The organism is Arboricoccus pini (assembly GCF_900187945.1).
Classification (GTDB): domain Bacteria; phylum Pseudomonadota; class Alphaproteobacteria; order Geminicoccales; family Geminicoccaceae; genus Arboricoccus; species Arboricoccus pini.
Genome location: NZ_FYEH01000014.1, coordinates 1 through 57,671, shown reverse-complemented (window position 1 = coordinate 57,671; position 57,671 = coordinate 1). Strand labels below are relative to the sequence as shown.

At 64.1% G+C, this 57,671-nt stretch carries 47 protein-coding genes and 1 pseudogene; 18 read left to right on the top strand and 30 right to left on the bottom strand.

From position 1 onward, the window contains the following. Positions 1-182 precede the first annotated feature (182 nt). Positions 183-2,582: a glucose/quinate/shikimate family membrane-bound PQQ-dependent dehydrogenase gene (locus tag CFB17_RS15875; RefSeq protein ID WP_088562561.1), complete on the bottom strand. Its 2,400-nt coding sequence runs from the start codon at positions 2,580-2,582 to the stop codon at positions 183-185. Positions 2,583-2,990: 408 nt separating this feature from the next. Between CFB17_RS15875 and CFB17_RS15870 the strand changes: the two genes are divergently transcribed. Beyond that, the gene (locus CFB17_RS15870) at positions 2,991-4,517 is read left to right on the top strand and encodes a UxaA family hydrolase (RefSeq protein ID WP_088562560.1); all 1,527 of its coding nucleotides are present in this window, start codon (positions 2,991-2,993) and stop codon (positions 4,515-4,517) included. 90 nt (positions 4,518-4,607) lie between these two features. Next, complete coding sequence (locus CFB17_RS15865; protein ID WP_165769652.1) at positions 4,608-5,102, top strand: hypothetical protein; 495 nt, start codon at positions 4,608-4,610, stop codon at positions 5,100-5,102. Between the two features lie 90 nt (positions 5,103-5,192). Here the strand turns inward: CFB17_RS15865 and CFB17_RS15860 are convergent, their stop codons facing one another. Next, positions 5,193-5,981, bottom strand: a complete 789-nt coding sequence (locus CFB17_RS15860) for a 3-hydroxybutyrate dehydrogenase (protein ID WP_088562558.1) — start codon at positions 5,979-5,981, stop codon at positions 5,193-5,195. Between the two features lie 84 nt (positions 5,982-6,065). On the opposite strand from CFB17_RS15860, the gene htpX reads away from it, so the two are divergent. After that, positions 6,066-7,034: a zinc metalloprotease HtpX gene (gene htpX, locus CFB17_RS15855; protein WP_088562557.1), complete on the top strand. Its 969-nt coding sequence runs from the start codon at positions 6,066-6,068 to the stop codon at positions 7,032-7,034. A 43-nt stretch (positions 7,035-7,077) separates the two neighbouring features. Here htpX and CFB17_RS15850 read toward each other — a convergent pair whose 3' ends face one another. From CFB17_RS15850 to mdh, 8 genes are all read right to left on the bottom strand, one after another. Next, on the bottom strand, positions 7,078-7,569 hold the full coding sequence (locus tag CFB17_RS15850) for a hypothetical protein (protein WP_088562556.1): 492 nt from the start codon (positions 7,567-7,569) through the stop codon (positions 7,078-7,080). Between the two features lie 132 nt (positions 7,570-7,701). After that, entirely contained in the window at positions 7,702-8,193 is a 492-nt protein-coding gene (locus CFB17_RS15845; protein ID WP_088562555.1) for a hypothetical protein, read from the bottom strand. Between the two features lie 46 nt (positions 8,194-8,239). Next, positions 8,240-9,649, bottom strand: coding sequence for a dihydrolipoyl dehydrogenase (gene lpdA / locus CFB17_RS15840; protein ID WP_088562554.1), 1,410 nt, complete (start codon positions 9,647-9,649; stop codon positions 8,240-8,242). 49 nt (positions 9,650-9,698) lie between these two features. Then, positions 9,699-10,967 carry a 2-oxoglutarate dehydrogenase complex dihydrolipoyllysine-residue succinyltransferase gene (gene odhB, locus CFB17_RS15835; RefSeq protein ID WP_088562553.1) on the bottom strand — a complete coding sequence of 423 codons (1,269 nt, stop codon included), beginning with the start codon at positions 10,965-10,967 and terminating at the stop codon, positions 9,699-9,701. A gap of 71 nt (positions 10,968-11,038) precedes the next feature. Next, positions 11,039-13,909 carry a 2-oxoglutarate dehydrogenase E1 component gene (locus CFB17_RS15830; RefSeq protein ID WP_088562552.1) on the bottom strand — a complete coding sequence of 957 codons (2,871 nt, stop codon included), beginning with the start codon at positions 13,907-13,909 and terminating at the stop codon, positions 11,039-11,041. Between the two features lie 138 nt (positions 13,910-14,047). Then, complete coding sequence (gene sucD, locus CFB17_RS15825; RefSeq protein ID WP_088562551.1) at positions 14,048-14,923, bottom strand: succinate--CoA ligase subunit alpha; 876 nt, start codon at positions 14,921-14,923, stop codon at positions 14,048-14,050. Continuing rightward, the gene (sucC, locus tag CFB17_RS15820) at positions 14,920-16,092 is read right to left on the bottom strand and encodes an ADP-forming succinate--CoA ligase subunit beta (RefSeq protein ID WP_088562550.1); all 1,173 of its coding nucleotides are present in this window, start codon (positions 16,090-16,092) and stop codon (positions 14,920-14,922) included. Before sucC ends, sucD begins: the two co-directional genes overlap by 4 nt. A gap of 16 nt (positions 16,093-16,108) precedes the next feature. Next, entirely contained in the window at positions 16,109-17,053 is a 945-nt protein-coding gene (mdh, locus tag CFB17_RS15815; protein WP_088562549.1) for a malate dehydrogenase, read from the bottom strand. Between the two features lie 510 nt (positions 17,054-17,563). On the opposite strand from mdh, the gene CFB17_RS15805 reads away from it, so the two are divergent. Beyond that, positions 17,564-18,178 (top strand): ribbon-helix-helix domain-containing protein, encoded by a 615-nt coding sequence (locus CFB17_RS15805; RefSeq protein WP_088562547.1) that lies wholly within the window; start codon positions 17,564-17,566, stop codon positions 18,176-18,178. A gap of 51 nt (positions 18,179-18,229) precedes the next feature. On the opposite strand, the gene CFB17_RS15800 is transcribed toward CFB17_RS15805, so the two are convergent. Both CFB17_RS15800 and CFB17_RS15795 read right to left on the bottom strand, forming a co-directional pair. Continuing rightward, positions 18,230-18,814 carry an ActR/PrrA/RegA family redox response regulator transcription factor gene (locus CFB17_RS15800; protein ID WP_088562546.1) on the bottom strand — a complete coding sequence of 195 codons (585 nt, stop codon included), beginning with the start codon at positions 18,812-18,814 and terminating at the stop codon, positions 18,230-18,232. After that, the gene (locus CFB17_RS15795) at positions 18,807-20,159 is read right to left on the bottom strand and encodes an ActS/PrrB/RegB family redox-sensitive histidine kinase (RefSeq protein ID WP_243389917.1); all 1,353 of its coding nucleotides are present in this window, start codon (positions 20,157-20,159) and stop codon (positions 18,807-18,809) included. Before CFB17_RS15795 ends, CFB17_RS15800 begins: the two co-directional genes overlap by 8 nt. Positions 20,160-20,309: 150 nt before the next feature. Between CFB17_RS15795 and CFB17_RS15790 the strand changes: the two genes are divergently transcribed. Beyond that, the gene (locus tag CFB17_RS15790) at positions 20,310-21,980 is read left to right on the top strand and encodes a formate--tetrahydrofolate ligase (protein WP_207762135.1); all 1,671 of its coding nucleotides are present in this window, start codon (positions 20,310-20,312) and stop codon (positions 21,978-21,980) included. Between the two features lie 39 nt (positions 21,981-22,019). Here CFB17_RS15790 and holA read toward each other — a convergent pair whose 3' ends face one another. From holA to CFB17_RS15750, 8 genes are all read right to left on the bottom strand, one after another. Continuing rightward, entirely contained in the window at positions 22,020-23,120 is a 1,101-nt protein-coding gene (gene holA / locus CFB17_RS15785) for a DNA polymerase III subunit delta (RefSeq protein ID WP_088562543.1), read from the bottom strand. 32 nt (positions 23,121-23,152) lie between these two features. Then, positions 23,153-23,695 carry an LPS assembly lipoprotein LptE gene (gene lptE / locus CFB17_RS15780; RefSeq protein WP_088562542.1) on the bottom strand — a complete coding sequence of 181 codons (543 nt, stop codon included), beginning with the start codon at positions 23,693-23,695 and terminating at the stop codon, positions 23,153-23,155. Then, on the bottom strand, positions 23,682-26,279 hold the full coding sequence (leuS, locus tag CFB17_RS15775) for a leucine--tRNA ligase (RefSeq protein WP_088562541.1): 2,598 nt from the start codon (positions 26,277-26,279) through the stop codon (positions 23,682-23,684). The genes lptE and leuS overlap by 14 nt, the downstream gene beginning before the upstream one ends. A 150-nt stretch (positions 26,280-26,429) precedes the next feature. Next, positions 26,430-27,026 carry a DUF3576 domain-containing protein gene (locus CFB17_RS15770; RefSeq protein ID WP_088562540.1) on the bottom strand — a complete coding sequence of 199 codons (597 nt, stop codon included), beginning with the start codon at positions 27,024-27,026 and terminating at the stop codon, positions 26,430-26,432. 181 nt (positions 27,027-27,207) lie between these two features. After that, on the bottom strand, positions 27,208-27,909 hold the full coding sequence (locus CFB17_RS15765) for a hypothetical protein (protein WP_088562539.1): 702 nt from the start codon (positions 27,907-27,909) through the stop codon (positions 27,208-27,210). A gap of 210 nt (positions 27,910-28,119) precedes the next feature. Continuing rightward, on the bottom strand, positions 28,120-29,265 hold the full coding sequence (locus tag CFB17_RS15760; protein ID WP_165769649.1) for a porin: 1,146 nt from the start codon (positions 29,263-29,265) through the stop codon (positions 28,120-28,122). Positions 29,266-29,580: 315 nt separating this feature from the next. After that, entirely contained in the window at positions 29,581-30,774 is a 1,194-nt protein-coding gene (locus tag CFB17_RS15755) for a porin (protein WP_088562537.1), read from the bottom strand. Positions 30,775-31,249: 475 nt separating this feature from the next. Continuing rightward, complete coding sequence (locus tag CFB17_RS15750; protein ID WP_088562536.1) at positions 31,250-32,437, bottom strand: JmjC domain-containing protein; 1,188 nt, start codon at positions 32,435-32,437, stop codon at positions 31,250-31,252. A gap of 58 nt (positions 32,438-32,495) precedes the next feature. On the opposite strand from CFB17_RS15750, the gene CFB17_RS15745 reads away from it, so the two are divergent. Together CFB17_RS15745 and CFB17_RS15740 are read left to right on the top strand one after the other, a co-directional pair. Beyond that, the gene (locus tag CFB17_RS15745; protein ID WP_088562535.1) at positions 32,496-33,200 is read left to right on the top strand and encodes a YggS family pyridoxal phosphate-dependent enzyme; all 705 of its coding nucleotides are present in this window, start codon (positions 32,496-32,498) and stop codon (positions 33,198-33,200) included. A 511-nt stretch (positions 33,201-33,711) separates the two neighbouring features. Then, the gene (locus tag CFB17_RS15740) at positions 33,712-34,080 is read left to right on the top strand and encodes a c-type cytochrome (protein WP_088562534.1); all 369 of its coding nucleotides are present in this window, start codon (positions 33,712-33,714) and stop codon (positions 34,078-34,080) included. A 435-nt stretch (positions 34,081-34,515) separates the two neighbouring features. On the opposite strand, the gene CFB17_RS15735 is transcribed toward CFB17_RS15740, so the two are convergent. Further along, a complete protein-coding gene (locus CFB17_RS15735; protein WP_088562533.1) occupies positions 34,516-34,791 on the bottom strand; it encodes a S4 domain-containing protein in 276 nt (91 codons plus the stop codon). Next, positions 34,788-37,325 carry a helicase-related protein gene (locus tag CFB17_RS15730; protein WP_133063932.1) on the bottom strand — a complete coding sequence of 846 codons (2,538 nt, stop codon included), beginning with the start codon at positions 37,323-37,325 and terminating at the stop codon, positions 34,788-34,790. The genes CFB17_RS15735 and CFB17_RS15730 overlap by 4 nt, the downstream gene beginning before the upstream one ends. Before the next feature lie 228 nt (positions 37,326-37,553). On the opposite strand from CFB17_RS15730, the gene htpG reads away from it, so the two are divergent. The 3 genes from htpG to CFB17_RS15715 all read left to right on the top strand — a co-directional run bounded on the left by htpG (position 37,554) and on the right by CFB17_RS15715 (position 41,228). After that, a complete protein-coding gene (gene htpG, locus CFB17_RS15725) occupies positions 37,554-39,545 on the top strand; it encodes a molecular chaperone HtpG (protein ID WP_243389915.1) in 1,992 nt (663 codons plus the stop codon). Positions 39,546-39,645: 100 nt separating this feature from the next. Continuing rightward, positions 39,646-40,686 (top strand): zinc-dependent alcohol dehydrogenase family protein, encoded by a 1,041-nt coding sequence (locus CFB17_RS15720; protein WP_088562531.1) that lies wholly within the window; start codon positions 39,646-39,648, stop codon positions 40,684-40,686. A gap of 59 nt (positions 40,687-40,745) precedes the next feature. Further along, positions 40,746-41,228, top strand: coding sequence for a hypothetical protein (locus tag CFB17_RS15715; RefSeq protein ID WP_088562530.1), 483 nt, complete (start codon positions 40,746-40,748; stop codon positions 41,226-41,228). A gap of 77 nt (positions 41,229-41,305) precedes the next feature. On the opposite strand, the gene CFB17_RS15710 is transcribed toward CFB17_RS15715, so the two are convergent. Then, positions 41,306-41,521 (bottom strand): hypothetical protein, encoded by a 216-nt coding sequence (locus tag CFB17_RS15710; protein ID WP_088562529.1) that lies wholly within the window; start codon positions 41,519-41,521, stop codon positions 41,306-41,308. A gap of 258 nt (positions 41,522-41,779) precedes the next feature. On the opposite strand from CFB17_RS15710, the gene CFB17_RS15705 reads away from it, so the two are divergent. Beyond that, positions 41,780-42,091, top strand: coding sequence for a DUF883 family protein (locus CFB17_RS15705; protein WP_088562528.1), 312 nt, complete (start codon positions 41,780-41,782; stop codon positions 42,089-42,091). Positions 42,092-42,280: 189 nt separating this feature from the next. Further along, positions 42,281-42,745 (top strand): hypothetical protein, encoded by a 465-nt coding sequence (locus CFB17_RS15700; RefSeq protein WP_088562527.1) that lies wholly within the window; start codon positions 42,281-42,283, stop codon positions 42,743-42,745. 29 nt (positions 42,746-42,774) lie between these two features. On the opposite strand, the gene CFB17_RS15695 is transcribed toward CFB17_RS15700, so the two are convergent. The 3 genes from CFB17_RS15695 to CFB17_RS15685 form a co-directional block, all read right to left on the bottom strand. Beyond that, entirely contained in the window at positions 42,775-44,010 is a 1,236-nt protein-coding gene (locus CFB17_RS15695) for an MFS transporter (protein ID WP_088562526.1), read from the bottom strand. A gap of 36 nt (positions 44,011-44,046) precedes the next feature. Continuing rightward, positions 44,047-45,039, bottom strand: a complete 993-nt coding sequence (locus CFB17_RS19855; protein WP_133063931.1) for a PRC-barrel domain-containing protein — start codon at positions 45,037-45,039, stop codon at positions 44,047-44,049. 163 nt (positions 45,040-45,202) lie between these two features. Next, on the bottom strand, positions 45,203-47,014 hold the full coding sequence (locus CFB17_RS15685; protein ID WP_088562524.1) for an ABC-F family ATP-binding cassette domain-containing protein: 1,812 nt from the start codon (positions 47,012-47,014) through the stop codon (positions 45,203-45,205). A gap of 505 nt (positions 47,015-47,519) precedes the next feature. Between CFB17_RS15685 and CFB17_RS19040 the strand changes: the two genes are divergently transcribed. Beyond that, positions 47,520-48,338, top strand: coding sequence for a chorismate transformation enzyme, FkbO/Hyg5 family (locus tag CFB17_RS19040; RefSeq protein ID WP_133063930.1), 819 nt, complete (start codon positions 47,520-47,522; stop codon positions 48,336-48,338). A 76-nt stretch (positions 48,339-48,414) separates the two neighbouring features. On the opposite strand, the gene CFB17_RS15675 is transcribed toward CFB17_RS19040, so the two are convergent. Both CFB17_RS15675 and CFB17_RS15670 read right to left on the bottom strand, forming a co-directional pair. Continuing rightward, complete coding sequence (locus CFB17_RS15675; RefSeq protein WP_088562522.1) at positions 48,415-49,440, bottom strand: dipeptidase; 1,026 nt, start codon at positions 49,438-49,440, stop codon at positions 48,415-48,417. 160 nt (positions 49,441-49,600) lie between these two features. Continuing rightward, entirely contained in the window at positions 49,601-50,530 is a 930-nt protein-coding gene (locus tag CFB17_RS15670; RefSeq protein WP_088562521.1) for a cation diffusion facilitator family transporter, read from the bottom strand. A 156-nt stretch (positions 50,531-50,686) separates the two neighbouring features. On the opposite strand from CFB17_RS15670, the gene CFB17_RS15665 reads away from it, so the two are divergent. The 4 genes from CFB17_RS15665 to CFB17_RS15650 all read left to right on the top strand — a co-directional run bounded on the left by CFB17_RS15665 (position 50,687) and on the right by CFB17_RS15650 (position 54,350). Next, on the top strand, positions 50,687-50,869 hold the full coding sequence (locus CFB17_RS15665; RefSeq protein ID WP_088562520.1) for a CsbD family protein: 183 nt from the start codon (positions 50,687-50,689) through the stop codon (positions 50,867-50,869). 26 nt (positions 50,870-50,895) lie between these two features. Next, the gene (locus CFB17_RS15660; RefSeq protein ID WP_088562519.1) at positions 50,896-52,407 is read left to right on the top strand and encodes a PAS domain S-box protein; all 1,512 of its coding nucleotides are present in this window, start codon (positions 50,896-50,898) and stop codon (positions 52,405-52,407) included. A 192-nt stretch (positions 52,408-52,599) separates the two neighbouring features. Beyond that, positions 52,600-53,466 carry a hypothetical protein gene (locus CFB17_RS15655; RefSeq protein ID WP_133063929.1) on the top strand — a complete coding sequence of 289 codons (867 nt, stop codon included), beginning with the start codon at positions 52,600-52,602 and terminating at the stop codon, positions 53,464-53,466. A 143-nt stretch (positions 53,467-53,609) separates the two neighbouring features. Then, complete coding sequence (locus CFB17_RS15650; protein ID WP_088562517.1) at positions 53,610-54,350, top strand: GntR family transcriptional regulator; 741 nt, start codon at positions 53,610-53,612, stop codon at positions 54,348-54,350. Positions 54,351-54,382: 32 nt separating this feature from the next. On the opposite strand, the gene CFB17_RS15645 is transcribed toward CFB17_RS15650, so the two are convergent. Next, the gene (locus CFB17_RS15645) at positions 54,383-55,273 is read right to left on the bottom strand and encodes a cation diffusion facilitator family transporter (RefSeq protein ID WP_088562516.1); all 891 of its coding nucleotides are present in this window, start codon (positions 55,271-55,273) and stop codon (positions 54,383-54,385) included. A 286-nt stretch (positions 55,274-55,559) separates the two neighbouring features. Here CFB17_RS15645 and ccrA point away from each other — a divergent pair, with 286 nt between their 5' ends. Then, entirely contained in the window at positions 55,560-57,140 is a 1,581-nt protein-coding gene (gene ccrA / locus CFB17_RS15640; protein ID WP_243389914.1) for a crotonyl-CoA carboxylase/reductase, read from the top strand. A gap of 107 nt (positions 57,141-57,247) precedes the next feature. On the opposite strand, the pseudogene CFB17_RS19285 reads toward ccrA, so the two are convergent. Beyond that, positions 57,248-57,671, bottom strand: a pseudogene (locus CFB17_RS19285) (hypothetical protein); the annotation flags it as partial.

Here is a 57,671-nt window from a genome sequence, read left to right as displayed (position 1 = left end):
CTGTGGCAGCCGGCATTGCTGCCATGGTGGGCCCACGGGCGTTCCCCTGAAGCGCGATCCACGGGGCGCGACACAGCGCGCGCATCCGCCGACGGGCTCGACAAAAAGAAGGGCCATGGCGAAGGTTTCCCCTTCCCCATGGCCCTATCGGCCGCCGCCCGTACGGGCGGCGGCGATCCCCTCTAGTTCAGCGTATAGGCAATGACCGAGTCGCCCAGCTTGGTGCCGAACGAACCGTGGCCGCCAGCTGCCGTCACGACATATTGCTTGCCACCCGCCTCGTAGCTCATCGGCGTTGACTGGCCGCCGGCCGGCAGGCGATCCGACCAGAGCTCCTGGCCGGTGGTGACGTCGAAGGCACGAATGTAATTATCCATGGTCGAGGTCAGGAAGGCGACCCCGCCCGCCGTCGTCAGCGGACCACCAAGCATCGGCATGCCGATCTTTATGCCGATTGGCAGGGGCGTCGCATCGCGGGTCGTGCCGACTTTATGCTTCCAGACGACCTGATGCGTGCGGAGGTCGATGCCAGCCATGTAGCCCCAGGGCGGATGCGGACAGGGCAGCCCGATCGGCGAGAGGAAGGGATGCAGATCGACGCCATAAGGTGTCCCGTACATCGGCTGGACGCCGATCTCGGAGCCCGGCGGGTGCTCCGCATTGGGTGCGGCCGGATTGTCCGGACCACGCGGTATCAGCTTGGAGACGAATGGAAACGCCATCGGATTAGCGATGGCGATCTGTCGCTTGGGGTCGACCGCGATCCCACCCCACTCGAACATGCCGACATCGCCAGGGAACACAACGGTGCCCGAAGTCGAAGGCGGCGTGAACGGGCCCTCGTACTTCATGCCCTTGAACATGATCCGGCAGGCCAACTGGTCGAACATGGTAGCACCCCACATGTCCGCGTCAGTCAGGGCAGCCTTCGGCTGGAACGTCAGTTGCGAGTAAGGCTGCGTCGGCGAAGTCCGGTCGCCGGGGGCCGCACCTTGCGGCACAGGGGTCTCCGGGGCGGGCACGATCAACTGGCCGTTGCGGCGGTCGAGGACAAAGATATTGCCCGTCTTGGCCGGCACGTAAATGGCCGGAACGATCCCGTCTTTTGTCTTCAGATCGACGAGGCTGGGCTGCGAGGGCGGATCCATGTCCCAAAGATCGTGATGGACGGTCTGGTAGGACCAGACCTTCTTGCCCGTGTCGATATTGAGCGCGACGATGGAGCTTGAATAGCGCTCCATCAGAGGCGTGCGATTGCCAGCCCAGATGTCAGGCGTCGGGTTGCCGACCGGAATGTAGACCAGACCCAGTTTCTCATCGACCGAGGAGATCGTCCAGGAATTGGGCGAGTTTGCTGTATAGTGATGATCGGCGGAGGGAAGTGCGTTTTCGTCTTCGGCACCGCTGTCCCAGGCCCAGATCAGCTTGCCGGTATAAACATCGAAGGCGCGCACGACACCAGACGGCTCCTCAGTGGAGTAATTGTCCGTCACGCCGCCGGCCATGATGATGTATTTTTGCGTGACTACCGGTGGCGAGGTACCCTCCCAGAAGCCCGGGCGGGTTACCGTCATCCCGTCCTTCATGTCGATCTCGCCATTGACACCAAAGGCCCCGCACGTCTTGCCGGTCTTGGCATCGATCGCGATCATGCGGCCGTCATTGGTCGGCAGGATCAGCCGCTCCGGACATTCCTCGGGTGCGGGCTTGCCGTCGCTGGTGAGCGCGCCGGTGGGTGTCTTATGGTAGGACACACCGCGACAGGTCAGATGCTGAAAGGTCGCGTCGTCCTTGACCTTGGGATCGAACTTCCAAATCTCCTTGCCGGTCGTCGCATCCAAGGCAAAGACCCACTGGTGCGGCGAGCAGAGATAGACCCTGTCATCAACCTTCAAAGGCGTGACCTCGAAGGTCGACTCCTGGGGATCCGCGCGGCCCACATCGGGCAGATCGCCGGTGTGGAACGTCCAGGCGACTTTCAGCTTTTGGACATTCTCGGGCGTGATCTGGCTGAGCGGCGAGAAATGGTCGCCATAGCCGGTGCGCCCATAGGCCTGCCAATCGCTGTCCGGCAGCGACGCGAGATCGGCTTGCGCCGGCCCATCGCTCGATGCCGACGGCAGCGAGCCGACGAGATCGTCTCCCGAGCGCGTCAACGAATAACCCAGCACGATCAGGCAGAGCACCAGGGCCACCGCCAGCGTACCACGACCAAAGCCCGTAATATTCCTAAACGAACCTGAGATCGGCGGCAGCAGCAGCCAGATCGCGATCGGCACGAGGATGTCGCCGCGTGGTACGAGTTGCCAGAAATCGAAGCCGACCTCGTAGAGGCTCCAGACCAGCGTCGCCGCTAGGATCAAGGCGAAGAAGGGATAGGCCGCCTTAGAGTGGCGGAACATCAAGACGCCGTCGATCAGGAGCGCAAGACCCGCCAGCCCATAATAGAGGCTGCCGCCCAGAGCGATCAGCCAGACACCCCCAGCCAGCAGGACAAGCCCGAGGATACTGACGACCACAGCGGAGATCCTGGCCAGGACTCCGCCGCGCTGTGGTACCCTCTGGATTCGGTTATCCGCCATGGGTCACCATCAAATCATCCATTTTCAATATCTCGCTTTCAACATAGCGCTCGGCCGCTCGAAACGTTCCGGCGACGGAGCGATGGACTCGCCATCCACCCCGTGGCGACCGCTATCGCGGCTGCCCTGTGGTCAAACGCTCGTTGAGGAGAATAAACCTCGAGAAAGGCCCAGGTAACGGCACGGACCGCCCAAATGGGTGGAGCAACCTTGCAGATTCGACGACCGTACCTTCCAGAAGAGGGCAGGCATTCGCGAATGCGAAGCATGGGAGACATGCCACGAATGCCCTTGAACGCCGTCGCAGGGCGAAAAAGCCGATGTTACGCCGTAGTTCCGAGCCAGCTTATATCTGGAACGATTTGATCAACGGTTTATGATCGCGCCAGCAGTTAAGGGCTAAGGCTAATGAGCGCACCGGCGACAACACTACGCTTGAACCGCAACGACAACGTGGTCGTTGCGCGAATCGACATTCAGCCGGGCACCGTGCTCGCGGCCGAGAACATCATCGCCAGCACGAAGATCCCAGCCGGACACAAGGTCGCAACGCGGCCGGTCGCCAAAGGGGAGCCGATCCGGAAATTCAATCAGATTATCGGCTTTGCGACCACCGATATCGAGGCTGGACAGCACGTCCATGTGCAAAACTGTGCCATGGGCGACTTCGCCCGCGACTATGCGATCGGCGCCGACGCCCATCCGACCCCGATGCTGCCGGTGAATGAACGCGCGAGCTTTCAGGGCTTTCTCAGGCATAACGGCAAGGCTGGCACGCGCAATTTCTTGGGCGTGCTCTCGACGGTCAATTGCTCGGCCTCGGTCTGCAAGTTCATCGCCGACAAATTCCCCAAAGAGGTCCTGGCGCGCTTTCCCAATGTCGACGGCATCGTCGCCATCACGCACGGCACGGGCTGCGGCATGGCCGATCGCGGCGACGGCTTTGCCACCTTGCAGCGGACGCTCTGGGGCTTTGCCGGCCATCCCAATTTCGCCGGCATCCTCATGATCGGCCTCGGCTGCGAGGTGAACCAGATCGACTTTCTCCTCGAAGCCTACGGCATCCAGCCCGGACCGCATTTCCAGGTCATGACGATGCAGGACACCGGCGGCACGCGAAAGACGATCGAACGCGCCACGGCCATGCTGACCGACATGCTGCCAGCGGCCAACCAGGCGACCCGCCAGGCCATCTCGGCCAGCGAGCTCGCCGTCGGCCTGCAGTGTGGCGGCTCCGACGGCTATTCGGGCATCGGCGCCAACCCGGCACTTGGGGCCTGCGCCGACCTCCTGGTGGCGCATGGCGGCACCCCCGTGCTGGCGGAAACGCCAGAGATCTATGGGGCGGAGCATCTCTTGACGCGCCGCGCCGTCAGCGAGGCCGTCGCCACCAAGCTCATCGACCGCATCAAATGGTGGGAGGACTATACCGCCCGGAACGGCGGCGAGATGAACAACAACCCATCGCCTGGCAACAAAGCGGGCGGCCTCACCACGATTCTCGAGAAATCCCTGGGAGCTGCCGCCAAGGGCGGGACCACGAACCTAGTCGACGTGCTGCGCTATGCCGAGCCGCTCAGGACCCACGGCTTCGTCTTCATGGACAGCCCCGGCTACGATCCCGCCTCGGCTACCGGTCAGGTCGCCTCCGGCTGTCAACTCATCGCCTTTACGACCGGTCGGGGCTCTTGCTTCGGCTTCAAGCCGGCGCCTTCGATGAAGATCGCGACCAATACGACCATGTTCCGCCGCATGGAGGAGGACATGGACATTAATTGCGGGACGATCATCGATGGCGAGGAGAGCATCGAGGCGGCCGGCCGGCGGATCTTCGACTATCTCTTGGACATGGCTTCTGGAAAGCCCAGCAAGTCCGAGCTTCTCGGCATTGGCGATAACGAGTTCGTCCCCTGGCAAATCGGTGCCGTGATGTGAGTGCCGCCATCTCACATCCGCGTTAGGCCCGGCAGCCATCCGGCTGGCCCCCCGTTCTCTTCGGCAGGACAACAAAAGGGGTCCAGATCGATGCAGATGAAACTTTTCACGACGTCGGCAGCCTTTGCCCTCGTCATGGCGACGGCACCGGCGGTGATGGCGCAGAACGCCAATGGCATGGGTAGCTCCGTGCAGTCGACCACGGTCGATCGCAGCAGTGCCATTGACGACAGCGGCATGGCCAGATCACACCTGGGGATGAGCGATCAGGATAGGGCAAGCGCCAGCACTGCCGCCGTCGGCCAGCCAATGACCGCCAGCGGCACGGCCTCAGCTCAGTCCAACTCCTCCTCGGAGAGTGTCCCAGGAACATTTGGCAATCCGGTGACTCCAGCCACGAGCCTGGGCTTCACCGACCAAGATCGCGCTACCACCAGTGAAGCTGCCGTCGGCCAGCCACTGCCGGCGGGCAGCACGGCCAGCAAACAGTCCTTCGCTCCGACTGCCAGCGTGATTGGCGAGGGGGCGCCCGGCCCGGGCGTCAAGATGCCGTCGGCGATGCTAGTACCACCGCGCGTCTCCTGATCGCCCATAGATGATCAGCTTGACCGGAGGACCCGCCGCGCCGTCCGACGCGGCAGGTCCTCCTTTAATCTGACTGGGCCTTGACCGGCCCTAGCCCGCGGTCCAGCCGCCATCCATTGAGAGGATCTGGCCGCGCATCTGGTCGGCCGCGGGAGAACAGAGGAAGACGGCCAAGCCGCCCAATTGCTCCGGCGTCACGAACTGTAGCGAGGGCTGCTTTTCGCGAAGCAGGTCCCGTTCGGCATCCTCGATCGATTTCCCCTCGCGCTGGGCCCGGGCCTCGATCTGCTTTTTGACCAGGGGCGTGAGGACCCAGCCCGGACAGATGGCGTTGCAGGTAACCCCGCTCTCCGCCGTCTCCAGCCCGGTCACCTTGGTCAGGCCTACAATGCCGTGCTTGGCGGCCACATAGGCGCTTTTCTGCGCGCTGCCAACGAGGCCGTGCGCAGAGGCGATGTTGATGATCCGCCCCCAATTGCGCTCGCGCATTTGCGGCAATGCCGCCCGCGTCGTGTGGAAGGCCGAAGACAGGTTGATGGCGATGATGGCGTCCCACTGCTCGGGCGGGAAGGTCTCCAGGGGGCTCGTATGCTGGATGCCTGCATTGTTGACGAGAATGTCCACCCGCCCCAACTCATGCGTCGCTGCCTCGATCATGGCAGTGATTTCAGCGGGCTTCGTCATGTCGGCCGCCGAATAGCCGACCCTCGTCCCATAGGCCTCGCGCAGATGCTCGAGCATCGCCTCGATCTCGCTCTTGTCGCCGAACCCGTTCAGCATGACGTCGGCACCAGCGGAGGCGAGAGCCTGGGCAATTCCCTGGCCGATGCCGCTGGTCGAGCCCGTAACGACCGCAACCTTGCCGCTCAATTGTCCCATGGCGTTGACCTCCCCTTGGCGCAATGAACTTGGCAGGTAGCAACCGGCTTGCCATTTTCAAAGCGTCGACATCGCGGAGGAAGGATGAACATCGCGCGCACCGGCCTGCTACTCGCGGCGCTTACCGCCCTGTTCCTGATCGTCGGCTTTTTGATCGGCGGTCGCGGCGGAGCCTTGCTGGCTATTCTCCTCGCACTGGCGATGAATTTCTTCGCCTATTGGAACTCGGACCGGATGGTCCTCTCGATGCATGGTGCCCAGCCGGTCTCATCGGAATCGGCGCCCGAGCTCTACCGTCTCGTGGCCGAGCTGGTGCGGCGCGCCGACTTGCCCATGCCGGCCATCTATCTCATCGAGAGCGACCAACCTAACGCTTTCGCGACCGGTCGCAGCCCCGAGCGAGCGGCTGTCGCCATCACGCGCGGCCTGCTTGCCAGCCTCGACAGGCAGGAACTGGCCGGGGTGATCGCGCATGAGCTGGCCCATATCCGACACCGCGACACGCTTACCATGGCGATGGCGGCAACGATCGCCGGTGCCATCGGCTTTCTTGCCAATTTCGCTTTCTTCATGGGTGGCAGTTCGGATAACCGCAACAATCCCCTGGGCGTCATCGGCACCATCCTCGTCATGGTGCTGGCTCCCTTGGCCGCCATGCTGGTGCAGATGGCGATCTCCCGCTCCCGGGAATACGCGGCCGATGCCGAAGGTGCCCGGATCTGCGGTCGCCCCGACTGGCTGGCCACGGCCCTCCAGCAGATCGAGCGCGATGGTGCGAGGCAAGTCATGCCGAGTGCCGAGCATAACCCGGCCTCGGCACACATGTTCATCATCAACCCTCTGCGGATGGACGGCATCGACGGCCTCTTTCGCACTCATCCCTCGACAGCGGAGCGCGTCAACCGGTTGCTCGCCATGCATGTTCCGGCCCCTGCCCCCACCGACAACCTTCCGCCGCGAAGCGGATCATCGCGCCTGTCACCCTGGGGCAGCGGCGGGGCAGCGCCGCGTCGCAAACGCGGCAGCGTCCCGGAGGCAGGCGGGGGGCGCTAGCGCAAGGGTTCGCCGCCGCTCCAGGCTGCCTGGTCAAGTAGGCTCAGGGCTTGCGCAGGAGCGGAAACTCGAGATCGGCCACCATGGCCGCCGCCTGCGGCTTCAAGGTCGACGGATCGGCCTTGAGGATCAGCCGATCGCCCTCCATGTGGCCGAACATGCGGGCTTTGTCCTGGCGAAACTCGAGGACGATCTTGTCGTCGGTCTCGGTCCAGGTACCCTTATAGGTGTGATTGCGAAAATTGTGGGCGACCGCGCTGCCGTCGGCACCTAGTTCCAGTTCAGCCTGGCTCATGTCGCCGATGCCCTGTCGGACGAGTTGCGCCGGATCCATTCCCGCCTGCTTCAGGAGCGCCAATTGCGCCGGCGGAACCACGGGCGTCAGTCGCTCCACGGCCTTTTGTGATTCAGCCTCCCAGGCCGGCCGGTCAATCACCCAACTGCCGACGGGGGAGGCAGCACTAGCTGCCAGACTCCAGGACAGTAGCGACAATGCTATGGCACCAACGCCGCCAAGACGTGCAACGCGCACCATCGATGATCTCCTCCGTCATTTGGCTGGCCTCCCCGTCCTCCGGGGTCCCCTTATCTGGAGAAATTAGACCGGGCTGTCGGGCTTCACATGCCTCATGCATCGCCCGGCAATTAAAATGGCGCAAGGAGGCCTTTATCGGATCCGCCTGAGGACGAGATGGAGGTCGCGCGACCAAGGGGCCTCGGCTGCTGCGTCGGCATCCAAGACGGGGTGCATGTCGATCGTGTCACCCTCAACGGCCCCCGCGAAGGCCAGATCGGTCGGATCGTCGGTCGCGATCTTGATGGTCTTGCCCGTCTCCTCCCAATGGCTGCCTTCCGCGATCACCTGATCGTCACCTCCCTCGACGCTGACGGTCCCATCCGGCTCGAAGGCGATGATCCTGGCCAGCCCGCCGGCCTCGGGGTCCTTCAGCTGCTCGAGCTGGCTTTCCATGGCCATCCTGGTCTCGTCGCGCTGGTCTTCCGGCAAGGTCTTGAACATCTCCTCCGCCATGGCGTTAAAGGAGTTCTCCCAGATATCGGCATCGATTCGCCAGCGGCCGGCGGGCGGGCCGGCAAAGGCCGGGCTCGCACACCCGAGCAGGACAAGCAGCAACACTGCTCCCTGTTTGATGGATTTCATGAAAGGACCTCATCCGCCGAACATCCCGGCGATAGGCCGGGAAGTCTTAACTATGGATCGGTTTGAAGAAGGTGGCCAGAGCAGCCTCCTTCACGGCCTCTTCCAAAGTCGGATGAGCGTGGCAGGTGCGGGCGATGTCCTCCGAGGAGGCGCCGAACTCCATCGCCATCGCGATCTCGGCGATCAGCGTGCCGGCATCGGCGCCGATGATATGGGCGCCCAGGACGCGATCGGTCGTCGCATCGGCCAGGATCTTGACGAAGCCCTCGGTGTTGCCGGTGGCACGCGCCCGGCTATTGGCGAGGAAAGGAAACTTACCAGTCTTGTAGGCGATGCCGGCTTCCTTGAGCTGCTCCTCGGTCTTGCCGATCGATGCCACTTCCGGGACCGTGTAGACCACGCCCGGAATAATGTCGTAGTCGATATGAGGCTTCTGGCCAGCCAGGAATTCCGCGACGCAGGACCCCTCTTCCTCGGCCTTGTGCGCCAGCATCGGCCCCTTGATGACATCGCCGATCGCAAAGATGCCGGGCACAGAAGACTTGAAATCTTCGCCTACCTCGATCCGGCCCCGCTCATCTAACTTGACGCCCAGGGCCTCGAGCCCGAGGGCCTCTGTATACGGTCGCCGGCCGATCGAGACCAGGACGACGTCGGCTTCGAGTGTTTCGGCCTCGCCACCCTTGGCGGCCTCGACCGCGACCTTGAGCGTGGGTCCCGAACTGTCGACACCCATGACCTTGGTGCCGAGCCTGAAGGACATGCCCTGCTTGGCGAGGATGCGCTGGAACTGCTTGCTGACTTCGCCATCCATGCCGGGCGTGATGCGATCGAGGAACTCGATCACCGTGACCTCGGCCCCCAGACGACGCCAGACGGTGCCCATTTCAAGGCCGATATAGCCGCCGCCGATGACGATCAGGCGCTTTGGCACACTCTCGAGTTCCAGGGCGCCGGTCGAACTGACGACGCGCTTCTCATCGATCTCGACCCCTGGCAACGGGGCGCTCTCGGAGCCGGTTGCGATCAGGATATTGCGGGTCGAGAGCACCGACTGGCCACCGTCGGCCAGGGCCACCTCGACCTCCGTCGGAGAGCGCAGCTTCCCAGCGCCGCGCACATAGTCGACCTTGTTCTTCTTAAACAGGAACTCGATGCCGTCGGTCAGGCCGATCACCACCTTGCTCTTGGCGGACTGCATCCTGGCAAGGTCGAGCTTGACCCCCTCGACCAGGACCCCCCACTCCGCCACGTGCGAGGTAGCGTCCTCGTAGAGATGCGAGGCGTGGAGAAGCGATTTGGACGGAATGCAGCCGATATTCAGGCAGGTACCCCCGAGACGGCCACGCTTTTCCACGCAGGCGACCCTCAGTCCCAACTGGGCCGCTTTGATGGCCGCCACATAGCCACCGGGCCCGCCGCCAATGACGACGAGATCGTAGGTTTCGTTGCTCATGGTGGAGGCTCCAGCAGAAAAACGAGGTGGTGGCAGAAAGGCCTTGCAGTCAGGCGTCGATCAGCATGCGCTGCGGATCCTCGATGCACTCCTTGACCCGAACGAGGAAGGAGACCGCCTCCTTGCCGTCAACGATCCGGTGATCGTAGGACAGCGCAAGATACATCATCGGCCGCGCCTCGATCCTGCCGCCAGGCAGGACCATCGGCCGCTCCTGGATCTTGTGCATCCCAAGGATGCCCACCTGTGGCGGGTTCAAGATCGGCGTGCTCAGCAGCGAGCCGAAGGTGCCGCCATTGGTGATCGTGAAGGTACCGCCCGCCATGGCATCCATGGAAAGCTTGCCGTCGCGGGCACGCTTGCCAAGGTCGGCGATCGACTTTTCGATATGGGCCAGGCCCATGGCCTCGGCACCGCGAATCACCGGCACAACCAGGCCCTGGTCGGTCGACACGGCAACCCCGATATCGTGATAGTGCTTAAAGACAATGTCGTCGCCGTCGATCTCGGCATTGACAGCCGGATAGGCGCGAAGCGCCTCGATCGAGGCCTTCACGAAGAAGCTCATGAAGCCGAGCTTGATGCCGTGCTTCTTTTGGAAACTGTCCTGATATTGCTTACGCAGCGCCATGACCGCGCTCATGTCCACCTCGTTGAAGGTGGTCAGCATCGCGGCGGTGTTCTGCGCCTCCTTGAGGCGCTCGGCAATGCGCTTACGGAGCCGGGTCATACGGACCCGCTCCTCACGCCCGCCAGCGGCAGGCTGGCCCTGGTCATTCGCCGGCACGCTGGCCGGCGGTGCCACTGGCTGTGGCGCCTTCACGGCGGTACCGCTGGCGGCAGGCTTGGCCTCGGCGGCCATGACGTCGCCCTTGGTGACGTTCCCCTTGGGGCCGCTCGCCGCTACGCTGGCGAGATCGATACCCTTCTCCTCGGCGATCTTACGGGCGGCCGGGCCGGCCTGGGCCGCGCCATTGCCCGAGGCCGCGACCTCGGCACTCTTGGGTGGCGTGTGGTCGGTAGCCTCGGCCGACTTCGAGGCCGGCTTTTCCGGCGCAGCCTTGGGCGCGGTGCCGGCGCCCGAGGCCTCGATCAGGCCGATGATGGCACCCACCTCGACGTCGCTGCCTTCCTCGACCGTAATCTCGGCCAACACGCCGGCGGAAGGTGCCGGCACCTCGAGGCTGACCTTGTCGGTCTCGAGTTCGACCAGGGGCTCATCCGCCGCCACGTTGTCGCCGGCCTTCTTCAGCCAGCGTGCCACCGTGGCCTCGGTGACGGACTCGCCAAGGGTCGGAACTCGGATCTCGACGCTCATACTCTTCCTCTTTCGAGTTCGGGTGCCAGCCGCAGCACCACTCTTGCCCTGGGGACGCCAGCCGCCCCGCTTTAGACCGTGAAAGCCTGTTCGATAAGGCCGCGCTGCTCTTGCTGGTGCTGACCGTTCGACCCTGTCGCCGTCGAGGCGGTGGGCTTGCGGCCGGCATAGCGAAGATAAGGTTGACCCTTGGTGCGCACCTTGTCCTGGCTTTCCATGAGGTTCTCGATCCGGGGGGCTGCGAAGAACCAGGCGCCCATGTTGCGCGGCTCCTCCTGGCACCAGACATAGCGCGCATCGGCGGGGAAACGTGCCAGCTGTTCCGTCATCGACCGCTCGGGAAAGGGAGCCAGCTGCTCTAGACGCAGCAGCGCCACCTTGTCGTCCAGGCCTCGCTCCTCGCGCGCCTCCAGGAGATCATAATAGACCTTGCCCGAGCACATGATGACGCGCTCGACATTGGCATCCGCCGGTCCGGGCTCGCGGTCATAGATCACACGGTGGAAGCTCGATCCCGGGCCGAAATCCTCGATCGTCGAGACGCAGCGTTTGTGACGCAGCAGAGATTTCGGCGTCATGACGATGAGCGGTTTCCTGAAGTCGCGATGAAGCTGACGCCGGAGCACATGGAAATAGCTGGCTGGAGTCGAGGGATACACGACCTGAATATTGTCCTCGGCATAGAGCTGCAAAAAGCGCTCGAGCCTGGCGGAGCTGTGCTCCGGTCCCTGCCCCTCATAGCCGTGCGGCAGGAGACAGACGAGGCCGCACATGCGCAGCCACTTGCTCTCGCCCGAGGCGATGAACTGGTCGAAATAGACCTGCGCGCCGTTGGCGAAATCGCCGAACTGGGCCTCCCAGAGCGTGAGGCAGTTCGGATCGGCCAGGCTATAGCCATACTCGAAGCCCAGGACTCCTTCCTCGGACAGGAGGCTGTCGAAGACATCGAAGCTGCCTTGGCTATCCGAGAGATTGGCTAGCGGGACGTAGCGTTCCTCGTTACTCTGGTCGTAGATGACCGCATGGCGCTGGCTGAACGTGCCGCGCCCGACATCCTCGCCCGACAGACGGACGGAATAACCCTCGTCGAGCAGAGTCGCGAACGCCAAGTGCTCGGCTGTCGCCCAGTCGATGCCCTTGCCCGTCTCGATTGTCGTACGTCGCCCGCCAATGACGCGCTTCAAGCGTGGATGGACGTCGACCTCGCTCGGCAGCTCGGTCATGCGCAGCCCCAGGGACTTCAGCGTGTCGAGGTCGACCGGCGTGGTTCCCCGATCATACTCCTCGGGTGCCCGCCGCAGTCCCTTCCAGACCCCTTCCAGCCAATCCGCCTTGTTGGGCTTGTAGCTACGCGAGGCCTCGTGCGCCCGCTCCAGCGCCTGGTAGACATTGTCCAGCATGCCCTGCGCGTCATCGGCCGTCACGATGCCGCTTTCCTCCAGCGCCTTGGCGTAGCGCTGGCGGGTCGTCGGCTGCCCCGCGATCGCCTTGTACATCAAAGGCTGGGTGAAGCTGGGCTCATCACCCTCGTTGTGACCGTGGCGGCGATAGCACCAGAGGTCGATGACGACATCGCTCTTGAAGCGCTGGCGGAACTCGGTCGCCAGCCTGGAGACATGGACGACGGCGACGGGATCGTCGCCATTGACGTGGAAGATCGGGCACTGCACGCCGCGAGCGACGTCAGAGGGATAGGGAGACGAGCGCGCGTAAGAGGGGCTCGTCGTGAAGCCTATCTGGTTGTTAACGATGATGTGCAGCGTGCCGCCCACGCGATAGCCGCGCAGCTGCGACATCTCCAGGCACTCATGCACCACGCCCTGGCCGATGAAGGAGGCGTCGCCGTGCATGAGGACGCCCATGACGCGCGTCCGATCAAGATCCTTCTTTTGCTGCTGCTTGGCGCGGACCTTGCCCATCACAACCGGATTGACGGCCTCCAGATGGGACGGGTTGGCCGTCAGCGAGAGATGAATCGCGCGTCCGTCCGGCAGTTCGCGGTCACGCGAGGTGCCGAGATGGTATTTCACGTCGCCCGAGCCCAGGACGCTGTCATAGACCGCGGCCCCCTGGAATTCGGAGAGGATAGCCGCATAGGGCTTGCCCATGACGTTGGCCAGGACGTTCAGCCGGCCGCGATGCGGCATACCGAGCACGATCTCGTCGACGCCAAGTTCGGCGCCCGTGCGGATGATCGCCTCCAGCGAGGGGATGGCGCTCTCGCCGCCGTCGAGGCCAAAGCGCTTGGTGCCCGGAAACTTGATATGCAGGAAGCCCTCGAACCCCTCGGTCGCGGTCAGTTGCTCCAAGATCTCCCGCTTGGCCTCGGCGCCGACGTCGAACTGCCCGGCCATGCCCTCGAACTTGGCCTGGATCCAGGCCTTCTGGTCGGGATCTTGGATGTGCATGAACTCGATGCCGACTGTCCCGCTATAAGTGCGCTGGAGGACATCGATGATCCGGCGCAGCGTTGCCTTCTCCATGCCCAGCACATAGTCGAGATAGAATTCGCGATCGAGGTCGGCCTCACTGAAGCCGTAGCTCTTATAATCGAGCTCAGGATGATATTTGTCGCCCGTTAAGCCCAAGGGATCGAGCTTGGCGATCAAATGGCCGCGTACCCGATAGGCCCTGATCAGCATGATCACGCGCAGATGGTCGCGGATCAAGGACTTGGTCATCGGGTCGTCGAGACCGCCGGCCGGCCCCAGATTGAGATTGGCGGCCTGGGCGAAGAGATCGCCGCGCGGCTTGGGCTGCACAGCCTCCCGCGCCCGCTCGAACAGACTCTGGTTCTCGGGCCCTAGTTCGTCGAAATAAGCCCGCCAGGTGGCATCCACGCTGGCGGGATCCTGAACGTAGCGAGCGTAGAGATCCTCGATGAAGGCGCTGTTGCCGCCATAGAGGAAGCTTGTCTGCTCGAGATCGCGGCGCGTTGCCATTACATCATCCCCACCTGGCGATTGGGCGCCACGCCCGAGAAGCTCTCCAGTGAGCGGCGCCGCTTCATCCTGCCCAAGGTCGACTGGAGCCCTAGCAACCCGTTCAGGGCCAATGCCATGACCGGGCCCGAATACCGACTATCCGCCGAGTGCCTCGCTCATTGCCTGGCCCAGATGGGCTGGTGACTGGGCGATGACGAAGCCGGCGCTCTTCATGGCCTCGATCTTGTCCTCGGCACCGCCTTTGCCGCCGGCGATGATGGCGCCCGCATGGCCCATGCGGCGGCCAGGGGGTGCCGTCCGGCCGGCGATAAAGCCGGCGATCGGCTTCCTGGCCTTGGCGGACTTCATGAAGGCGGCGGCGTCTTCCTCGGCGGAACCGCCGATCTCGCCGATCATGATGATGCCCTCCGTTCCCGGATCGGCCAGGAACATCTCGAGGACCTCGATGAATTCCGTGCCCTTGACCGGATCGCCGCCAATACCGACGCAGGAGGACTGACCAAGGCCCGCCTTCGTCGTCTGCGCCACCGCCTCGTAGGTCAACGTGCCGGAACGGGAAACGATGCCGATCTTGCCGGGATTGTGAATATGACCCGGCATGATGCCGATCTTGCACTGACCGGGTGTGATGACGCCGGGACAGTTCGGCCCGATCAGACGTGATGCCGACCCATCGAGCGCGCGCTTCACCTTCACCATGTCCAGGACGGGAATGCCCTCGGTGATGCAGACGATGAGCGGCACCTCGGCATCGATCGCCTCGAGGATCGCGTCGGCGGCGAAGGCAGCTGGAACGTAGATCACGGATGCATCGCAGCCGGTGGCCGCGCGTGCCTGCGCCACCGTGTCGAAGACAGGCAGGCCCAGATGCGAATCACCACCTTTGCCCGGCGTTACGCCACCCACCATGCGCGTGCCATAGGCGATCGCCTGCTCGGAATGAAACGTGCCCTGGGCGCCGGTGAAACCCTGGCAGATCACCTTGGTCTCGGCGCTGACGAGAATGCTCATGCCCTGGCTCCTTGGACGGCAGCGACGATCTTTTGCGCGGCGTCGGCCAGATCGTCCGCGGGCGTGATGGTCAAGCCGGATTTCTTCAATATGTCCTTGCCGAGCTCGACATTCGTACCTTCGAGGCGGACGACGAGCGGCACGGTAAGGTTGACCTCACGCGCCGCCGCGACGACGCCCTCGGCGATGACATCGCAGCGCATGATGCCGCCAAAAATGTTGACGAGAACGCCCTCGACATTGGGGTCGGAGAGCAGAAGCTTGAAAGCCGCCGTCACCCGTTCCTTGGTGGCACCACCGCCGACATCGAGGAAGTTGGCGGGCTCGCCGCCATAGAGCTTGATGATGTCCATCGTCGCCATGGCGAGGCCGGCGCCATTGACCATGCAGGCGATGTTGCCATCGAGCTTGATATAGTTGAGCTCGTGCTTGCTGGCCTCGATCTCGTGCGCATCTTCCTCGTCGAGGTCGCGCAATTCAACGATCTTGGGCTGGCGATAGAGCGCGTTGGAATCGAAATTCATCTTGGCATCGAGGGCCACGAGGTCGCCGCCGCCGGTGAGGACCAGGGGATTGATCTCGACCAACGAGGCGTCACGCTCGACAAAGCACGCATAAAGGCCCTTCACGAAGGCAACGAGCTTGCCGACTTCCTTGCCCTTGAGACCCAGCGCGAACGCAAGGGTGCGGCCATGATGCGGCTGGAAGCCAGCCGCCGGGTCGATCGATACTTTGGTGATCGCATCCGGATCGCGGGCGGCCACCTCCTCGATCTCGACGCCGCCCTCCTTGGAGGCCATGAACGTGACGCGCGAGCTGGTGCGGTCGAGCACCGCACCCAGATAGAGTTCGCGCGCGATGTCGCAGCCATCCTCGATGTAGACGCGCTTGACGAGCCTCCCTTGCGGACCCGTCTGGTGCGTGACGAGTGTCATCCCCAGCATCTTGGCCGCCAGGTCCTTCACTTCGTCCAGCGAGCGGGCGAGCTTGACGCCGCCGCCCTTGCCGCGCCCACCAGCATGGATCTGCGCCTTGACGACCCAGACCGGGCCGCCCAGTCCCTGAGCGGCCTCGAGAGCCTCCTCGGCCGTCCAGGCGACCTTCCCCTTAAGGATCGGCACGCCGTAGCCGCTCAAGAGCGCCTTGGCCTGATATTCATGAATATTCATCTGGCGGTCCCGGCTCCTAGAGCTTCACGGCGTCGCAAAGCGACTTTACGGCGGCGACCGATTTATCGAAGGCCGCCTTCTCGTCGCTGGCGAGCTCGATCTCGATAATCTTCTCGACACCGGCGGCGCCGATCACCGTCGGGACGCCGACATAGAGGCCGCTCACACCGTATTGGCCGGTCAATTGCGCCGCACAAGGAAGCACGCGGCGCTGATCCTTGAGATAACTCTCGGCCATCTGCACGGCGGAGGCGGCCGGCGCATAGAAGGCGGAGCCGGTCTTGAGCAACGAGACGATCTCGGCACCGCCGTCACGAGTCCGCTGGACGATGGAGTCAAGCTTCTCCTTCGTCGTCCACCCCATCTTGACGAGGTCGGGCAACGGAATGCCGGCCACCGTCGAGTAGCGAACAAGCGGCACCATCGAATCGCCATGGCCGCCCAGGACGAAGGCCGTGACGTCCTCGACCGAGACCTTGAATTCTTCAGCCAGGAAATAGCGGAAGCGGGCACTGTCGAGCACGCCCGCCATGCCCACAACTTTTTGCGCCGGCAGACCGGCTACCTGCTGCAGGACCCAGACCATGGCATCGAGAGGATTGGTGATGCAGATGACGAATGCATCCGGGCAGTAGCGCTTAATGCTCTCGCCCACAGCCTTCATGACGCCGGCATTGGTGTTCAAAAGGTCGTCGCGGCTCATGCCGGGTTTGCGCGGAATCCCAGCCGTGACGATGACAACGTCGGCACCTTCGATACCTGCATAATCATTTGTGCCGGTAAAGGCGGCATTGAAGCCCGAGACCGGCGAGCTCTCGACGAGATCGAGCGCCTTGCCCGCGGGCATGCTCTCGGCAACGTCGAACAGCGTCACGTCACCCAATTCCTTGAGGCCGATGAGGTGGGCGAGCGTGCCCCCGATCTGGCCGGCACCGATGAGGGCTAACTTCTTGCGCGCCATGAACCTTGCGACCTCCAAAATCCGCGTCGTCCGCGACGTTCGTCTCGTCCGCGGCGGCCAGGCAAGCGGCCTTTGGGGGTCACTCGCGCGCCAAGCGGCGGGCTTTCGAACGACAATTGCTGCATTGCCGAAAACGGCGTGCAGCGGCCGGCCTTATCTAGCTGTGGCTCCGGCGACAGGCAAGGCGAATGGCCCCGTCAAGGGACGATAATGACGCAGGTCTCATCATCGCTGCATGCAGACGAAACGTGTAGTTGAGGACTGTCGCTGGACAGCCACACTTGACCGCCAAGATCGCTGTGGTGGATGAGATTGGGGATGATACACCCTGATACGGGCACTAATCCCTGGAACCGATCCATGAACGACCTATTCTGTGCCCTTGTGCGACAAAGGAAGCGTACCCTGAGGCATTAATCCGGTGTACGATTACGACCGTGCGTGATGCGCACGTAATTGGCGAGGACGCCGGCTGCGGCGCCGGGCAATGGGGATACAAGGCTCGCAGCGATGATTAGAAAAACGATGCGTATTGGCGAGCTTAGGACGTCTATCAAGCTCGAAGCTGGATTTTGGGACCACCTGAAGGAGATCGCGGATTCGCGCAAATTGCGTCTCTCCGCGCTCATCAACCACATCGCGCAAGCGGACCCCGAGCGTACGAATCTCGCCTCCACGCTCCGCCAGTACAGCCTCAACCTCGCGCGCGCCCAGATCCAGGATCTGCAAAAAAGCGTTCAGGAGCTTTCGCTTTCAGGCGGCAGCGACGATCTTTTGCGGATCATCGACATGTCGCCCATGCCTTGCCTCCTCCTCGATCGTGATCGGGTGGTACGGCAGATGAACAAGGCGTTCACGAGCTGGCTCAACCTCGACGCTAGTGCCACCATCGGCAAGCGGCTTGACAACATCATGATCCTGCGCGGCTCCACGGTGCGCGAGATGTGGGCCTGCCTCATGGACGGCCGCCTGACGCGGGCCAGCTTCAACGGCACTTATGTCTCACCAGGTAAGGTGCGCACCGCCCAAGCCGTGGCCATCGGGCTCGGCATCGGGGATCGGCACGGCAAGCATGGCGGCGGCTATGCCGTCATGTTCGAGACGACAGCAAACACGCGGCTTTAGCCGGTTACCTCACCCGCAAGTCGGCGTCTCCGTCCGGGCAGCCGCCAATGGCTACTCGCGTGGCGCCCGTTTATTAAGGATCCGCTGCAAGGTGCGGCGATGCATGTTTAGGCGGCGCGCCGTCTCGGAAACATTCCGATTACACTGTTCGAAGACCCGCTGGATATGCTCCCAGCGCACGCGATCGGCCGACATGGGGTTTTCTGGCGGCGGTGGCAGGCTGGGGCCGTTGCTCAACAGCGCCTTGATCACATCGTCGGCGTCGGCGGGTTTGGCCAGATAGTCGACGGCGCCGGCTTTCACGGCGGCCACGGCCGTCGCGATATTGCCGTAGCCCGTCAACATAACGATACGGATGGACGGGTGGAGCTCGAGCAGTCGCTTGACGAGATCGATGCCGCTGCCGTCCTCGAGCCTAAGGTCGACGACCGCGTAGTCGGGCTTTATCGCGAAAGCCTGGCCCAGTCCCTCCTTCAAGCTCTCGGCCGCAGTGACGGCAAAACCCCGGCGCTCAAGCGCGCGCTGCAGGCTGCGCCGCAAAGGCGCGTCGTCATCGACGAGAAGAAGGAGGGCACCATCCACGTCGGCGGCCCCCTGCGTCGTTGCCGCGTCGGCCGGCCCAGCCAGCTCAGACATTGGGTCCACCATAGGCCGTCTCCTCGTTGAGCCCCTGAACGGCGGCGGCTGGCCAAGTGATCGTCACCCGCGCACCCTTGATGCGATTACTGAACTCGATTTTGGCGCCGGTACGGGCCAGAAGCGTCTTTGCAATGAAGACGCCAAGGCCCATGCCGCCATTGTCACGCCTTGAGGATACATAAGGCTCACCCAGCCAATCAAGGATCTGCGGCGAGAAGCCCGGACCGTCATCCTCGATCACGAGGGTGAGGCCCTGGCGCGAAGGCCTCACCGTGATCAACACCTCGGCGGCGGCGAACTGCAGCGCGTTGTTGATCACGTTTGTGAGGGCGTGGCGCAGTTCGGGCGACAGGACTAGATCGGGCTCGTCCCTGTCGTCGACGAAATCGAGCCTCACCTCGAATTCGACGCCCGGTCGGGCACAATCCTCGGCGATCCCCTCGAGCAAGGTCGATAGGGGGGCGGTTGTGAAAGCTTGGTGTTCGCTGTCGTCTCGCTGCCGGCCAAAGGTCGCCAGGATTTCGCGGCACCGGTGCGCCTGCTCGAGCAATTCGCCGGCCTCGACCATCAAGGGGCTGTCGGCCGGCAGCTCGCGCACCAGCTCCTTGGCGATGACATTGATGGTGCCGAGCGGGCTGCCCAGAAGATGGGCCGCAGCCGCGGCTTGGCCACCCAGGGCCGAAAGCTTCTGCTCACGCGCCAGCGCCAGCTGGGTAGCGGCCAGCGCCTGGGCATGGCGACGCACCTCCTCGGCACTGTTCCAGGCGAAGACGGCAATCAGGATCAGCGCCATGCTAAGCGCCGTCCAACTGGCGAGGAGATAGAGAGGCGGCAGGGTCAGACTGCCGTCGCGCCAGGGCAGCTGGCCCGGGAACAGGGCGAGGCAGGCGGCACCCAGAAGCGAAAGGCCGGTCAATACGACGATTTCGACGCGACCCAAGGTCGCAGCCGCCAGCGTGACCGGCAGGAGAAGGAGGATGGCGAAGGGATTTTGCAGGCCGCCGGAAAGGAGGAGAAGATAACAGAGTTGAACGATGTCACCACCCAGCAACATAGCCGAGACGCGCTCGCTGATGCGCGCCTTCGATCCGTAGGCGATGAGAAGGGCGCCGTTCGCGAGCGCCACCAGGGCCACCGCAGGCAACATGGCCAGGAGCGGCAGGCGGATGTCCAAGGAGTAGTGGACGAAGAGGATGGCGAAGAGCTGACCGCCCGTGGCGATCCAGCGCATCAAGGAGACGGTTTGCAGTCGGATGCGCCCAGGCCCGGCGGCACCGCCGAGCAGACCCGCCAGCTGGCGCTGACGTGACGCAGGGTCGGGCTCGTCGGAGAAGTCCAGCATGGATGACAAGGGACACATGTCCTGCAATGGATAGGGCCGACGGGCCCCGTCCGCAGCACCAAGGTGCACCCAGGCAGCCCGGCTGTGAAGCCGCCGGCGACATGTGGCTAGCGGCGGGGGACCACGGCAGAAATCTTGGAAGAACGGTATATAATGAGCGATATCGAGATCGCCCGCGCCGCTAAGTTGCGGCCCATCGAGGACATTGCCCGGCAACTGGCGATCCCGGCCGATCTCCTTTTCCCATATGGGCGCTTCGTGGCCAAGGTCGACACGGGCTTTTTGGCCCGGGAGGATCGAGCGGACGGCAATCTCGTCCTCGTGACGGCGATCAATCCCACGCCGGCGGGTGAAGGCAAGACGACGACGACGGTAGGGCTGGGTGACGCGCTCAACCTGATTGGCGAGCCGACGGTCATGTGCCTGCGCGAACCCTCGCTCGGGCCCTGCTTCGGCCTGAAGGGCGGTGCCGCCGGCGGCGGCTATGCCCAGGTTGTGCCGATGGAGCAGATCAATCTCCATTTCACCGGAGATTTTCACGCGATCACGAGCGCGCATAACCTCCTGGCGGCGATGATCGATAATCACGTCTACTGGGGCAACGAAAAGGACATTGATACCCGCCGGATCACCTGGCGCCGGGTCATCGACATGAACGACCGATCGCTCCGCTGGATCGTCGGCGGTCTGGGTGGTGCTGCCAACGGCTTTCCTCGGGAGGACGGGTTCGACATCACCGTCGCTTCGGAGGTCATGGCCGCCTTCTGCCTCGCCCGCAATCTGGCCGACCTTGAAGCCAGGCTCGGGCGGATCATCGTCGCCTATGATCGCGACCGGCAGGCGATCACCGCCAAGGATCTTCAGGCGGAGGGGGCCATGGCCGTTCTCTTGAAGGACGCCCTGATGCCCAACCTCGTCCAGACCCTGGAGGGCAACCCAGCCTTCGTGCATGGCGGCCCGTTCGCCAATATCGCGCATGGCTGCAACTCGGTCGTGGCGACGCAAGCGGCTTTGAAGCTTAGCCGCTTCGTCGTCACCGAGGCCGGCTTCGGCGCCGATCTCGGCGCTGAGAAATTCTTCGACATCAAGTGTCGCAAAAGCGGCCTTGCTCCCAAGGCCTGCGTCATCGTGGCGACGATCCGGGCTCTCAAGAGCCATGGGGGTGTCGCCAAGGAAGCGCTCAATACCGAGAACCTCGCCGCCCTTGAGGCAGGCATGGCCAATCTCAGGCGTCACATCGAGAATGTCCGCCGCTTCGGCGTGCCGCCCATCGTGGCAATCAATCACTTCGCCGCCGACACGGAGGCCGAGATCGCTTTTGTGCAGCGTTACTGCCAGGAACAACTGGACGTGGAAGCCGTCCTTTGCCGGCACTGGGCGCTGGGCGGCGCCGGTGCCGTCGACCTGGCCCGCGCCGTCAAGCGCCTGGTCGATGTGGGCGAGGCCAAGTTCGAACTCCTCTATCCGGACGAGATGCCGCTTGAGGAAAAGATCCGCACCATCGCCCGTTCCATCTATGGAGCGAGCGACGTCGCCTTCGACGGCAAGGCGGCCAAGCGCCTGCATGAGCTGACGAGCGAAGGCTTTGGCCATCTGCCGATCTGCATGGCCAAGACGCAATACAGCTTCGCCGCCGATCCCAGCCTGAGAGGCGCACCCAAAGACCATGTGGTCCCCGTGCGCGACATTCGCCTGGCCGCAGGTGCGGAATTCGTCGTCGCGATCTGCGGCGATGTCATGACCATGCCGGGCCTCCCCCGCCATCCGGCGGCCGAGCGCATCCGCATCAATGCCGATGGGTTGATCGATGGCCTTTTTTAACGCCGATTCAGGCGCGGGCCAGCCGCGCGAAGAGACGCATCAGGTCCGACGCTGAGGCGAAAGCGCCGCTTCCGAGGCAATCTGGCCCAAGGCCTGGCGGCAGACCAGAAGATCCGGCAGGCCCGTGCTCTTGCAGTTGATCTCGGCGGCCTGGAGCGCACCAAGCCAGACGAGCAGTCGTGCTTGTGCGTGACGTGCCAGGATGGCGCGATAGCGGTCCCGGACGGAGAAATGCAAAGGGGGCCGCCTTGCCGCCACCAGCTTGTCCAGCGGGACGCCCGCCTCATGCTGGCCGCGCTGCCGGACGAGATCCAAGAGGAAGCGCAGCACCGCGCGCAGGATGGCAACGGGCGCCTCGCCTTCGCCCAGCAGACGATCGAGAGCCTGGGTCATACGCCGCCCGTCGCCGAGAAAGGCCGCGTAAGTGACGTCGTCCATGCCGATCGCGGCATTATCGCCCGTCGCGTCCTGCGCCTCACGCAGGCTGAGCGGGCTAGGATCGCCGGCCTTCATCAAGGCCAGCTTCTCGACTTCCTGCCGCGTAACGCCACGATCGGCCCCCAGTCGCTGCTGCAGATAGGCAAGGGCGTCCGGCGCGGCCCGCAAATCATTCTCTGCCAGAAGCGCGCGCAGCGTCTGGCCGGCCTCACGCTCGCTGTCACGGTAACAGGGCAAGACCGCCATGCGCCCATTGGCCTCAGCCAGCTTGCGCAGGCTCGAGCCGGGCCCGAGGTCGCCCGCCTCGATGATCACGAAGGCCTCAACGCTCGGCAGTTCCAAGAGTATGTCCAGCGCCTTGCGGACCACATCCGTCGCCTGACGGACCCGCACGAGACGGCGGCCGCCCATCAGGCAAAGCGCCTGCGCCTCCTCCGCCAGACGTTCCGGCGTCACCCGCAGCGGTTCCGCGTCGAGATCGCTGACCCTGAAAGGATCGCTCAGATCCGGGCACACAGTCTGGCCCAGCACCCGTCCGCGCTCGCTCACCAGGCCCTGATCGGGCCCATAAAGCAGCACGATGTCGCGAGAGGGCGACTTCAGGAAGGCAGGAGCGGTCTTGTAGTCGATCTTCAAGATGCGGACCGCCTTGGCATGCGAGATCGTGTGCCGCCTGACCCGATGGGTCGGCCCAGCCGGCACCGGGGAACGTCGTGGCCGCCCGGCAACGGCCTCTAGGAGCGCAGGCCGCTGAAATAAAGGGCCAGCCGGTTACGAATGTCGAGAGCGATCTCCTTGATCGCCCTTCGCTCCGCATCCTCGGCGGCGACCGCCGTCGCGTAGGGCGCGCGCACCACGTTGTAGGAGGCCACTTCGCGCACAGCCGATTGGTAGACGATCGCCTGATCGCTCATCCGGCGGAGCTGAAAGCTTGCCAGCAGGATCAGATCATAGCGGGTGATCGTCGCGTTGAGCTGGATCGCCAGGGGATTCTCGTAGCGCTGGGTCTCAAAATACAACGCGTATTCCGGCGGCCCCTGAGCTTGTCCATTCGGATTGAGCATCGTCAAGAGCTGGTTACGCAGGGCCTGCCCCATGCGCGTCTGCTCGATCTTGACATCGACTGTCGGCAAGGTCCCGCTGAAGGCGCCCTCGCCGCCCGGCGCATACATCGGCCGCAGGTTGCAGCCCGCCAGGCCCAGCGCGGCCAGACCCAGGGCTGTCCCGCCGCGCGAGAGAAGCCGACGCCGCGTGTCGCCCGGCTCAGACGACGACATTGACGATCTTGTCCGGCACGATGATCACCTTTCTTGGCGCCTTGCCTTCCATGGCGCGCTGGACGTTGGCTTCGGCCAGTGCCTGACCTTCGAGCACGGCGTTGCTGCTTCCCTTGGGCACCCTGATCTCGGCCCGCCGCTTGCCGTTGACCTGGATGGCGATGACGACTTCGTCTTCGACAGTAAAGCGCGGGTCGGCCTTCGGCCATGGCTCGTCGGCCAGAAGCGTCTCGTGGCCGAGATGCCGCCACAATTCGTGGGCGAGATGCGGGATCAGCGGCTCAAGCATGCGGACGAGCCGCTCCAGCACCTCGCGCTGCAGGGCACCGTTGGTCCCGGCATAGGCCTCGATGCCGTTGGAAAACTCGCGAAGCAGGGCCACCGCCTTGTTGAAGTGGAAACGGTCGAGCTCGACCGTCACATTAGCGATCGACCGGTGCAATAGGCGCTTTAATTCCAGATCGGCGCCATCACTCAACTCCTGGGGTACCCCCGCGCCCACAGGCGCCAAAGCCGGGACACGCTCGGTGACCAGTCGCCACAGCCGATTGATATAGCGCCAGGCGCCATCGATACCGGCCTCGGTCCATTCGAGATCGCGTTCGGGCGGGCTATCGGAGAGCATGAAAAGCCGTGCCGTATCGGCACCATAGCCGCCGATGATCTCGGTTGGATCGACGGTATTGAGCTTGGACTTGCTCATTTTCTCAACCCGACCGACCTCAACCGGCCGGTGGCCATCTAGCGTGACCCAGGCACCCGTGTCGTCCTTCATCACCTGCCTGGGTTCGAGCCAGTCGCCAGCCTCGTCCTTGAAGGTCTGGTGATTGATCATGCCCTGGGTAAAGAGACCGGCGAAGGGCTCATCAAGATCGAGATAGCCGCAAGCGCTCATCGCCCGGGTGAAAAAGCGCGAATAAAGCAGATGCAGGACGGCATGCTCGACGCCGCCAATATACTGGTCGACCGGCAGCCAATAGGCGGCAGCCTCGCGCGTGAACGGCTCGGTCTCGGCTTCCGGCGAACAAAAGCGGGCGAAATACCAGGAACTCTCGACGAAGGTGTCGAACGTATCGGTCTCACGCTCCGCTGGCCCCCCGCAGGTGGGACATGTCACATGCTTCCAGGTCGGATGACGGGCGAGCGGGTTGCCCACGCCCGTGATCTCGACATCGTCCGGCAGCGTAACTGGCAACTGGTCCTTTGGCACGGGCACTACGCCACAGGAGGCGCAATGGATCATCGGCACCGGGCAGCCCCAATAACGCTGCCTTGAAACACCCCAGTCACGCAGGCGCCATGTGATCTCGCTACTCCCCGCCTCCCGCTCTGTGAGGGCGGCGATGGCCCGAGTCTTGCCGGTCGTCACGTCGAGCCCGTCGAGAAACGCCGAGTGGAAAAGCGTGCCGTCGCCGGTATAGGCTTCTTTACCAATGCTGAAACCGGCCGGATCGGCATCTGGCGGCAGGACGACCGGGATAACCGGCAAGTCATACTTACGAGCGAAATCGAGATCGCGTTGATCATGCGCCGGGCAGCCGAAGACTGCCCCGGTGCCATAATCGGAGAGGACGAAATTCGCGACGTAGACCGGGACCGTGCGAGCTGGATCGAGGGGATGGCGGCAGACCAGTCCCGTGGCGAAGCCCAGCTTCTCGCCGGCCTCCAGGTCGACGGCACTCGTGCCGCCCTTCAGACACTCGGCGATAAAGGCCGCCAGCGCCGGCTCTCCCTTGGCGAGTTCGACACTGAGCGGATGGTCGGGGGCGAGCGCGATGAACGAGGCACCGAAGAGCGTATCGGGCCGCGTGGTGAAGATCTCGAGGCGCTCGTTACGGCCCTCGACGGGGAAAAAGACCCGGGCTCCCTCCGAGCGCCCGATCCAGTTACGCTGCATGAGGCGCACTTTGTCGGGCCAGCGCTCCAAGCCGTCGATGGCGCTGAGAAGCTCCTCGGCAAAGGCCGTGATCTTGAAAAACCATTGAGCGAGCTTGCGTCGCTCCACCAGCGCCCCGGAACGCCAGCCACGGCCATCGATCACCTGCTCGTTGGCGAGCACGGTGTGATCGACGGGATCCCAATTGACCCAGCTTTCCTTGCGGTAGACGAGTCCCTTTTCCCACATGTCGATGAACATGGCCTGTTCATGACGATAATAGGCGGGATCGCACGTCGCGATTTCGCGTGACCAGTCGATGGCAAGGCCCATCGTCTTAATCTGCTCGCGCATCTCGGCGATGTTGGCGTAGGTCCAGGTCTTGGGGTGGATGCCACGCTTGACCGCCGCCCCCTCGGCCGGCAACCCGAACGCGTCCCAACCCATGGGGTGAAGCACGTTATAGCCCTGCGCGCGCTTGGTCCGCGCGACCACATCACCCAGCGTATAGTTGCGCACGTGCCCCATGTGGATGCGCCCGGACGGATAGGGAAACATCTCGAGCACGAAATATTTGGGCCGTTCGGGATCGAGCCTGGCCTTGAAGGTCTCCCGTTCTTCCCAAAGACGCTGCCAGCGTGCCTCGGTCTCGCTGAAGGGGTAGCGCCCTGGGGCAGGCGAAGGAGCGGCGGCGGAAGAGGACGACATCGCTTGGATCCGGCTTCATTGACAGCGACGCGGCGCTCGCGCGCCACGAAATAAGCGACCTTCGGCCGACGCGACGCCGCCGCAAGGTCGACGATGACGCGTCGCTGGCGCACCGGTGAGGACGATCGCCGCGCCAGCCAGCGTCCAAGCCTAGGATGGCAGCCCGGAAATCCGCAGTTCGCGTGCCCGGGTCAAGATCTTGTCCTCGATCTGCGTGGCCGTAGCGGGGTCCGAGGGTGCGTCCAGCCAGTCGCCGCGTCCCGTCCGCTGCTGCCGCAGCACCGTTACCTTGACCCCGTCCGCGCGCAGCACGGTGTCACGGATGAGGATCTGCAAACGCAGCCGCTCGTCGGGGCTCTGCGCCGGCTGGTACCAGTCGGTGATGATCAAGCCGCCGAACGGGTCGGCCGAGAGAAGCGGCAGGAAGTCGACCGTCTCCAGGGCCCCGCGCCACAGATAGGCATTGACGCCGATGCCACCACCGCCGCCGCCTTGTTGCGAGTCCGCGTTGCCGTGACGGCTGGCGAGCAGCGAAATGCCATTCGCCCCGGTGATCGTGCCATATTTATCACGATCAGCCTGATCACGCGGACTGTAAGGGGTGAATTCCGGCTGGTCCGGATCGGGCGTGCAGGCAGAAACTGCCAGAACACCGGCCAAAGCCAGAGCAGAAAGACCGTACCGCAATCGATTGCGGCGCGAGGAGATGAGGTGCGCTCCGCCCGCCGAACGCCCGAATTTTCGCATCGTTTCTCTAAACTCTAAGAACTGCCGAACTAGCGAGCGCGAACTATAGCGACGCGAAGGGTTGCCGTGAACCTGATGTTCGGCTTGTCTTTTTTGCCATCGGTCTCAGATGCGGCAAACCGCCGACCTTCATCCATCATGGAATACCCGCCGACGCGCCTCCGCAAGCTGAGCCCGACCATTAGAATTTCAAGCGCACGCCCACACGCCCGACAGCGGACTGATCGGTGTTCTGCTGCGCCGGCGTGAAGCCGAGGTCGCCTTCCAGGCTGAGCCAAGGGCGCGCGGCAAGATCGGTGCTGAAGAGGTAGAACTCTTTGCTGCCGCCCTCATAGACGGACGACTGCTCGCCGATGGCCAGCCTTGAGGTCAGCCGGCCATAGCCAAGTGACGCTCCCGCCATTTCTGCCTGCAGGCCCAGGCCGGACGACTGCAGGAACGTGGCGCCGACGGCCCAGTCGTTCAACTCGACAGCGCCGCCGATCGCCAGGGTCTGGGTCCCCGGGGTGGGATTGGCCGGACTAATTCCCAAGCCTGGCATCGGACCGATATTCATCAGATCGAGCCGCCCCGCTTCGGCCCCCCCCGCCTCCATACTGATACGCAGATTGGGCAGGTCCGTGTCGTCGGCGCCTTGTTGGCGCAAGCTCGCCGACATCGGATCACGTGGCGTAAAGCGCAGGACGAAACGGTCGCTATTGAAACGATTGCCATCCGACAGTTTGGCGTCATCGTTCGCGACCGGCGCGTCGCCACCCGAATTCTGTTCAATGTAGCGACCCTCGACGAGCGAGAGGGCGTGCGCCGACGGGGCTGCCTCCAGGAGAAGGGCTGCTGTCAGCGCCATGTTGGCCAAGATTTTGAAACGAATGTGAGCAGTCATCGTCGAACCACACGCCGACCAAAACGATTAGGGTCGGATGGCGCATTATATAGCACGCAGTGGCGCCAACCCCGAGTGCAGAGCGGTTACAGCGGTGATGAAATTTGCGTGGGCGCCTTGAAGTGGTAGCCGGATGCGCCCTGCGCCCGACAAAGCAAAGGGGCGGCCAATGCGCACCCGCCCCTTCACCAACCGACAAAAGACGACGGATCAGAATGCCAAGCGTACGCCGGCTAGACCCAGAATGCCTTGGTTGTCATCGGTATTGTCGCTGTTGCTGAATGCCGCGACTTCGGTTCCCAACGTGAGGCCGGGCGCAACCGCGAAGGCCAAGCTGTAGATCAACTCCTTCAGCGCCGGGTCGCTGCCATAAGGTGTGCCGCCGCCGACATGCGACGACACTGTCTGGCCGTAGGCAAGCGACATCGTGGCCGGTCCGACCGCATAGGCGGCACCGACGTTGAAGAACTGCTGCTTGGAGCCGGGCGAATAGACGAAGTTGCCTATATAGTTGTCGCTCAGATCGTCGCCGGCGGCGGCCGATACGGGGCGAGCCCCTTTGGTGATGCCATAGCCGCCACCGAGCGTCAGCGGCCCGAAGGTTAGGTCGAGACCGCCATAGATCTGCTGGAGGTCCCGGCTCTCACCGTCGGAATCGGCGAACTTGCCGATGGCACCGGTCACGGCAGCAAGAACCCCGACGCCGCCTAGATCTCCGTTATAGGTGATACCGGACTCGACCAGGTCCTCGACGTTGGCATCACCACGCGTGGTTTTGATGTTCGAGCCGTTGCTGTCTGTGGACGGTGTCAGTCCAACGCCCAACTGAAAGCCACTCATGACCGGCGAGTAATAGACGATCTTAGTGGCGTCGTCGGAGTAGGAGCCATAGACGACCGCACCGGCATCGATCGGGCCGACGCCGTCGAGGCTGCCGGAGAAGGCCCCCAGGGGCGAGACGCCGGTGATCATCTGCTCGACGGGGCCATTCTGGTCGCCGAGGCGGAACTCGCCGAATTTGCCACGGATGAAGACAAAGGCCTCGTCGGCGTTGCTCGTTGTGTTGGTGTCGCCTTCGAGTTCGATATTGGCGCCATATTCAAGGCCGGTCGCCTCATCCTTGCCGCGCACATAGACATAGACCTCAGTGTCATCACGGAAGTCGTAGGTGCCCGCGTGGCGCTCCCCGCCATACTTGTTGTCCAGACTCCCGAAGAACGAATACCAGCGCGCGAAACCGCCGATATTGATGTCGAGCGCCCCAAGCGGCTTGACCTCGGCGGCACGCGTCTCGTTCGCAACACCCATGGCAGCAACGCTGACGAGCATCGTCGTCGCCAGCAGGCCTTTCTTCATGACCACAATGATTCCCTCCTCAAGAGCCACCCCGGGCGAGCGACATCGCCCAGGTTCGATCATCAACGCGGTCGAATCCCTAGCAATTACGCGCGTATCATGAAGCTATAATCATCATTGCCACGGACGGAGGACGCATATCGGCCAGATCGTGTGACATTTACATCGCTTAAATGCCACATCAGCGCCAATGATTACATGATGTTTATGTTGTCTGCGAAAGCGTAACGAATAGCCCCTGGACGGCGGACAAACGAAAAACGGCGGGCCAGATGGCCCGCCGTTCGTCGGCGTCGGAATGAGGAGAGCGAAGGTTTAGAAGGCGAGTTTCACGCCAGCCAGACCGACAACGCCGTCGTTATTGTCGGTGTTGTCGCTATTGTTGAAGTAAATGACTTCGCCACCGACCGAGAGGCCCGGAGCCACACCGACCTCAAGCCCGACATTGACGTATTTGGGTTCGGGGTCCGACCCATCGGGCGTTCCTTCGGACACGTGCGACGAAACGGTCTGACCATAGTTGACCGAAATCGTGGCCGGCCCGAACGTTGCCGCCGCGCCCAAATTGTAGAAGGTCTGCTTCGAGCCGGGATCAGGGATGTAGGCGCCGATATAAGGATAATTGTCGCTGCCGTCGTCGCCTGCTGCCGTCGAAAACGGCCTGGCACCCTTGGTATGCCCGACGCCGCCACCAAACTTGAAGTTGGCGTAGGTCAGGTCGAGACCGCCATAGACGTGTTCGAGGTCTCGGCTGCGATGCTGGCCGTCTAGATCAGCGCTATTGGAGAAACGGCCGACAGCCCCCGTAACCGCGCCCAGAATGCCGAAATCGCCCCACTGATTTGTGTAGCTGATGCCAGGCTCGATGACGTCGGAGACATCCGTGGTGCCGCCATTGGTGACCTTGATGTTCTGGCCGCCGCTGTCGGTGGACGGCGTCAAGCTGAGGCCCAACTGGAAGCCACCCATGACCGGCGAGTAATAAACGACCTTAGTAGCGTCGTCAGTCGTGAAGCCATAGGCCAACGCGCCAGCGTCGATCGGGCCCACGCCGTCGATACCGCCCGAGAGCGTCGCCAACGGCACGGCACCGGTGATCATCTGCTCATTGACGCCGTTCTGGTCGCCGAAGCGGAACTCACCGAACTTGCCGCGAACGAAGACAAAGGCCTCGTCCGAGTTGCTCGTGGTATTGGTGTCGGACTCGAGCTCGACATTACCGCCATACTCGAGGCCGGTCGCCTCGTCCTTGCCGCGGACGTAGACGTAGATCTCGTTGTCGGTCCGGAAGTCATAGGTACCAGCATGCTGATCACCGCCGGACTTATCCTTCAGATTGCCGAAAAACGAATACCAGCGCGAGAAACCGCCGATATTGATGTCGAGCGCGCCAAGCGGCTTGACCTCGGCGGCACGCGCCGCCGGAGCGTCGAGAAAGGCCCCGCCATAGGCGGCAGCACCCGCGAAAGCCAGGGTCGACGTGCGTAGAAGCACCTTCTTCAGGGTCATGTTCGATTCCTCCAATCAGACTTCCGCCGAGGGAGAGGCGCGACCGCAAATCGCGGCACCGCAGGAACCTCGCGTCTGGAGGGATTTCAATGACGAACGCGTCCACGACGCAATCGGCAACAGTCACGATCGTGGCAAATCGAATTAGGCGTTACTTAACGGCCACAGGATTTGGCCGCACCTTCCAAAAAAAAAGCAACGCGAACGCTAGGCCTGCATTTTTTTGAGAGACGCATCTTGATTTTCATACATTACGAACCAAGGGACCCCAAAATGCCAGGCATCGTTATTATAGAACACATATATGCGCCCTTTAGGCAACTCAATTAATGATCATAATATATTGGCAATGAAGTTTTGTTAACTTTAGCTGACGAGGTACCTGCATCAACGCAAAACGCCCCGCTTCCGGGCACGGAAGCGGGGCGCCTGTCGACCTATGCGAAAAGCAAGACCGCCAAAATGGCGGCCAGGATCAGCTATCGAGTGGTCGGATCAGCTTCATGGCCATCATGTCAGAAAGAAACCGGCCGAGCGCCACGTGGTCGTCGGGAAACGCGGTCTCGATCTCCGGCCGCGTGAAGCGCTGACGCTCGAGAGTCCAGCGGAGCGGTTTGACGATGCCGGCGGGCACCTCGACGGCTTCGCGCGTGCCCGCGCGCACGAGACCGAAGCGGCCTTGTTGCTCGATCAACCGCATCCCTTCACTTTGGACGACGAACGTCTCGACCGAGCCCTCGATCAGGGCGGGCAGGTCGTAGGTGTCGCGCGGGTATCGATAGCTTGCCATGAAGCGCTCAATATCGGCCCGCGTCTGCTCGTCGGTGGCCAGCGCCTGCAGCCGCTGGCCGAACTCGGTGAGCCAAGCGCCCAGAGCTGCTTTGTCACCTTGCGGCAAGTTCATGCGGCCCATCGGTTCGAGAACCACCCGCTCGAAAAGATAGCTGAAGACGTCGATGCCGATCGGATAGGTCACACCCATGGCAACATGCGCACAGGCGCCGTCATCTGCCAGCGCATAGTGATATTGGCCGCGCGGGAGATAGAGAAGGTCGCCAGGTTTCAGTCGCACCTCCTTCCAGAGCGCTCCCTTCGCCTTTTCGTGGTGCTCCGCCGTCTGCGACTTGAAGACTTGGTGGGCAATCGGGTTCTCCGCCTTGCCCTCGAAGACCATCCAGGTCTTCTCGCCCATAACATGAACGGCAAACACATCATGCGTGTCGTAATGCACGCGAAAGGCCTGCTTGCGCTTGGAGGAGAGATAAAGATTACCCTGGACCTTGCCCCCGAGCGTCTCCTCCATGGCGCGCGACAGGGCCGACAGTTCGGGAGTCAGCTGGTCAATGTCGTTGGCGACCAGGGTGGCACCGGCCTTGAGAAATTTTTTTACCTTGGCCGGGTCCGGCCTCAGTACTTGGCCGCCGTCACGTCCGACCGCCATGCTCGAGGTCTGGGTGGGCGGAATGGCTTCTTTGTCCAGGACCATGGGCAGGGAAGCCGCCGACCAGATCGTCGTCATGCCCAGCAGGCGATTTAAGACTTCCCAGTTCATGATCTTGGCGAATTTGTCCGCCGCACCTTGCAGATGTAGCGGCTTCTTGCCCAGATAGTCGCGCTTGAATGCGTCCGCCCCGATGGGGCTGAGGAGTGTCTCGAAGTCCATCGTTCTTCCCCAAGGGCCGGGATGCGTTCGGCTCCATCACCGATCAAGGGTTTTTCGCATGCACGCCGGCACCGAACAAGCAGGGGCAGGGCAAAGCCATCTGGCCGCCATCCAGGCGCGCATCGCCGCCGCCGCCGCACGCGCCGGCCGGTCGCCCGCCGACATTACGCTGATCGCGGTCTCGAAAGTGCAGCCGGCCCATCGGATCGAGGCGGTACTGGCGGATGGCCAGCGTGTCTTTGGCGAGAATTACGTGCAGGAGGCAGCCGGTCGCTGGCCGGCCTACCGCGAGATCTATCCGGATCTCGAGATTCACCTGATCGGCGCGCTCCAGTCCAACAAGGCGCTGGATGCGGTCAAGCTGTTTGATGTGATCCAGACACTGGACCGGCCCAAGCTGGCGGCTGCCCTGGCCCGGGCCTTCGAGCGGCTCGGCCTCACCCGTCCCCTCTATGTCGAGGTCAATACCGGCGGCGAGGCGCAAAAAGCCGGCATCCGCCCGGAAGAGCTGGATCCCTTCATCGCCCATTGCCGCCGCGATCTCGGCCTGCCGATCGAGGGCCTCATGGCCATCCCGCCATCCGACGACGACGTCGCCCCGCATACGGCGTTGCTCGGCCGGCTCGCGGCGCGCAACGGCCTTGGCCGTCTCAGCATCGGCATGAGCGCCGATTTCGAGACGGCGATCCGCTTTGGCGCCACCCATGTGCGCATTGGCAGCGCCCTGTTCGGCGAGCGCCAGCCGCGCAAGGCCGAAGCCTAGAAGAAAGCCCCGTCGCGGTAGCCGCCGGCGCGAAGAACAGCTTCAGCACGCCAGAGCAAGCCCGCCTGAAACCACCTTGCCTTGCCACGCGGCAATCGGCCTGGTGTTGCCGAAGCGATGTCATTTCCGTGCAGCTTCGTCCGCTGCTGCCTGGCGGTCCTTTGCCTGCGAGATCGAGGCCGACCATGGGCGATGGCGCCGAGGACACGGGCGTAGGTGCCGGCTCGTCTTCACAATCTTGCGACCGGCAAGGATGGCGACGAGCGCGTCGCCTGCGCGATAGGGAAACACCGAAGCCAGCCGGCCAACCAGGCCACGTGGGCGAAGAGCGCATTCTTGGATGCCTTGGTGACAAGCCGGGGCGACAATATCGAGCACCGGGCCTTTCGTCGCAGGTGCTTATCTTTGAACTGGATTAGAACGAGAGTATCTAAGGCCAGCTCGTGAGCGAGGGCAGGCAGCGGAAATCGGTGCCTCGGATGCGGGCACTGAAACGCAAATTGGAGGTGTAATGATAAGGTCGATATTCCTGGCTGCATCGCTGACAGTGGGTCTCGTCGGCATTGCCCACGCCGATGGCGATCCCGCAAAGGGCGAAAAAGTCTTCGCTCGCTGCAAGGCTTGCCATAACGCCGACAGCGACCAGAACAAGATTGGCCCGCATCTTTCGGGCGTGGTCGGCCGGAAGGCCGGCAGCGTGGCTGATTTCGACTATTCGGACGCGATGAAGAATTCCGGTCTGACCTGGGACGAGGCTACGCTCACCAAGTACCTCAAGGACCCCAAGGGGGTCGTTCCCAACAACAAGATGGCGTTCACCGGCCTGAAGAAGGACGACGAGATCGCCAACGTCATCGCCTACCTGAAGACGAAGTCCTGACCGCCTGACGGTTTTTCCTTTGCGCAAGGCCGGCCTCGTTGCCGGCCTTGCCATTTCCAAGGCCCATGGCGAAGGCTCGGCATCGGCCTAGGGCTTGCCAGCACGCGAACGACGGGAGCCAGCCACCCTGCTCGACGCCTCCGGTTTGTCTTCTTGGATGTGACGTCGAAGCGTTCGTCAGATAGGCTTTAGAACATGCAGCCCGCCTCGACCGACGGAGGACTGCACGCCGTTGCGGCGCAAAAGAGCCGTAGCGACGAGGGAAACGCTCGTCCCCGACCCTTTCCCCTCATCCCGCTCCCGATCGCCGCTCTCACTATCCGCGGCAGATGCCCGTCGGCAATGGGATGCAACGAAGCATCGAGCCCAGGTCATCGGTTGCCTCCGAAAGGACGGCCGGGCGGCCTATCGTGTCGTCTGCGGCGAGGCCGCCCGTCAGGCCGTTTCGACGGCCAGTGTCTCGTAGAGTTCGACGGCGTCGGTAGCGCTGCCGCGCCTGAGACCCAGGCCACGCACCCGCATCACCCGGATGGCGGAGGGATCGTTCAGGACGACGACGTCGCCCAGACGCAGCCGGTGATGAAGTTTCGTTGCCAATTGTCCGTTGATCCGAACCTTCCGCTCCTGGATCAGCGCTGCTGCCTTGTCGCGCGAGCGCGCGAATCGGGCATGCCATAGCCATTTGTCCAGCCGCAGCTCGGATGCGTTCATGAAGCCCCCTTCAATGTGGCGAGGAGTGCGAAAGGTGAATGGACGCTCACCGTTTGCCCCTTGTCCTGGGGCCGGGCCGAGCGCTCCTTCTGACGCGGGCTGGCGCAATAGGCCGGCAGCGCGTGTTCAGTGGATTGATCCGGGCGCTGCGCGTCCTGCGAGGCGACACGCCGGTAACCCAGTTGTTCGATGATCGCCGCGAGCTCCGCCCGTGTAACGCCGGCCTCTCCGGCAAGATCGAGCGGCAGGGCGAAGACGCGATGCTGGCGGGCAAGGCGTCGAAGGCCGGCCGACAGGCGCTCGATCACGTCTTGACGCACCATGAAACCGCCGAAGCTCATGAAACCCAGCTTTTGCGCCAGGTCCGGTGCTACCGCCTCGCGCACGGAAGTGCGGCCGGCCGGTGGGATGGCCAACGGCCGCTTCTCGGCGATGCGCAGCAATCGCGTTCGGGCCTCGATGGCAGCGGGTTTCAAAAGGGCCGGCACATAAAGATTGGACAGGCCGAAGCGCACACCCAGGCGCTTGAGTATTCGATGGTCCTCGCTGTCGAACTGGCGGACCAAAGCTGCCACTATCGACCGCTCGACGCTGCCAAGGCCTTCCACCAGGGAAAAGGCCACACCGCGTGCCGAGCCGCTGATGGTCTCGCTCCGGGCCGCGGCGTCCAGCGCGTCCAGCGGCTCGAGACGGGCGGTCAGCCAGTCATCCAGCCAGCGGCCGAGCCGCTTCTCGACGATGGCGACGGAGCGGGGCGAAAATTCCTCGCCGGCGATGAGCCGGATTTGCGGGCGGCGCGGATGGCTGCCATGGCAAAGCCTGGCGATGGGGCTGCCCTGCCAGACAATGCGATCCGCTTCGTCAAGCGTCAGCGCCGCATCGGCGGCATCGCGGATGGCTTCGGCACGACGGATCAGCTCGGGCTCGATCGCCTTCCGCGCCGCCGCCGAGAGGACCTTGCGACCGAGATCGGTCTCGCTGGCGGCCAGCGTGAAACGCAGGCCCTCCAGCCGGCCGACCGTATGGCCGTCCACCGTCACCTGGCCTTCGTCCTCGATGGCGCTGGCCACCAGCCCCTGCTCGCGCATGCCCTTCATGAGGGCTGCCGCGCGCCGATCGACGAAACGCTGCGTCAGACGCTCATGCAGAGCGTCCGAGAGCCGGTCCTCGACGGCATGGGCGATGCCTTGCCAGTGCGGCGCGTCGATCAGCCAGTCGGCGCGGTGTGCCAGATAGGTCCAGGTACGAATATGGGCCAGACGCTGCACCAGCGTGTCGATGTCGCCCGCGACCTGATCCAGCCTGGCGATCATCTTGCCGACCCATTCATTGGGCAGTGTGCCGCGCGAGCCGGCCAGATGCCGATAGACGGTGCTCAGGAGGTGCAGATGAGCGTCCGTCAGCATCTTGCGGAAATCGGGGATCTGGCAGACCTGCCAGAGAAGCTGCACCCGTTCGCGGCCCTGCGCCAAGCTGCGGATCTCGGGCCGCTGAGCCAGGAGGGCCAAGGATCGATCGTCCAGCGCGTCGCGGACCTTGATCAGGCCTGGGTGGCGAGGCGGCGCATCAAGGCTATGACGCAGTTTCTCGATGCTGTTGAAGTCAAGGAAGCTATTGCGCCAGCGTAGCGCCTTCAAGGACGTGAACTGGTGCGTCTCGACCGCCTCGACGAGATGTTCGTCCAGAGGCTCGCAGCCATTCGTTGTGCCGAACGTGCCATCGGCCATGTGTCGCCCGGCACGGCCGGCGATCTGCGCGACCTCGGGCGGCGTCAGCTTGCGCTGGTGGCGCCCATCGAATTTGTGCACGCCTGCGAGGGCTACGTGGGCGAGGTCCATGTTGAGACCCATACCGATCGCATCGGTGGCGATGAGATGGTCGACCTCGCCCGATTGAAAGAGGGCAACCTGCGCGTTGCGCGTGCGCGGGCTGAGCGCACCCAGGACGACGGCGGCCCCGCCCTTCTGCCGCCGGACGATCTCGCCAAGCGTGTAGACGTCGGCCGTCGAGAAGGCGACGACGGCACTCCGGCGCGGCAGACGATTGAGCTTGGCATGGCCCGCATAGGAGAGGGTCGAGAAACGCGGCCGGGTGATGATCTCGGCTGAAGGGATGAGGCGTTTGAGCGCCTGGCGGATCGTGTCCGAGCCCAGGAACATCGTCTCATGATAGCCCCGCGCGTGCAGAAGGCGATCGGTGAAGACGTGGCCGCGCTCGAAATCGGCACAGAGCTGGATCTCGTCGACCCCGAGGAATGCAACCTGCCGTTGCATCGGCATTGCCTCGACCGTGGCGATCGTGTAGGCGGCCTGGTCGCTGCCGAGCTTTTCCTCGCCGGTGCGCAGCGCGACGGCCGCCGCACCTTTGAGGGCCACCACGCGGTCATAGACCTCGCGGGCCAGAAGCCGGAGGGGGAAGCCGATCATCCCGCTCTCGTGAGCGAGCATGCGTTCGACGGCGAAGTGGGTCTTGCCGGTGTTGGTGGGCCCCAACACCGCGAGGATACGACCGGCAGTCGCGACCTCTTTTTTCATGTCATCGATCTTGGCGCATTCGCGCCCGAAAGCAAGCCACAAATGCCGCCTTGCCGGACGATCCACACAAAATATGGCAGGTGGGAGGAAAGATCACACCAGCTTTAGTCAGTGTTCTGTCAAAAACCACGCGAATTGCATCCTTGGTTGCAGCTTTGGCCGCCGATACCCATCTGCGGTGCATCCAAGAACACGATGTCAGATTCAAGAAGGAGCAGCGGGCAGACGATGGGCGAGACGATGGAGAATGTGAACGAGGCCCCGGCAGCCTCGACCCAGCCCTTCACAGCCGAGGTCGGCAGGGTACTCGAGATCGTCATCAACTCGCTCTACAAGGAGCGGGAGATCTTCCTGCGAGAGCTGATCTCGAACGCCTCGGACGCATGCGACAAGCTGCGCTACGAGGCGATCGCCGAGCCCTCGCTGTTGGCGGGCGACGCCGAGCTCAAGATCACGATCGCACCCGATGCCAAGGCCGGCACGATCGCGATCACCGATACCGGCATCGGCATGGACCGGCAGGACCTGATCGACAATCTGGGCACGATCGCCCGCTCCGGCACGGCGCGCTTCCTCGAAGCGGCGGGCCAGGCCGGCAAGGCGGATCTCCGGCTGATCGGTCAGTTCGGCGTCGGCTTCTACGCGGCCTTCATGGTGGCCGACAAGGTCAGCGTCACGACCCGCAAGGCGGGCACGACGACGGGCCATCTTTGGGAGTCGGACGGCAAGACCGGCTACACGATCAGCCCGCTCGAGACCGAGGTGCCGCGCGGCACGCGGATCGTCCTTCACCTGAAGGAGGATGCCAAGGAATTCCTCGACAGCTGGAAGATCCGCGGCATCATCCGCACCTATTCCGATCACATCGCCGTGCCCATCCTGCTCGAGGAGCAGAAGGAGAGCAAGGAAGAGCCGAGCGAGACGGAAAAAGGCCCCGAGCAGATCAACGAGGGCTCCGCACTTTGGACCCGGCCGCGCTCGGAGATCAGCGAGGAGCAGTATCGCGAGTTCTACCATCATGTGGCGCACAGCTTCGACGAGCCGTTCGCCCGCGTCCATTTCACCGCCGAGGGCACGCTCGCCTATACCGGCCTGCTCTTCGTGCCGAGCCAGAAACCGTTCGACCTCTACGATCCCAAGCGCCGGCATGGCGTGAAGCTCTATGTCAAGCGCGTCTTCATCACTGACGACCTAGCAGAGCTGCTGCCCCGCTATCTGCGCTTCGTCTCCGGCATCGTCGACAGCGAGGATCTGCAGCTGAATGTCAGCCGCGAGACCCTCCAGCATGGCCCGGTCGTCACCCGCATGCGGAAAGTGCTGACCAAGCGCGTCATCGACGAGTTAGGCAAGAAAGCCGCGCTGACGGCGAGTGAGAACGCGGCGACGCCGACCGAGGGCGAGGAGAAGGCGGAGCAGACTGAAACCGTCAGCTACGAGAGCTGGTGGACCGATTTCGGCGCCATTCTCAAAGAAGGCCTCTACGAGGACCAGGAGAACCGCAAGAAGCTTTTGGAACTGGCGCGCTTCAAGAGCACGCATGGAAGCGGCCTGACGACCCTCGAGCAATACGTGCAGAGGATGAAGGAGGGCCAAGAGAGCATCTTCTATATCAGTGGCGAGAGCGCCGAGGCGCTGCGCACGCATCCGCAACTGGAAGAGGCCAACGCCAAGGGCGTCGAGGTCCTGCTCATGGACGATCCGGTTGACGAGTTCTGGCTGGGCGAGGTTAACGAGTATGAAGGCAAGAGCTTCAAGTCGCTGACCAAGGGTGAAGCCGACCTTTCCAAGGTGGCCGAGTCCGAACCTGAGAAAAAAGAGGAGGAGGCCACCCCCGGCGAGGATTTGGACCGCCTGGTAGCTCGGCTCAAGCTTGGACTGGGCGAGGCCGTCAAGGATGTCCGTATCTCCAAGCGCCTGCGCGACAGCGCCGTCTGCCTCGTGGCCGAGGAACACGGGCTGGACATGCGCCTCGAGCGCCTCTTGAAGCAGCATCGCGAGCTTGGCGCGCTCGGCGGCCGCATCCTCGAGATCAATCCCCGCCATGATCTCGTCCGCCGCATGGCCGAGCTGGCCAAGGACGAGGCCCGCCAGGCGGAGCTCGACGAACTGGGCAAACTCCTTCTCGACCAGGCGCGCATCATCGAGGGCGAGCCCATCCCCGACGTCGGCGCATTCTCTCGCCGCATGAGCACCTACCTGGCGCGCGGTCTAGCCGCCTGAACCAAGCCGCCTTCAGGCCGGCGATGGCGATTATCCTCGAACAGTCGCCGTGGTCGGCCTAGCCTTCTCCTTACCATGCGGGAAAAGGTCAGGAGGGATTATGAAGGCGTTGGTCTATCAAGGTGCGGGCAAAAAGGCATGGATGGAAAAGGATCGCCCAGCGATCCTCCAGCCTTCCGATGCCATTGTCCGCATAACCAAGACGACAATCTGCGGTACGGATCTGCACATCTTGAAGGGCGACGTCCCGGCCGTGACGCCGGGGCGCACGCTCGGCCACGAGGGAATCGGCATCGTCGAGGAAGCAGGCTCGGCGATGAGAAATTTCAAGGCGGGCGACTCCGTGCTGATTTCCTGCATCACCTCCTGCGGCGCCTGCCCCAACTGCAAACGCCAGCTCTATTCTCACTGTATGGATGGCGGCTGGATCCTGGGCCACCTTATCGATGGCACGCAGGCCGAGTTCGTCCGCATTCCGCATGCCGACACCAGCCTTTACCCGATCCCGGCCGACGCCGACGAGGAAGCCCTCGTCATGCTGAGCGACATCCTGCCGACCGGCTTTGAGATCGGCGTGGTCGCGGGCCAAGTGCAGCCGGGCGATACGGTTGCCATCGTCGGTGCTGGCCCCGTCGGGCTGGCGGCCCTTCTAACGGCGCAATTCTATGCTCCCGCCCAGCTTATCATGCTGGATACCGATCCCAACCGCCTGGAGATCGCCAAGCGGTTTGGCGCCACCGATACGATCAACGTGGCCGAAGGCGATGCTGTCAGAACCTTGATAGCCATGACCGGTGGCATCGGCGTCGATGTTGCGATCGAAGCCGCCGGCACTCCCGCCACGTTCGACATCTGCCAGGGGGCGGTTGCGCCGGGCGGCCGAATCGCCAATGCGGGCGTGCATGGCAAGAGCGTCGAATTGCGGCTCGAGAAGCTCTGGATCCAGAACATCACTCTGACGGCCGGCCTTGTGAATACCAACACGACGCCCATGCTGCTCAAAACCATGCAATCAGGTCGCATCGCGCCGCGCCAGCTCGTCACCCACCGTTTCCCGCTGAGCGAGATCGAGACCGCCTATGAAGTCTTTAGCAACGCTGCCAGGGAGAAGGCGCTCAAGGTCATCCTCAGCGCCGCTTGACCGGCACGGGGCTCGAGGTGCAGGGGATGCCCTCACCTCAAGCCCATGGATCCTCACCCTTGACCTGGACGACCGCCGGGCAGAGCCCGCCTCTGTTCCTCTTGGGACTCCTGATCGGCATCTGGCTACCCGATATCGATCTGGCCATCCCCTATCTGCCGCACCGCTCTGGATTGACCCACAGCATCCTGCCGGGACTGATTCTCCTCTTCATCGGGCAGCCCAGGCTGGCGGCCGGCATCCTGGCGGCGACGGCCATCCACCTCTCTGCCGACATGTTTCCCGTCTCCTGGCGTGGCAGCGCCCTGATCTACCTGCCTCTCACCGGCGGCCTCGGCCTCTGGTCCATGGCCTTTCTTGGCCTCAACGTCCTGGCGGCCCTCCTAATCGCCTATCACCTCATGCAACGACCGGCCCTGGACTCGCTGCCCATGGTGACAACGGGCCTCCTGGCGTTGGCCTATCTGCTGCTCAAGGAATGGAGCTTATCGGGCTTTGTCGTCTTTGCCGCCTGCGCCTGGCTGGTCCGCCGGGTAGCCTAGGATCATCGCCCGGCCCGGGCAGTACGCGCTTATACCGATGCTCCAGCAGGCCGACGCCGTCTCGGCGAACCCCGTTTCTAAATACGCGGATCGGGCGGTAGCCGGTCCGGGTTCACATAGGTCAGGCGCCGTCGGCGTCGGAGTGCCGTGAGCACGATCAAGACGAGGAGTGCCATGGCCAACAGTAAAAGGAGCAAAAGCATCAGGATGCCGCCGAGCACGGCCGCCAACGCCTTCCAGAACCCCACCTGGGCGATCAGGAGGGCCAGGACGAGGACGATGAGGATGGGCATCCGCTTATCTCCGATGGGCCTTGCGAAGGGACCTCTCACGACACCCGACCCTTGCGCAAGTCGCGCTTTGGGAACTTCCCTTTCACCTTGCCAGTTGGCGGCAGGACGAGCGATCCCTCGTCGATCGCCGCCCGAGCAGCGATACGTTGATCCCGGCTGCAACCATAGGCGTCGCAAGACGCTGTTGATGACCAGCCGTTTAAAGGGCCAGGCTCGCTGGCAGGCCGACCGTCAATTAGATTTTTTTGGAGAACCCAGATGTCCGAACCCGTTTTTGGCCCGGCCGACGCCGACACGCTCAAGGCCGATATCGAGCAACTCAAAGCCGACCTTGCGAGCCTGAAGGATCACGGCAAGGAATTCGGCGCTGCCAAGGCCGGCGAGGCGCGCGGTCTTCTCGAGGAGAAGGTGCATCAGTTGCAGAAGGAAATCGACCGGGTGACGGCCGAGATCAAGAAACAGGGCGAGGAAGCACGCGCGAAGCTAGAGCGCAATGTTCACGAACGTCCGCTGACCAGTTTGGCGATCGCCTTCGGCGTGGGCTTCATTGCGGCCAAGCTCCTGCGCTAGAGCATCAGCATCGAGACGGGGTCGGCTGGCGTAGCAGATGGGGCGCCAGTCGGCCGGCAGTTCCGGCGGCCTCGAACGGCCGGATCATCGTGGAATATGGGTGTGGGCATCATAGGCCCCTGCCCCGAAAAGACCTCAGGAGCGCCGGCAAGGCCGGTGCTGGAAGCTACCTAGGAAGGTAAGGACGCAATGCTCGGAACCTGGCTTGCCGGCATCATCATGAGTAAGGGCATCAAGCTCGGGATCCGAAACCTCGTCCTGGCGTTGATCGCGGCAGGCTTTGCCGTGGCGGGCGTCGTCTTCCTCATCATCGCCCTGCACGCCTGGCTGGTGACGCTGACCTCGCCCGTCATCGCGAACCTTATCATAGGCGGGGTGCTCATCCTTCTGGCCCTTATTTTGGTGGGCATCCGGGCTTACACGCCCGCCTCGCTGAAGGCCGCACCCGCATCAAGCGCGCCAGCCTCCTCCGGGGTGTCGCTCGGCACCGTGGCCACGGCGGCACCCATGATCGCCCGCGTCGCCAGGCCAGCTCTGGCGTTGCCGGCCGGCATCTTCGGTGCCTTCAGGCGCAACCCCGCGCGCTTCCTCATCGGGGCCGTCGTTGTCGGCGCCCTGACCGAGATCGTCTCCTCGCGCACCGAGCGCGACTAGGCCGCTCCGTCGGGAGAGACAGCGACGGGTCAGCCGGCCGGCCGGTCCTCGTCGGGCCGCGTTTCGGGCATCAGGAAGAAAACCGCGAGGAACGCCACGGCACCGGCGAGGCCAAGGCCCAGGAAAGCCACGTTCGTGCCCAGATGGTCGGCGGCGTAGCCAGCCAGAGTCGTGCTTAAAGTCGCCCCTAGACCTACGGCTAGGCCCATCAAGCCGATACAGAGATTGAGACGGCCGGTACCCCGCGTGAGATCGGCCGAGACCAGCGGCAGCATGACACCGAAGACAGCGGCACTCAGTCCGTCGAAGGCCTGGATGGCGACGATCAGGTAGGGATCGGGGGCGACAGCGAAGAGAGCGCCGCGAATGGGCAGTGCCAGAAAGCCCAGGAGCAGGACCGGCCGCCGTCCCCATTGATCGGCCTTTCGGCCGACGGTCGGCGAGAGGAGCGCCACGATGACCTGCGGAACGACGATACAGGCGGCAATCAGCAGGCTGGCGGTGCTGGCCGCTGTCTCAGTGATGCGTCCGCCGGCCAAAGGCAGCATAGCCGTATTCGCCAGGTGGAAAAGAACGCAGCAGACGGCAAAGCTCAGGACGCGCAGATCCTTAAAGAGGCTGATCGGATTGCCCATGCGGTCCGGCGTGGCGGCCCGGTCGACATTCGAGACCTCGTAGAAGCGCGATTGGCTAGGCTTGCTCTTGTGGATAGCCGCCAGGGAGATGATCGCTGGAATGGTGAGGAAGGCTGTTAGGAAGAACACCGCCCGGGTCGAAAAATAGGCGCCGCACAGCCCCATGATGGCAGCGGCAATACCGCTACCGATAGAGGCGAAGCGGGCATTTCGTCCGAGCCTGGCGCCGATCTGCTGGTGGCCCACGAGGCCGACGCTGATCGCGGTGATGCCGGGCGTGAGAATACAGCTCGAGACCGCGTGGATGACCTTGGCGATGGCGATCAGGAGAAAGACGGGCTTGAGGGCGATCAACAGAGCCGCGGTCGCCACGCCACAGATGGCGCCCGCCACCAGCCGCTTCTTGCCGGTGACGGCGTCGACCAGCGCGCCTGCGGGCAACTGGCTTAGGATCATGGTGATCGTGCCGATCGACAAGATCAGCCCGATCTCGGTCTGGGTCCAGCTCTGCGAGGTGAGATAGACGGCGACGAACGGACCGAAACCGGTCTGCACGTTGGCCAAGAAGAGATTGACGCCGTCCAGGCCGCGCAGGCTCGCGGCCGGCGGATTGGGCGTCTCCTTCGTCACGACGGCGATGGGCCTTATCTCCCGGTCAGCTTCTGGTCACGACGGCGGGGCCGCCGGGGCCGGCTGCTGGTTGTCGGCGGGTGGCGCCGGCAGCGTCGGCTGGCCTGTCGTGGCCGGTGGCGTTGCGGGCACTTGGTCCGTCGGTGCTGCCGGCGCGCCCGGTGAGGCGGGTGTATCACCGGCCGGCGGCATAGGCGTCGCGGGAGTCTCGGCCGGCGCGGCGGGCGGCGCAGGCGTCTCCCCCGCCGGGACTGGGACTGACGGCGCGACCGGGGCCGGTGTCTCACCAGCGGGCGTCGGTGGTGCCGCCATCGGCGGCTGGCCGGGTTGCGGCTGGCCAGGCGGTGACTGGCCAGGCGGGGTGTCCCCGGCAGTAGGCGCACCGGCCGGCGGCTTGGGGCGCGGCTGGCTGATGATCGAAACCGGGTGGTCCGGCCCCTTATATTCGGGCGCGGCGGTCAACTGGTCGCGATTGAGTCTGAGGATGACGGGCTGATTGCCCTGCTCGGGAGAGAATTGCAAAGCCCGCCAGTCGACCGCCAGCTTGCGGCTGCCGACGCCGAGAAATCCGCCGAAATCGATGACCGCCGCCCGCGGCTGCCCCGACTGATCGACCAGGACGTTGACGATGCGGCCCATGTCCTCGCCCTTGGGGCTGACAATCTCCTTGCCCAATATGTCCTCGGACTGGGTGGGCTTCATTTCCTCGACGCTATGGCCATTCTCCTCCGGCTTGGCCTCGCCCTGCGGCGGGCTCCCGATCGTCGGATCGGCCGGAGCGGCAGGCTGCGTCTCAGGTGAGGCTGCAGCTGGTGGGGTCTCGGGTGAGGCCGCAGCTGGTGGGGCGGCAGGCGCCGCATCGCCGGCGGGCGGACTGGCTGCCGGAGCCTCAGCCGGGCCATCTGCCGACGGCGACTGTGGCGCGCTCTCGGCACCGCCTGGCGGCGACTGGGGTGCTGGTTCGCTCGCGGAAGGGCTATCCTGCCCCATCGCCAAAGGCGGGAGGAGCATAAGCAGGGCGGCGCTCAAGAGCGCCCAAACACAGGCCGAGGTAGCCCGGCAGGAAATGGCTCTGCGAGAGATGGCTTTATCTCCAGTCTTGGCCGCCGGCCGCCGGTCGGTACCGGACGGCCTCTCTCTCTAGAGCGGATCGCGCGCATAAGGAACGGCCCCTTGCGACCTTTGGCATCGCTCAGGCCTGACCTTCGAGCTCCTCACGCAGCATTTCGAGCTCGAGCCAGCGATCCTCGGCCTCCGCCAGCGCATCGTGGGTGGCCGTGAGCGCCTCGGTGGTACGGGCAAAGAGTGCGGGATCGGCGGCAAAGAGCGCGGGATCGGCCAGTTTCGCCTCCAGAGCCGCGATTTCCCGCCGACGCCGCTCGATCTCCTCGGGCAATGTCTTCAGCGCATGCTGCTCCTTGAACCCCAGGCGGCGACGCGGGGCGGCTGCCTCCCGAGCCGCTGCCTGCCCCTTGTCCGGGCGACGCGCCTCGAGGGGTTCTCGCGCCAGCACGCCATGGCCGCGCTGGGTGATCATGTCGCTATAGCCACCGGCATACTCGGTCCAGTTGCCAGCCCCCTCGAAAGCCAGGACGGAGGTCGCTACCCGGTCCAGGAAATCGCGATCATGGCTGACGACCAGCACCGTACCCTCGTAATCGGCCAAAAGCTCCTCGAGAAGGTCGAGCGTCTCAAGGTCGAGATCGTTGGTTGGCTCGTCCAGGACCAGGAGATTGGAGGGAGCGGCCAGGGCGCGAGCCAGCATCAGGCGGCCACGCTCGCCGCCCGAGAGCACGCGGACCGGCGTTCGCGCCTGCTCCGCGCTGAAGAGGAAATCCTTCATGTAGCCCATGACGTGGCGTGGCTGGCCGCCGACGAAGACGTGATCGCCGCGACCGCCGGTCAGCGTGTCCTGCAGGCTGGTCTCCGGGTCCAATGCCTCGCGCTTTTGGTCGAGCGTCACCATGACGACGTTGGCGCCCAGGCGCACGGTGCCCGCATCGGGGGCCAGCGCGCCGGTCAGGAGATTGAGGAGCGTGGTCTTGCCGGCGCCGTTCGGGCCGACGACGCCCAGCCGGTCGCCCTTCTTCAGGCGCAGCGAGAGAGGCTGGACGATCGGACGATCGTCGTAGCTCTTGGCAACGCCCTTGGCCTCGATGACGAGCTTGCCCGAGGAGGGACCCTCGGCGGCCGTCATCTCGACCTGGCCCAGCACCCGGCGCTGCTCGCGACGCTCCTTGCGCAGACCCTGCAGGGCGCGCAGCCGGCCCATGTTGCGCTTGCGCCTGGCGGTGACCCCATAGCGCAGCCAGTCCTGCTCCTGCGCGATCTTGCGATCCAGCCGGTGGCGCTCCTTCTCCTCCAACTCCAGGATGTCGTCGCGCCAGGCCTCGAAGGCGGCGAAACCCTTGGCAAGCAGGCGCGTCCGGCCCCGATCCAGCCAGAGCACGCTGTCGGAGAGAGTCTCCAAAAAGCGTCGATCATGGCTGATCAGCACCAGTGCCGAACGGGAGCGCTTTAGCTCGCCCTCCAACCATTCAATGGCGGGCAGGTCGAGGTGATTGGTGGGCTCGTCCAAGAGGAGAATGTCGGGCTCGGGCGCCATGGCGCGGGCCAGTGCCGCCCGCCGGGCCTCGCCGCCCGAGAGGCGTGCCGGCTCTTCCAGCCCGGTCAGGCCCAGCTGCTGCAAAAGATAGCTGGCCCGATGCGGATCGTCGCCCGACGTCAACCCGGCTACGACATAGTCGCCCGTCGTCGCAAACCCTCTGAGGTCGGGCTCCTGCGGCAGGTAGCGCAACGTGACGCCCTGCTGCAGCGCCCGGTCGCCCCGGTCGGGCTCGATGATCGCGGCCGCGATCTTGAGAAAGGTCGACTTGCCGGAGCCATTGCGGCCGACCAGCGCCAGCTTCTGCCCGGCACTGACGGTGAGCTCGGCTCCCTCCAGGAGAGGCGTCCCACCGAAGGTCAGGTGGACGTCCTTGAGAATGAAGAGCGGCGGCGCCATGGAGATCCGTCAAGGCCAGGGGAATTGGGCAAAGGCGGGCAAGGAACATGCAGGCCTTGCGACTTATCTAGTGCGCTTTCGTCCGTTGCGAAACCATGCGGTCTCCTCCTGTCGTTTCCATGGGGCGCGAGACCAGGCCGGAAGGGAGATACCGAGACCGATCGGCCGGGGCTTCGCGTGGGCTTCTTCGCGAGCGGCTTCGATCATCTGGGGGAGCCCCGCGAGCGGCTGCCCCAGACGATCCTGGCCAGCAGCGCGCCCTGAGGCACGAGAGCCGAGGCCGACTGCCGGCGGCGAACGGGCTGGACAGGGAGGCTCCCCTTCTCTACCGCCCCCGGGACAAGATCCTCGGGCCAAGGAGATCGACGCCCTGCTCGCCATCGAGACTTATGCTGCCGAGGCGCCGCTTGAGGGTCCGGGCATCCTCGCGGTCATCGGCATCGGCACGGATCGCCCGGCCGGCCTGGCGGCGGGCTGCCCCTTCGCCCGCTTGCCGCAACCCGTTTTGGCCGGCAGCCCTCGACTCGAGGTCTGGCGGACCTCGAAAAGGGTCCGCTACGCCAGGGAGGGCGACGTCCTGACCGCCCGGGCCGACGGCATCCTGCTGGCCATGGCGATGATTCCGGCCAATCAGGCGATCCTGGCGCGGACGGAGGATGTCTACGGAGCGCTTTTCCGTGCCAAGGGATCGCTCCATTGGCAGCGTCTGCATAATTATATTCCGGCCATTCTCGGCGCCGAGGATGGCAACGAGCGCTACCGCCTCTTCAATGCCGGCAGGCAGGCGGCATTCGCCGCGGCCCTCCATCCGGTGGAGGCGGCCCCGGCCGCCTGCGGGCTGGGGGCGCCAGCCACGAGTCCCCTTCTGGTCTACGGTCTGGCCACCGCCGAGCCCGGGCGGCCGATCGAAAATCCGGATCAGGTCAGCGCCTATCGTTATCCGCCGCGCTATGGCAGTGCCCCGCCGATCTTCGCCCGCGCGACGCATGGTGGCGGCGCTGCGGCCAGGCTCTTCTTTCTCTCGGGCACGGCCGCCATTCTTGGGCATGAATCCCTGCATCCGGGCGATGTCGCGGCGCAGCTCGAGACCACGATCGCCAATATCCGCAAGCTGATCGAGGCAGCAGCGGCGCAGGGCGATCGCGTCCGCGCCGAGAAACTGCGGCTGCGCGTCTATCTCAAGCACGAGGCGGACTTGCCCGAAATCCAGGCGGGCCTGGCCCGCCTGCTGCCCGAGATCGAGCCGCCGCCCATCCTTGCCGCCGACATCTGTCGCCCGGAGCTCCTGGTCGAGATCGAGGGCCACGCCGCGCTCACCAGATGACACCCGCTCAAGCAGCGCAACGCGCGGTAGCTCCCGAAAACCAAGCTGACGGGGCATCGACGTCGTCGATGCCCCGTCAGCGCCAGACGCGAGCAGCCAGGGCCAGCATGTTGCCACCGAGAATGGCGCGGATGTCCGGCTCGCCGTAGCCGCGCCGGAGAAGCGTCTCGGTGATCTGCGGCAACTGCTCTGGCGTGGCGATGCGGATGCCCGAAACACCCCCTCCATAGCCATGCGCCGGCGGCCACCAATAGGCCTTGTCGAGACCGGGGGGGTCGTCGTCGAGGCCGTTCAAGGGATAGCTGTAATCGATGCCCAATCCGATGCTTGTCGGGCCCACGAGCTCGCTCAGATAGTCGATGCAGTCGACGAGGCTGGCGGTACCGCCCTGTGGATCGGTGAGGAAACGGCCGACGCCGTTGACGCAGACAAGGCCGCCCGTGGCGACAGCGGCCAGGATCTGTTCGTCCTTGATGTTGCGGCCATCGTCGTGCACGGCCCTTGGATTGGCATGTGTGAATAGGACCGGTCCCAGGCCCAGGCCCATGATGTCGAGGCTGGTTCGATAGCCGGTGTGGGAGCAGTCCATGAGCATGCCGGCCGCATGCACCGCCTCGACGATGCGCCGTCCGAGCGGCGTGAGGGGGACGTCCTCGTCGTAACAGCCCCCGCCCAGGGCATTGTTGCGATTATAGGCAAGGTGGATCTGCCGCACGCCCAGATCGTAGAAGAGCTGGACCATCTCGGGCCGGTCACAAAGGGGGATGCCGCCCTCAAGATCGAACGCCACGGCGAGCTTGCCCTCGGCCTTGGCGCGCACGATGTCGTCGACGCCGCGTACCTGGATGAAGAGCTCCGGCGCCGCCTTGATCTGGGCTCGAAACGCCGCGATGACCGGCATGATCTGCTCGAGCGGATTCATGTCCATGCCGATATTGACCGAGACGAAGCTGGCGCCGCTGGCCTGGTGGCGGCGCAGCGCCATGATCGTCGCGTCGGGATGCAAGGGCAGGCAGGCGTGCGCGTCCCAGACCAGGGCGTCGGCGTGAAGGCGCGAGGCGGCGGCCTTCAGCTCCGCGTCGTGTTCCGGGAGGTCGGTCATTTTGGATCGGCCTTTCATCGTTGCCGCGATGCGGGAGGCCCGGCACCGGGGGTTCCATGGTCCTGCCGCCGGTGCGCTCTGGCGTCAGGGCAGCATATTCAAGCCGACTGCTGCTCATCAATCCCGCCTGGTACCTAGCGAGGAGTCTTGCCTGCCGCAGTCAGGTCCAGCGTGGATCGGTCGTAAAGGCGATCGTCAGCCAGCGCGTGGCGGCACTGGGCTTCAGACCGTCGGCGATCCGCTGGCGATAGGCGTCGAGGTCGGCCACGCTACTGACCGGAAAAGCCGGATCGACGATGACGTCGATCTCGATGAACTCCGCGCGCCCGGCTTGCGCCACATGCGCCTTGAACGCCTTGAAGCCCAGTTCGGCCACGAGAGCCCGCATCAAGGCATCGACCTCGGCATCGAGATCGGCAGGTGCCAGTTGGAAGACCTCGGCCAGGGCGCGGATCAAGGAAGCGATCGGCACGGGTGCTAGGACCAGGGTCAAGAGCATGAGGATGACGGGATCGACATAGGGAGCCAGATCCGTCGCTCGCTGACTTGTGAGGACGGCGCCCAGGACGAAGCTCGCAAAGAGGCCGAGGCTGAGGAAGCCGCCCAGGACGTAGGCGCGGATATCGATCTCGACCAGGGAGGAATGCAGGTTGCGGGATGCCCGCTTGGCGTAGGCAGCGATACCGAGGCTCGCGAGACCGACGCCAAGCGCGTAGGCGGCGCCGGCGCCAAAGGCCACTGTCCGGCCACCGACCAGGAAGGTCGAGAGACCGTCCAGGAAGGCATAGCCACAGGCCAGGAGAAGGACCGAGCTGTTGAAGGCCACGAGCATTGGTTCGAGATGCCAAAAGCCGAACTGGAAGTGCCGGCTGGCGCCCAGAGCCACGAGCCTTGCCACCAGCATGGAGACGCAGGTCATCAGGACATCGGTCAATGAATAAAAGCCATCGAAGACGATGGCGCGCGAACCGATGAGGAGACCGGTGGCGATGCCGACGCAGCCGATTGCCAGCGTCGCCAAAGCGGAAATTCGCAAGAGGCGCTGCTCCAGCGCGGCGTTTGTTGTCGCAGTCGCATCCGCCGCTGTCATCCACCCTCCGTTACGTTCAAGTCGCCGTGACAGTACGAAAATACCACCTCGCCCAGTAGGTACGTCCTATGTGCCGATGACCAAGCGATCCTATCTCCAGGTCGTGCCCACAAGAATATGGGCAAAATGTCAGACGATTGATAAGGAATTTGGATAATGGATAAGGATCGCAAGGAAGGCATGATCGAGCAGGCCAAGGGGTCGATCAAGGAAGCCATCGGGAAGGTGACGGGCGACAGCAAGACCGAGGCCGAGGGAAAGGTGCAAAAGAACAAGGGCGAACTGCAAAACGCTGTTGGCGGCGCCAAGGACGCCGCGCGCGACGCGCTCAAGAAATAGACGTCGGGCCGGGGGACAACGGAGCCATGGCGCCCAAGCCGGTAATCCGGGTGGTCGAGACGCGGCCGCCCAGCAGGGCGGCCCTGCGCGAGAATGCCAGCTATAAAAGGCTGCAGCAGATCGTCGCAGGCCTTTCTGATGGGGTGATCCTCGTCGAAACCGACCAGAGCATTGCCTGGGCCAACGAAGCGGCCCTTGCCATGCATGGCGTGGCGACGCTGGCCGATCTTGGCGAGGATGTCGCCGATTACCGTCGGCGATTTGAGCTGCGCTATCGAAACAATCACGTTCTCGATCAAGGTCGTTACCCGCTGGACCGCGTACTGGCGGGTGAGGCCTTCGCGGATGTCGTTGTCGAGGTGACGCCCAAGGGCCAGCCGGAAACGAGCTGGGTTCATCGGGTACGCAGCCTTGTGCTCAATGATGACGAGGGTGCGCCCGACTGCCTGGTGCTCGTTATCAAGGACGTCAGCGGCGAGATGGAAGCCGAGGAGCGCTTCGAGAAGACGTTCAACGCCAATCCGGCGCCCGCTTTGGTCTGCAAGATCGAGGACCTGCGTTTTTTCAAGGTCAATCGTGGATTCCTCGACATGACCTCGATGACCGCCGACTCAGTGATCGGACGCTCGATCTACGAGCTCGACATCCTCTCAGGTCGTGACGACAAAGAAAACGCGATCCAGAAGCTTTGTGCCCACCAGACGATCCCGCAGGCTGAGGCGACGCTGCGTCTCGACCATGGCTGGGAGAAGCTCGTCATCGTCGCCGGTCAGGCGATCTTCATGGGCGAGGAGCCGGCGATGCTCTTCACCTTTGCGGACCTGGAGCCACGTCGACGGGCGCAGGCGGCCTTGGCCCAGAGCGAGGCACGCTTTGCCACTGCCTTCGACCTCTCGCCGGTGCCGTTCGCCATCTTCACCCTGGAGGGCTTTTGTTGCGTACGCGCCAACGAGGCCTTTCTCAGCCTGCTGGGTCGAGAACGCGGCGACGTCGAGGGCGCCTATGCCGCCGATCTTGATCTGGTGGAGCCTAGGGACTCACTTCGCCAGCTCGAGCACCGGTTAGCCGAAGGCATGCGGCTGCGCAACGTCGAGCTGCAGGTCAAGGGCGCCAAGGGTCTGATCCATGACTGCCTGTTTTCCGCCGACCTCGTGACACTGGAGGGCGTGCCGCATGTACTGGCGGTCTTTCAGGACATCACGGCGCGCAAACGCTCGGAGGATGAGTTGATCCAGGCGATCCAGACCGTAATGCAGGACACGTCCTGGTTCAGTCGGACGCTGATCGAGAAGATGGCGGCCCTCAAGCCCGGTAATCGGCCGGCCACGGTGCAGACAACGACCGACTTAACCGTGCGCGAGCGCGAGATCCTGGCACTTGTCTGCCGGGGGCAGAGCAATGACGAGGTAGCGACCTCGCTCAAGCTCTCACCCAACACCGTGCGCAATCACCTGGCGGCGATCTACGGCAAGATTGGCGTTCGCAACCGCGCAGCCGCGATCATCTGGAGCCGCGATCGCGGACTCAATGATCCCTGACCGACAGCAGGGACCTAGCATTCGTTTCGACAACAACAGTGCCGCTCAGAAAACGGCCTAGCCGATTGATGTGGTCGCCGGCCGCCTCGCGCGCTTGCGAGCCTCGGAACCCGCCCCGGGGAACAATCTTTACACAATTTTAACAACGGGCTGATGGCGACACGCCCTGCCTTAACGAACGGAGATTCGATCATGACAGCCGACACCTCGTTTGATGGCGCGAGCCCGCGCCTTTCCTGGCGCGCGATCCTGGCGGGCATTGTTGTCGTCATCGCCGTCCAGTTGATCCTGAGCGTGCTCGGTACCGGCATCGGCCTTGGCTTCGTCGATCTTCAGGGCGGCCAGACACCGGACGCCGCCAGCCTAGGCACGGGTGCCGGCATTTGGTGGTTCGTAACGACACTGATATCCTTTGCCTTCGGCAGCTACGTGGCAGCACGGGCGGCCGGCGCGCCCACGCGCTTCGATGGCGCGCTTCACGGGCTGGTCATCTGGGGGCTGACCCTGATCGTTACCGTCTATCTGCTCTCGACAGCGCTGGGCTCGCTGATCGGCGGGACCTTCTCGGCCCTGGGTAGCACCGTCTCGGCCGTGGGCCAGAGCGTCAAAGCGGCGGCACCCCCCGCTGCCGACATGGCGAACATCAACCAGGTCACCATCCAGGACCAGGTGCAGGCCTATATGCAGCCCGCCAATCCCGATCCCGCCTCGATGAGCCCGGAGGACGCGCAAAAGGAGGTCGCCAAGCTCGTGCCACAGCTGGCGCAAGGTGGCCAGCCGGCCGACGATGCCAAGAACCGCATCATCGACATCGCGGCGGCCCAGATGAAGATCAGCCGCGAGGAGGCGACCCAGCGCTTTGATCAGGCCCAGGCCAAGCTGGCCGACGCCAAGAACCAGGCGGAGGCCAAGGCCAAGGCAGCCGCCGATGCCACCGCCGCCGCCACCGCCAAGGGATCACTCTTTGGCTTTGTCGCCCTCTTGGTGGGTGCCATCGCCGCCTGTGTCGGCGCGGCGGCCGCACAGCCGCGTGACCTCTATCTGAACCGCAGCTACTGAGCCCGGACGCGCCCTGTCGCCCGCAAGCGGCAGGGCGAGCCTCGCTCGCTATCCAACCCGGTGGCGTATGACCTACCCTTGGCGTCCGATCGCCCTCACACAGCCAGCACGCTTTCGCAACTCGAGCGGGAATACAGCGCCCCATGAATAGCCCTGCCCCGTTTAAACGGATTGCCACCTGCCGGAGCCCTTTTGGAGATCCCGGCCTCGCCGAGGAGCGGCAATTCCTGGCCCATGAGGAGGCAGGCGATGTCACGCTCACCGATCGTGCCTACCGCATACTCGAGGAACTGATAACCACGCTGGAACTGCCGCCCGGCACCACGCTGACCGAGCAGGCTTTGGGCAGGCGCCTCGAGATCGGCCGGACGCCGATCCGTGAAGCGGTGCAGCGCCTGGTGCGGGACGGGCTGCTGTTGGTCATTCCCAGGCGCGGCATCCTCGTCTCCGACATCAAGATCGAAACTCAACTCCAGCTTCTCGAGACGCGTCGCGTGGTCGAAGGACTGATAGCCCGCCTGGCCGCGTCGCGAGCCAATGCGGAGGAGCGCCGGGCGTTCACGGAGATCGCCACGCGGATGCGCGAAGCCGCGGCCGCCAACGACGATCGGGGTTTCATGCGCCTCGACCGACGCTTCAACCAGTTGCTGGCCGACACGGCCCGCAACGAGTTCGCCGTTCGGTCAATGGGCCTCCTAACGCCGCTCTGCCGGCGGTTCTGGTTTAAATACTACAAAAACGCCGGCGACCTTCCCTTGGCCGCCCACCTCCACGCCGACATGGCCGAAGCCATCGCGCAAAACGATCCTAAGCGCGCGATGGCGGCTACCGGCCGCCTGCTCGATTATATCGAGGCCTTCACCCGCCATACGCTGGACCCCTGATCCCGCTCGATCGGCGCAGGGCGCCATAGCCCCTAAAATGTCAGGCGAGCATGCTCGTGAGCATTTTCTTCCGGCTCGACGTGAATCGAGACGACACAGCTCTCAAGATCCTCGTGCAAGGCTTGTTCGATGGCGTCGCAGACGGCATGCGCCCTGGCGACCGTCATATAGGCCGGCACAACGAGGTGGAAATCCAGATAGGTCATCGGCCCCGCCTGCCGCGTGCGTAGATCGTGCGCCTGCAATGCTGTGCTTGCCGCCTGTTCGCGAATCACGGACTCGATCCGCCGCAAGGTCTCCTTGGGCACCGCCTCGTCCATGAGGCCACCCAACGAATCGCGGATCATGCTAAAACCCGACCAGATGATGTTGACGGCCACGAGACCGGCGATCACCGAATCCAGTACGAGCCAGCCGGTCGCCGCCACCATGAAGATACCAGCAATGACACCGATCGAGGTATAGAGATCGGTCAAGAGATGGCGGCCATCCGCCACCAGTGCCGGCGAGCGCCAGACTCGCCCCCGCTGGATCACGAAGATCCCCCAGCATGCGTTTATCACCGTCGCCAGGCCATTGATGAGCAGGCCCGTGAACGGCGTGGCGATCGCTGCCGGGTGCAGCCAGCCCAGATAGGCCTCGCGCAGGATCGAGAGGGCGGCCAGGACTACAAGGACACCCTCGACGACCGCCGAGACATACTCCGCCTTAAAATGGCCATAAGGATGACCAGCATCCGCCGGCTTCTCCGCCACATGGATGGCAATGACCGCGCCGATCGCCGTCGCGACATTGATGATGCTCTCGAGAGCGTCGGAATAAAGTGCTACGCTGCCGGTCAAGACAAAGGCCAGATATTTCAGGCCCAGAACCAAAATACCGACAGCGATGCTGCCGCTCGCGACTTTCAATGTCCGGCTCATGACATGCCCAATCCTTGCCCGCCCAACGAATGACTGCCCGGACCGGGCGGACGACCTCATGCCGCCTGGCGTTTCATAAGACAAGCCAAGTCCGGATCTACTAACATGATTAGCGACGACTAAGACATCGGCTGTCACACAAGCTTCCAGCACCAAAGATGTTCGATCCGCCAAATTCAACACTTGACCAGAAACCGGGCTGTCGTACTGATGCCCGATGGCGCAACAGCTTTCCTCGTAGCGCCTGGGTCGACAAAACAACCAAGTAGATCAGAGGCAGGTGTCGATGGGCAGGGATGGCGTCGCGCGCATCATCGCCAAGTTCGGATCGCAGCAGCGCCTGGCCGAGCAACTCGGCATCTGGCAGACCGCCGTCTCCGGCTGGGTCCGCCGAGGCGCCATCCCCACCCGCCGGCAAGCCGCCATCTTGACCCTCGCCAGACGGGAAGGCATCGCCCTCACCCCCGCCGACTTCTTCGACAACGCCATCGAGGATGCCGCCACCGGAACCGACGGCCGGGCCATCCTCCACCTCGCTGCGCCACGGCCCGACACCAACGTCATCCCCCTCCGTTACCCCCCGACCCCCACACCGCGCCCCGTCATCGACGGCGGCAAGGATCTCTACGAGGTCGGCGAAATCCCGCCGCTCGGCCACGTCCCGGCCAACATGTACGCCTGGGTCATCCGCAAGGAACGGCACGGCGAGCCCATCGTCGCCATGCAGCAGGAAATCGTCCCGACCCCCGCCCTCGACGGCGACGAGGTACTGGTCATGGTCATGGCGGCCGGCGTCGATCAGAACGGCGTCTGGGCAGCCCTGGGCTACCCTCATTCCGTCTTCGATATCCATAAGGGCAGCTACCATATCGCCGGTTCCGATGCCGCCGGCATCGTCTGGGCCGCCGGCCCCCGCGTCACCCGCTGGCGCGTCGGCGACGAAGTCGTCGTCCATTGCAGCCAGGACGACGGCGACGACGAGGAATGCAACGGCGGCGATCCCATGAACTCGCCCAGCCAACGCATCTGGGGCTACGAAACCCCCGACGGATCGTTCGCCCAATTTTGCAAGGTCCAGTCCCGCCAGCTCATGAGCCGCCCCCGCCACCTCCCCTGGGAGGAATCCGGCTGCTACGTACTGGCCCTGGCCACCGCCTACCGCATGCTCTTCGGCCACCCCCCGCACACCTTGAAGCCCGGCGACAATGTCCTTGTCTGGGGCGGTGCCGGCGGCCTCGGCGCCATGGCCATCCAGCTCATCGCCGCCTCCGGCGCCAACGCCATCGCCGTCATCTCCGACCAGGACAAACGCGACTTCGTCATGTCCCTCGGCGCCAAAGGCACTATCGATCGCCGCGACTTCGATTGCTGGGGCGAACTCCCCGCCCCCAGCGACGCCGACCACCACGCCGACGCCAACTTCGCCCACTGGCAAGAGGAAGCCCGCCGCTTCCATGGCGCCATCTGGACCATCACCGGCGAAGGCAACGATCCGGACATCGTCTTCGAACACCCGGGCGCCTCCACCTTCCCCGTCTCCACCCTCGTCTGCCGCCGAGGCGGCATGGTCGTACTCTGCGCCGGAACCACCGGCTACAAACTCACCCTCGACGCCCGCCACCTCTGGATGCGACAAAAACGCATCCAGGGCAGTCACTTCGCCAACCTCAAACAGGCAGCCTCCGCCAACCGCTTCGTCCACAACCGCCAGATCGACCCCTGCCTCGCCGAAGTCCTCGCCTGGCGCGACATCCCCCGCGCCCATATGAAAATGCTCAAGAACCAACACAAACCCGGCAACATCGCCGTCCTCGTCCAAGCCCGCCGCCCAGGCCTGCGAACGCTCGGGGAAGCGATGGAGAGGTAGGAGGAGGCGGGGAAGAAGCCTCCGGCGGCCAGGGGCCGAAAGGCCCCTGGACCCCAGGCGGTCGCGTTTGTTGATGCGGGTGAGGTTCCAGTCCTGGCCTCCCACCATCACGAGGGCGGGCCGGTCCCATAGCGGCCGATCTTCCTCGCACCCTGCAAGCGTATCGCCGCCTGCATGCTCTCCGCCGGCCGTTCGTGCCAGTACCGCGCCACACCTCGCGCCACCGCCTCAAGGCGCAGCGAGGGCAGCGCGTTCGGCCCGAGACCCGTACCCATCCGCTCCGCTTCCGACGCCAGCTTGTCCGCCAGCCGGTTCAGCTCAGCCCGGTCGTCCCGCGCCACCCGGCGCAGATCGGCCAGGGCCAGCGCTTCCGCCTCCTCCTGGCGCTCGGGTATCGCCGCGCAATGGCTCCAGTCGCCCGGCGGCTGGCGCGGCTCGGCCGGCGGTGCGGCCTCGCGACGCTCGGGCCTGGGCTGCGTCTCGCGCGCGGCGGCCTCGGCCCGGGCGACGAAGCGCTCGGCCATGCTCCGG

Bases quoted from the DNA above. Each gene is read 5' to 3' on its own strand.
- CFB17_RS15875 (WP_088562561.1), bottom strand. From the start codon at position 2,582: ATGGCGGATAACCGAATCCAGAGGGTACCACAGCGCGGCGGAGTCCTG.
- CFB17_RS15870 (WP_088562560.1), top strand. From the start codon at position 2,991: ATGAGCGCACCGGCGACAACACTACGCTTGAACCGCAACGACAACGTG.
- CFB17_RS15865 (WP_165769652.1), top strand. From the start codon at position 4,608: ATGCAGATGAAACTTTTCACGACGTCGGCAGCCTTTGCCCTCGTCATG.
- CFB17_RS15860 (WP_088562558.1), bottom strand. From the start codon at position 5,981: ATGGGACAATTGAGCGGCAAGGTTGCGGTCGTTACGGGCTCGACCAGC.
- htpX (WP_088562557.1), top strand. From the start codon at position 6,066: ATGAACATCGCGCGCACCGGCCTGCTACTCGCGGCGCTTACCGCCCTG.
- CFB17_RS15850 (WP_088562556.1), bottom strand. From the start codon at position 7,569: ATGGTGCGCGTTGCACGTCTTGGCGGCGTTGGTGCCATAGCATTGTCG.
- CFB17_RS15845 (WP_088562555.1), bottom strand. From the start codon at position 8,193: ATGAAATCCATCAAACAGGGAGCAGTGTTGCTGCTTGTCCTGCTCGGG.
- lpdA (WP_088562554.1), bottom strand. From the start codon at position 9,649: ATGAGCAACGAAACCTACGATCTCGTCGTCATTGGCGGCGGGCCCGGT.
- odhB (WP_088562553.1), bottom strand. From the start codon at position 10,967: ATGAGCGTCGAGATCCGAGTTCCGACCCTTGGCGAGTCCGTCACCGAG.
- CFB17_RS15830 (WP_088562552.1), bottom strand. From the start codon at position 13,909: ATGGCAACGCGCCGCGATCTCGAGCAGACAAGCTTCCTCTATGGCGGC.
- sucD (WP_088562551.1), bottom strand. From the start codon at position 14,923: ATGAGCATTCTCGTCAGCGCCGAGACCAAGGTGATCTGCCAGGGTTTC.
- sucC (WP_088562550.1), bottom strand. From the start codon at position 16,092: ATGAATATTCATGAATATCAGGCCAAGGCGCTCTTGAGCGGCTACGGC.
- mdh (WP_088562549.1), bottom strand. From the start codon at position 17,053: ATGGCGCGCAAGAAGTTAGCCCTCATCGGTGCCGGCCAGATCGGGGGC.
- CFB17_RS15805 (WP_088562547.1), top strand. From the start codon at position 17,564: ATGATTAGAAAAACGATGCGTATTGGCGAGCTTAGGACGTCTATCAAG.
- CFB17_RS15800 (WP_088562546.1), bottom strand. From the start codon at position 18,814: ATGTCTGAGCTGGCTGGGCCGGCCGACGCGGCAACGACGCAGGGGGCC.
- CFB17_RS15795 (WP_243389917.1), bottom strand. From the start codon at position 20,159: ATGCTGGACTTCTCCGACGAGCCCGACCCTGCGTCACGTCAGCGCCAG.
- lptE (WP_088562542.1), bottom strand. From the start codon at position 23,695: ATGTCGTCGTCTGAGCCGGGCGACACGCGGCGTCGGCTTCTCTCGCGC.
- leuS (WP_088562541.1), bottom strand. From the start codon at position 26,279: ATGTCGTCCTCTTCCGCCGCCGCTCCTTCGCCTGCCCCAGGGCGCTAC.
- CFB17_RS15770 (WP_088562540.1), bottom strand. From the start codon at position 27,026: ATGCGAAAATTCGGGCGTTCGGCGGGCGGAGCGCACCTCATCTCCTCG.
- CFB17_RS15765 (WP_088562539.1), bottom strand. From the start codon at position 27,909: ATGACTGCTCACATTCGTTTCAAAATCTTGGCCAACATGGCGCTGACA.
- CFB17_RS15760 (WP_165769649.1), bottom strand. From the start codon at position 29,265: ATGAAGAAAGGCCTGCTGGCGACGACGATGCTCGTCAGCGTTGCTGCC.
- CFB17_RS15755 (WP_088562537.1), bottom strand. From the start codon at position 30,774: ATGACCCTGAAGAAGGTGCTTCTACGCACGTCGACCCTGGCTTTCGCG.
- CFB17_RS15750 (WP_088562536.1), bottom strand. From the start codon at position 32,437: ATGGACTTCGAGACACTCCTCAGCCCCATCGGGGCGGACGCATTCAAG.
- CFB17_RS15745 (WP_088562535.1), top strand. From the start codon at position 32,496: ATGCACGCCGGCACCGAACAAGCAGGGGCAGGGCAAAGCCATCTGGCC.
- CFB17_RS15740 (WP_088562534.1), top strand. From the start codon at position 33,712: ATGATAAGGTCGATATTCCTGGCTGCATCGCTGACAGTGGGTCTCGTC.
- CFB17_RS15735 (WP_088562533.1), bottom strand. From the start codon at position 34,791: ATGAACGCATCCGAGCTGCGGCTGGACAAATGGCTATGGCATGCCCGA.
- CFB17_RS15730 (WP_133063932.1), bottom strand. From the start codon at position 37,325: ATGAAAAAAGAGGTCGCGACTGCCGGTCGTATCCTCGCGGTGTTGGGG.
- htpG (WP_243389915.1), top strand. From the start codon at position 37,554: ATGGGCGAGACGATGGAGAATGTGAACGAGGCCCCGGCAGCCTCGACC.
- CFB17_RS15720 (WP_088562531.1), top strand. From the start codon at position 39,646: ATGAAGGCGTTGGTCTATCAAGGTGCGGGCAAAAAGGCATGGATGGAA.
- CFB17_RS15710 (WP_088562529.1), bottom strand. From the start codon at position 41,521: ATGCCCATCCTCATCGTCCTCGTCCTGGCCCTCCTGATCGCCCAGGTG.
- CFB17_RS15705 (WP_088562528.1), top strand. From the start codon at position 41,780: ATGTCCGAACCCGTTTTTGGCCCGGCCGACGCCGACACGCTCAAGGCC.
- CFB17_RS15700 (WP_088562527.1), top strand. From the start codon at position 42,281: ATGCTCGGAACCTGGCTTGCCGGCATCATCATGAGTAAGGGCATCAAG.
- CFB17_RS15685 (WP_088562524.1), bottom strand. From the start codon at position 47,014: ATGGCGCCGCCGCTCTTCATTCTCAAGGACGTCCACCTGACCTTCGGT.
- CFB17_RS15675 (WP_088562522.1), bottom strand. From the start codon at position 49,440: ATGACCGACCTCCCGGAACACGACGCGGAGCTGAAGGCCGCCGCCTCG.
- CFB17_RS15670 (WP_088562521.1), bottom strand. From the start codon at position 50,530: ATGACAGCGGCGGATGCGACTGCGACAACAAACGCCGCGCTGGAGCAG.
- CFB17_RS15665 (WP_088562520.1), top strand. From the start codon at position 50,687: ATGGATAAGGATCGCAAGGAAGGCATGATCGAGCAGGCCAAGGGGTCG.
- CFB17_RS15660 (WP_088562519.1), top strand. From the start codon at position 50,896: ATGGCGCCCAAGCCGGTAATCCGGGTGGTCGAGACGCGGCCGCCCAGC.
- CFB17_RS15655 (WP_133063929.1), top strand. From the start codon at position 52,600: ATGACAGCCGACACCTCGTTTGATGGCGCGAGCCCGCGCCTTTCCTGG.
- CFB17_RS15650 (WP_088562517.1), top strand. From the start codon at position 53,610: ATGAATAGCCCTGCCCCGTTTAAACGGATTGCCACCTGCCGGAGCCCT.
- CFB17_RS15645 (WP_088562516.1), bottom strand. From the start codon at position 55,273: ATGAGCCGGACATTGAAAGTCGCGAGCGGCAGCATCGCTGTCGGTATT.
- ccrA (WP_243389914.1), top strand. From the start codon at position 55,560: ATGGGCAGGGATGGCGTCGCGCGCATCATCGCCAAGTTCGGATCGCAG.